Origin of the sequence: Reichenbachiella sp. 5M10, from assembly GCF_002742335.1 — a bacterium.
Lineage (GTDB): Bacteria > Bacteroidota > Bacteroidia > Cytophagales > Cyclobacteriaceae > Reichenbachiella.
Genome location: NZ_MDGR01000007.1, coordinates 461,371 through 519,041, shown reverse-complemented (window position 1 = coordinate 519,041; position 57,671 = coordinate 461,371). Strand labels below are relative to the sequence as shown.

Genomic DNA, 57,671 nt, shown 5'->3' with positions numbered 1-57,671 from the left:
AGATGTTCTTAACCTCCTCGTAGATTTTGGTCGTTACAGTACTATGTCCTTCTGTTTGGCTCAATTTTTTTTATATTATCAATGGTTTTTGACTTCTCGCGTGCAAATATAGTTTTTTATAGATATTATTCTTCAAATAAATCAAAGCGGTAGACTCTCTCTATCCCGTCTATGCTTTCGAGCTTGTGAATCATCTTCTCCAAGTGAGAAGTATCATCTACATAAACCTTCATATTCCCCTCAAAAATGCCATTATCAGTATCGATACTCATCGACCGCATATTGACTTTCAAATCGTTAGAAATAATTTGGGTAATGTCATTGATCATACCCATTCGGTCGGTTCCGATGACTTTGAGCCCAGCCAAAAATGCAATCTCCTGCTGAGAAGTCCACTTGGCCTTGATGATCCGATAGCCATAGTTGGACATGAGCTCGGTCGCATTTGGACAAGTCGTACGGTGAATCTTGATCCCATCACTGACGGTCACAAAACCAAAAACGTCATCGCCAGGAATTGGTTTGCAACAGTTAGCGAATTTGTAATCCACCATATTATTCATGTTGTCCCCGATAATCAACAGGTTGCTATTCGCCTCCTTAGCCTTTTTGGTCGCTTTGGCAATCTCTTGTGACTCTTCATGCTTCCTGCCTGGCTTCTTCAGGTCTTTCACCTCACTGATCTTTTTGATGTGCTTGGGATCAATCTTCCCTTTGGCTACATCATAAAAGAAGTCTAGCGGTGACTCTGCACCAAAATACGCAATCATTCGATTGATTGTATCATTGTTGAGTTCAAGCTTGATTTGCTTGAGCTTGCGCATCACAATCTCCTTTCCTTCAAACGCCGCTTTCTTTTTTTCTTCCTTGAGATAATCCTTGATACTGGATATCGCCTTGGAAGTCACGACATACTTGAGCCAGCCTTCATTTGGGTGCTGCTTGGATGAAGTCAATATCTCGACTTGATCTCCATTTCTAATTTCCGTGTTGAGCGAAACCAACTTCTTGTTGATTTTCGCTCCGATACAACATCCTCCTACTTCAGTATGAATATCAAACGCAAAATCTAGAGCACATGCTCCTGTTGGCAAGGTTATCAATTTCCCCTTGGGGGTAAAAGCGTACACCTCTTCTTGAAACAGGTTGGACCGGAAATCATCGACAAATTCAATCGCCGATATGTCGTTCTGTTCCAAAGACTCTCTCACCTTAGCAATCCATTGATCGAGAGACGATTCGGACCCTTTGGCAGTACCATCCTTGTATTTCCAGTGAGCGGCATAGCCCTTTTCTGCTATATCATCCATCCGTCGTGCCCTGATCTGTACTTCTACCCATTGTCCTTTATTAGTCATCACCGTCGTATGAAGGGACTCGTACCCGTTGCCTTTGGGGATGCTGATCCAGTCTCTCAGACGATCTGGATTCGGAGTATAGTAGTCTGTCACTATAGAATAAAGATGCCAGCAGGCTGCCTTTTCATTTTCTTCTTCCACATCCACAATGATCCGAATCGCAAACAGATCATACACCTCCTCGAAGGGTATGTTCTGCTTTTTCATTTTGGTAGCTATCGAAAAAATCGATTTAGGACGACCCTTAATCTCTACTTTGTACCCCTGTTCGTTGATCGATTTTTGGATCGGGCGTATAAAGCTGCGAATAAAACGGTTTCGCTGATCTTTGGTGTCGTGGATTTTCTTTGCGATAAAATTGTATTCGTCTGCTTCTCGGTACTTCATCGATAGATCCTCCAGTTCCGTTTTGATCGCATACAATCCCAAGCGATGTGCCAAAGGCGCATAGAGATAAAACGTCTCCGAGGCAATCTTGAGTTGTTTGTGGCGAGGCATACTCTCGAGTGTGCGCATATTGTGCAAACGATCTGCCAACTTGATGAGGATCACACGTGTATCTTTAGACAAGGTGAGCAGCATCTTTCTAAAATTCTCTGCCTGCTCGGACATACTCTCTCCAGGTACTCCCGAAATTTTGGTCAGGCCATCGATGATACGCATCACTTTCACCCCAAACTCCCTCTCGATATCTGCGAGTGACCAATCCGTATCTTCAACAACATCATGTAGTAAAGCAGAAATAATGGAAGTCGTCCCCAACCCAATCTCTGACACGCATATAAACGCGACCTCTATCGGGTGATAGATGTAAGGTTCGCCTGTCTTGCGGCGCATATCTTTGTGCGCCTCCGCTGCAGTATAAAACGCCTTGCGAATCAACTTCGCGTCATTATCCTTCAAAAAAGGTTTTGCTCGTCTGAGCAGCTTTCTATACCTTCTTAAAATCTCCTTTTTCTCTTCTACCTCATCTACGAGCACCAACTCTCCCATTCGAATACATTGAGTAAAATCCTACAAAACAACCGATCAACAAAGATCAGAATTAGAGCTTACAATCAATTGTGAAAATGATTGAAATATTTTACAGTTTGATGTTGAATAATTGAATTATCCCATTAGCTTTGCACCTCCAAATTTTTCGAACACATGCGGATGTGGCGAAATTGGTAGACGCACTAGACTTAGGATCTAGCGCCGCGAGGCATGGGGGTTCGAGTCCCTCCATCCGCACACAATTTACCCTCTACCTGAAAATCAGGCTAGAGGGTTTTTTAATTTTGATAACTAGTACATAAAGCACACAGTTTTGGATATTCAATTAGATCAAATCTCAAAGACAGAAGCCCTTATTAAAATTAATTTAAAGGAGGCTGATTATCAACCGAATGTTGAGGAAAAGATCAGAGAGTACAGCAAAAAGGCCGACATAAAGGGTTTTAGAAAAGGGAAGATTCCTAAGTCTGTAATCCAAAGAATGTACGGAAAATCCATTCTAGTTGACGAAATCAACAACTTGGTCTCTCGTCAGGTCATGGATTACATCAAAGAAAACGAGATACAATTGCTCGGCGAACCACTTCCTAACCAAGAAAAAGTGGAGGCTTTGGATTGGGACAACGGATCTGAGTTCGATTTTGAGTACAGCATCGGAATGGCCCCTGATTTTGAAGTAGCCGTAGACAAAAAAGTCAAAGTTGACACATACTCGATCAAGATCGATGACAAGTTGATGACTGAGACTTTGGACAATCTCAAAAATCAGTTTGGAGAAACTACCAACCCTGAGACATCCGAAGACGGAGACGCATTGTATGGGTACATCCAAGTAGAAGGCGTGGAAGAACCCGCAGGCACAACTCTTGAGCTCAAAGAAGTAGAGAAAAAAGACCAAAAGAAATTCATCGGAAAGAAGTCTGGAGACATCATTGAGTTTGACCCAAGCAAATCGATCAAAGATGAAGCTATTCGTGCTCAATTTCTCGGGGACCACAAAGAACTATCTGGTAAAATCAAGTTCGAAATCAAGAACATCAACAGAGTCATCCCCTCGGAATTGAACCAAGACATGTTTGACAAGGTGTTTGGTAAAGATGCAGTCAAATCAGAAGAGGAGTTTGTAGAAAAGGTAAAATCAGCCATCACTGAAAACTACAACAAAGAAACAGATGGGTATACACACTTGAAAATTCGAGATGCCTTCATCGAAAACATCAAAATCGAATTGCCGGACACTTTCTTGAAAAGGTGGTTGAAAGTATCTAACAAAGATGTCACCGATGAGCAAATAGAACAAGAGTACCCACTCTACACCAACGACCTCAAATGGTCTATGATCAAGAGCAAAATAGCAAAAGACAATGAACTCAAAGTAGAACACGAAGAGATTGTAGAAGCGGCTAAAGCTATGATTCGCCAGCAGTTTGGTTCAATGGGCATGTCTGAGCAAATGGAAGCAAATATAGATGCCTTTACCACCAACTACCTACAGGGTGAAAATGGCAACAACTACATGAAACTTCAAGAATCCGTGTTCAACGACAAAATCGTTTCTTTTATCAAAGAAAAAGTCACCATCAAGGCAAAAGATGTCACTGTAGAAGAATACAGAGAAAAAGCGTAAACTTTTGTTCAAAAAGAATCGTCTAAAAGAAAAGTCCTTTGATATAAGGGCTTTTTTTGTTTTTTTGTATCTGTATTAAAAAATCATAAAATGGACAAAAAGGAGTTTAGAGATTTTGCCGTCAAAGGCCAAAACATAAATGGAAATACGTTTGATCAATATACTGGTCATATCGAAAACATGACTCGTTCGGTCATCGAAGAAAGGCCTACAAGATTTGCCGAAATCGATGTTTTCTCGAGACTCATCATGGACAGAATTATCTTTCTAGGTACTGGAGTAGATGACAACATCGCCAACATTATCACGGCACAATTGCTCTTTTTGGAATCTGTAGACTCTAAAAAAGACATCTTGCTCTATGTCAACAGTCCAGGAGGGTCAGTATATGCTGGTCTAGGAATCTATGACACGATGAACTATGTCAATCCAGACATCAACACCATCTGTACAGGTCTGGCGGCCTCTATGGGGGCGGTACTGCTAGCAGGTGGAGCAGCCAACAAAAGAGCTGCACTACCTCATGCCAGAATCATGATTCACCAACCCATGTCTGGTATGCAGGGTCAAGCATCAGACATGGAGATCTCATTGAAGCAAACACTATCGGTCAAAGAAGACCTTTACAACATTCTATCGAAGCATAGCGGCAAAAGCTATGAAGAGATCGAACGCGACTCGGATAGAGACTACTGGATGAGAGCAGATGAAGCGAAGAAATACGGCTTGATCGACGAAGTACTCGTGAGAGACTCGAGCAAATAATTAGTATATTTAAACAAAAGAAGAGGGAATGGCACAGGTAACATGTTCGTTTTGCGGGAGAAATAAAAAAGATGTGGATTTAATGATATCGGGCATTCATGCCCATATTTGTGACAAATGCATATCACAAGCCAATCAAATTCTGTCCGAAGAGCAGAAAACCAAAAATGACATTTCCTCTCCTAATTTCAACTTGATCAAACCCAAGGAGATGAAAGATCACCTCGACCAATTCGTAATTGGCCAGGACGAGGCAAAAAAGGTCATCTCCGTAGCGGTATACAACCACTACAAGCGCTTGATGCAAGACAAGAAAGATGATGATATCACAATCGAGAAATCGAACATCATCATGGTAGGAGAGACAGGTACTGGCAAAACTTATTTGGCACGCTCATTGGCCAAAATCCTACAAGTACCCTTCTGTATCGCAGACGCAACCGTACTTACAGAGGCGGGATATGTCGGTGAAGATGTAGAAAGTATCCTCACGCGGCTATTGCAATCTGCAGACTACGATGTAGAAGCTGCCGAGCGAGGTATCGTTTACATTGATGAGCTGGATAAAATCGCCCGCAAGTCGGATAATCCCTCGATCACTAGGGATGTAAGCGGAGAAGGGGTACAGCAAGCACTGCTAAAGCTCCTAGAAGGCACGTCTGTCAACGTACCACCACAAGGTGGAAGAAAGCATCCAGATCAAAAAATGATCACCGTAAACACTGAAAACATACTTTTCATTTGTGGCGGGGCTTTCGATGGCATCACACGTAACATTGGATCGCGACTCAATACACGCCCACTGGGATTCAGTGCGCACAGCAAATCAGATGATTTCACAGAGCTCAGCCAAGAGAACTTACTACAATACATTACAGCACCCGATTTGAAATCCTTCGGATTGATCCCTGAACTCATAGGTCGTCTTCCCGTATTAACCCATCTCAATCCATTAGATCAAAGTGCTTTGAAAAAGATATTGACTGAACCGAAAAATGCTTTGGTCAAGCAATACACCAAACTCTTTGAGATGGAAGGAATTGAAATAGAATTCAAAAAGAATGCCCTAGACTACATTGTAGGAAAGGCTCTGGAATATAAACTAGGTGCACGCGGACTTCGGTCAATCTGTGAATCGATCGTCAATGATGCAATGTTTGAGATGCCTTCTGATGAAAAAAGTAAGAAGCTAGTCGTGACTAAGGCTTACGCAGAAGAGAAGTTTGAAAAGTCCAAAATCAACAAACTCAAGGTAGCATAAGACTCCTAAACTAGAAAACAAAAGAGGGCTCTTCATTGATATGGAGAGCCCTCTTTTGTTTTCTAGTCAAAAGCTAATCAACTCGACACAAAAGAAAGCACCTCCACGACAGAGGACAAACGGTTTACATCCAACCCTTCCTTCTTAACATGAGATTTTACTCGGCTATCAACTTCATTAATAGCCTTTACTATTTTTTTTGTAGACTTAGATTCTTCTAATAGTTCATCTTCTACTAACAAATAATACACATTAGATTTTACATATCTATCATATTCATAACCGCTATCTGTAATGGCATTGTAATTACTTGGATAGAAATCCACAATCACATGCTCCAACAACTGATACATACTTGATGCGAACAACACCTTAAAGAAGCCGTCAGGAATATCTTCTCTACCCGAAAGCCTAACATAATATGATGAGGTTAAAGCGTTCAACTCCCTCACGTGGAAACCTATCAACTGCTCCCCATTCACAACCCACTTCTTATCCATGTTTGCAATCTCAAAATAATCTCCATTGATATTATAGTTAAAAACTACCTGAGAAGTTGTATCTCCATTGACTCCATACATTACTCCACGAGGGTCCACATCCCATAAGAAATAGGTTCCTTCAGTTTCTCCTTTAGACTTTCTCTTTTGTTGTAAATCACCAAACTGAGCATCAATCACAGGATCACTCACCACAGCATTCCGCTGATGTGTCTGAGCCAATACAGCTCCAGCCAACAGCTGAAATAAAATAAAATAAAATATTTTCATCATGTAATCATAAAAAAAAGAGCTGATAAATCAGCTCTTTTAATCTTTACTTTTCTATTAAAAAATTAATGCTCGTCCTCTAAGAAACCAGTCCTTCTAACTCCAGAAGCTCTGTAAAGAGCATTATCTGTAGCCGTTGGCTGAACAAACTCAAATGAGATACTATCCGTAACCACACCCGATGTGGACAAACCACCATCAGGAATAACAATCCCGTTGTTAATAGACACAGCATCTGTACTTCCAGCCAAATCAGGGGAATCCGTAACACTAAATTCAAAACCCGACACATCTACCTTATAAGTGATACCCCATCCTAAATCATCAACTAGCATTTCGGTAGCCGTATTTGCAGCCGTATTTGAAGTTATCACCTTATAGTAACCATATCCAGTGTCTGCAAATTCACCAGAACCAGCAGGTGTTTCAACATAATATTGAATATACCATTCCCCAGCCAAAGCTTCCATTTCTGTAGCCCCAGGATCTGCTGACTCTTGATCACAAGAAGACACAAGTCCCAAGAACATAAATGGAAGTATAATATTTCTAAATATATTTTTCATTTCATCAAATTTAAAATTGCCAACAAATTAAAGCTCATCTGGCTGTATTTGGACCAAAGTCATGTACCAATTGCTTCCAAAATCTGTTAATGTCTGAAATTTAATTGTTTTGGTTGCTGGATCTACAGTCATTGATTGAATATCACCCGTATTACCCCAAATAGGAAATTCACCAGTACTAAACGAGAAACTATTGGTAGCAAGATCGTTTACGGTAACAGTACCTCCTCTGCAGAGATATCCATCTCCGTAATTCTTCGCCGCTGAATCACCATAAAAACCTCCAACTAAACATGATATCTCATACACATTTGGAGAAGTTTCCCATATCAAAATCGGCACATTACTATAATTCTCCTTACTGTCATTGTCCCGTTCTGTATAACAAGAGTAATAACCTGAAATGCTATTAACCAAATCACCAGTTGTCACTTTTGTCACAGTTCGTGTCGTAGATCCAGGAAATCCATCTCCATTGGTCGCAGTATATGTAATAACATACTCATCTTCATTAGGACCTAAATCAGCTCCCTTATAACCTGAATACCTGCCATTCACTACACTAGTCACTTCCAGCTCCACACCATCTTCAGTCGCCATTACAGGAACATCAGAATAAGTCTCGCTAGGATCAACAATAACTAAGTCACTTCCTTCACTTTCAAACGTAGGAAAATAAGTAACTCTTGAAACGCCTTCCGTTTCCAAATCTCCACATGAACTCAATATAGAGACAAAGAATACTGCTATAATTAAATTTATCTTTTTCATATCTCGATTTTTTATTTATCCCACCAAACAGGAGTAAAAATATCCTTTTGCTCTGGTGTATTTGGGTTTCTACTCACCTCACTATCCGGGTACAACAAACGTCTTGGGTATCTACCCGCAGTTACACCATTTACAGGGTAATTCAACTCACCGGCAACAGTAGTACTACTTGGATCATCATTTTCTACAGGTATCCCTGTTCTGAGATGGTCAAACCAAGATTCCAATCCATTTACTCTAGCTTGAGAAACCCATTTTTGCATCATAATGGCCTCAATATTTTCGGCCATAGTACCTGCAGGATACTCATACAATCCACCTGTTTGGATAAATGACAATCCATCCTCTCCCAAACGATCAAATGCGGCCAGAACTGCTTCATCGTACAAATCAGAAGCAATTCCTGTACCATACCCCCTAGCAGCCGCTTCTGCCTGCAAAAACAGGGATTCTGACTCACTAAAGAATAACACAGGATCTATTGCAGATATAACAGCCAAAGAAATATCATCAGAATCCAATTCAGTAGTTGGTCTCTCGTAATCACCTTGTCTCATCCCTGTAACAGCACCTCCGTTAACAGGTACTTCAAACAATACATCCAATCTTGGGTCTCCACTATTAGTCAAGTAATCGACAAAAGTTTGGCTCGCACGAATATTGTTTGGAGTATTCAATTGTCTCCTATCTTGCTCATATAAAGGGTTACTAGCATTGGCTTCATTTTTGAAATCGAACACCCCTGCATCCACGTCCAAAAACTGGGCACCACTAGCATACAAAGCGTCAATACCAGTTTGTGCAACAGTTGCTCTCGCCTCCGTTTGCCTCATGTATATTTTCAACTTGAGTGTATTTGCAAACTTCACCCAATTGTCCATATCTCCACCAAAAACCAAATCAGAAGCTCCAGGATCAGTACTAGTAACTGCACCCAAATCCTTTGCCAAAGCTTTATCTATACGTACAATTAGAGAATCATACACAGCCTCACCACTTATGTACTCAGGAGCGAAGTTACTTACATCACCTTCCAACGCCTGATCAAATGGAATCTCTCCGTACAAATCAGCCAACACTTGAAAAGTATAGGCTTCCAACAAAGTAGCCATCAAATAAACATTCCAGTCTTCAGACTCGCTTGCCTTATTCTTAGTATATTTCAAATCATTCAAAGCACCAGAATACAGCTCCGAAAAACGACCTTGCTGAAAAGTACTTTGCAAATTGAACCCATCAACACTTTTGTACTGATTGGAAGAATTGTTTTGTGTCCAATACTGAGACCACATGTTTCCAGATATTGCATAGTCACCACCGATCACACTGATCACCGAAAGTGTAGCTGCCGGAAATACGAGGCTGGCTGGTGCATCAGAAGCATTATTAGGGTCAGTATTAATATCCAAATAGTCATCACATGAAGGCAATACACCTACAGCAATCACTAACAAATAAATTATATATTTTTTCATCTTTTCTATATTTAGTAATTAGAAAGTTGCTTTCAAGCTTACTCCATAGCTTCTAGTTGTTGGACCGACTCCAAACTCACCAAATGCTCCGAGTAGGTCATTACCCATAGTAGTAGATTCTGGATCCACGATTTGATTCTCTTCTGGAGTAAACAACAGTAAGTTTCTTCCGATCACATTCAATGAAAGTGAATTCAAGAACGTATTCCCAATCACTGTCTGAGGAAAATCATAACCTATACTAACTTCTCTCAACTTCAAGAAAGAACGATCAATCACATGATCTCTACTTCGAGCGTTGTTTGACGTTTGGTTCCAATAGTTATTAATATCTGCCATATCTACTGCAATATAGTTTTCCGAGTATGATCCATCGGCATGTTCAATCACAGAATTAGGAACGATAAATGGTCTCCTGCTGTTATAAGTAGTATTAACTGAATTCCCTACAAACTGTGTCAATCGTTGTGTATATGAATACATCATTCCCCCTTTTCTATAGTCTAGAAGAATATTCATCGAAAGCCCCTTATAAGAGAACCTGTTACTCAATCCCATCGTGAAATCTGGATTAATGTCTCCGTATTCCACTTTATCGTCAGCAACCAAAGGAATCCCATTGCTTTCACTCACAATAATTCTACCATCATCCGTAGTTTTCTCTGTATGACCCAAGATAGTACCCAATGGCTTCCCTTCTTCTGCTATAAGTTCTATCCCATAAAGAGAATTCAAGACTACCTTATCCAAATCACCATTCAATTTCACAACTTCATTTTTGTTTTTCGTAAAGTTGTAACTCACATCCCAAGTAAAATTAGAAGTCTTGATAGGTGTCAAATTCACCATCAACTCAATCCCTTTATTAGAAACTTCTCCCAAATTCTGAACTTGCGAAGTATATCCACTCGATACAGCAACAGGCACAGCCAAAATTTGATCTGTAGTTGATCTATCGTAATAAGTAAAATCAACACCTATACGATTATTCAAAAATCTAATATCAAACCCTAGTTCGATCTCTGAGGTGATCTCTGGTTGCAGCGCTTGATTACCAATTTGATTAGACACTTCGAACCCGTTCACTCCGTTGAATGGCAATGTAATATCCCCAAAAGGAAGTGCAACGTTTCCAGGTATCAAAACAGAATTCACTGAATATGGACTGGCATCATTACCTGTTTGTCCCCAACTCGCTCTCAACTTACCGAACGACATGATGTTGTCAAATACAGAGGTAGTCTCCGTAAAGACAAAGCTCAAGTTAGCCCCTGGGTAAAAGAAAGAGTTGTTCTCTATAGGTAGTGTCGAAGACCAATCATTTCTAGCCACAATGGTTAAGAAAAGATAATCCTTATACGAAGCTTCTACCTGACCATATAGCCCCACCAACCTTCTTTCTGACACATAAGTAGTAGGTACTGGAGTCCCTGATGCATTACCCAACACATAAAAACCTGGGATATCCAAATCTGCGGCTGTAGTAGAAAAATTACGTGTAGACCTTTGATTGATATTTAAGCCAATCAAACCTGACAAACTCAAACCAGAAGAAACCTCTTTGTAAGCATTCAACATGAATGTATGATCAAACTCGACGGCTTCCCTTGTAGACTCAGTCACTTGACCTGGAATTTGCTGGATCGCAGCATTCGGGGTACCAGGGTTCGTCTCAGCAATAGCAATCCAATCTGTAATCGTAGAATTGGCTACATCCGCTCCCAAACGATACGAGGCATTCAACCAATCTGTGAAATTGTACGTCAATTGCACCTTACCGTACACTCTATTCTCATCAAATTCATTTCCATTTTCATTGATAGAATAGTATGGATTTTGAGCGTATGGAGTGTAGAAATTATCCAAGTTGTAGAAGGGGTCGTTGTAATCCTTCATGTCTACAATGCTAAAATCTCTAGGAATTTGAATCAATTCTTGAAAAGTAGTTGTACCTCCTCCACCTTGACCGGTAGTGATTACACTTTGCTTCTTCTTAGAAAAATTCAGGGAAGACTCCACTTTTACTTTTTTGGTCTTCAACGTCCCTCTCATAGAAAGCGTATTTCTATCTAAAATATCGTGATCACCTGGTACGATACCGTCCTGAGACACATTACCATAAGACAGGTAATACGTAGCGAGATCGTTTCCGCCACTCAATGACAGAGTATTGATATATGAAGTACCTGTTTCATAGAAATCCTTCAAGTTATCTCTTGACTCAAAGCTTTTTATTTGCTGTGAATTATCCACTACGTTACCCCACAAACGATCGTCTCCGTCCATTACTGGTCCCCAACTACCGTTCTCAGAAGAATCCCAGTGACCACTCCATCCTTGACCAAAAGTATCTTGTAAATCTGGCAACCTCAACGGCTGAGTAAATGTAGCTGAACTTGTAAAGGCGACTGTCATTCCTTTAGAGTTACTGCCACTTTTAGTGGTGATCAAAATCACACCGTTGGCTGCTCTAGACCCATACAATGCAGTCGCAGAAGCACCTTTCAAAATAGTGACCGATGCAATATCATCAGGGTTAATATCATTCGCTCTGTTACCAAAATCTTGAGATCTATTTATATCAGTGCTTGAGTTAGAAGCATTAACATAGTTAGAACTGTTATTGATAGGCACACCATCCACGATATACAACGGGTTGTTGTTTCCACCAATAGAAGAATATCCTCTAAGAATCACCTTAGTTGATGCTCCTGGAGCACCTGAAGCTGAGCTAATATTAACTCCAGCAACTTTACCTTGTAGTGAACTCATGACGTCACTAGTTCTTCCTCGAGTAACTTCCTCTTCACCTACAGCTGTAGCTGAATATCCAAGAGATTTAATATCTCTCTCAACACCCTGTGCAGTCACAACAACCTCTGTCAATTGCTTAGCATCAGCAGCCATTGCCACATCCACTACAGATCTAGCCCCAATCTCAACCTCTTGTGGCGCCATTCCGACAAACGTAATTACCAGTGTCCCTCCGTCAGAAGGCACGCTTAATTTCCAATTACCGTCTATGTCAGACGTTGTTCCAATTGTTGTTCCCTTAATGACAACATTTGCCCCAGGAATTGACTCGCCCATATCATCGGTAACTTTACCAGATATAGTACGATTTTGTGCCCACGACTCTGTCACGAGTGCAGACAACAACATGAAACAAATAAGTAGAATCCTCTTCATATCGTATGTTTTAATTGTTAAAAAATGTTTAAAAGTATGTTTTCTAATTCCAAACATATGGCATTTGAAACACTTTCACTAGCCTCAACTAACAATTATTAGTTGGCGCGCATACTGTTTTTTTGCAGTCTTTTTCATGTATGGCAAATCTTGTTCTTGGAATACTAAAAAAGCCAAAAGATTCTACCAATATGACCAATATTACCTCTTTTCAGAAGATTTATATTTGGAATCTGAGATTTGTCCTAAAACGACTCTTATGGTTTGATTTCCAATACCAAAAATTCAATTCGGCGATTTTTGGCCTGTGCAGCCTCGGATCTTTCTGTGGTCTTCGGCTGACTTTCACCGTAACCTCTGAAGGTCAGCTGACTAGCTCTGATTCCTTTCGAAAGCAAGAAATCATACACCGTCTTGGCTCGCTGGGTCGAAAGTTTGAGATTGTATGACTCTTCTCCTTGGCTATCGCTATGGCCAGCGATTTCCATCACTACATTGGGGTTGCGTTTGAGAAAATAATACACGACGCGTAGTTCGGACATAGACTCTTCTTTGAGACGATAGTCATCATGATCAAAAAATATATTCCCCAAAGTACTGGAAGCCCCCACCTGAATCGGCTGCAGCTCAATATCCAACAAGTTTCGATCAAAGGACTGGAGGTCAGCTAACGAAAAGGAGAAATCCACAAATAGATACCCCGGAGCAGAAACATAGATACCATACCGATACCCTTCTGTGAGTACCAGAGTATATTCCCCATTTGTGGGATCAGACTCCAACTGAGAATAAAAATGATCATCCGACAACTTGAACACCTGAATCGTAGAAGACAAGGGTTTCTTGCTTTCATGATCAATCACCTTGCCACGGAGGTAAGCACTCTCACGTGTCACACGAAACGAATCCGGTAGATCAAAAGCATACAACTTGCTCCGAAAACCTTGAGTCGTTGATTTTTCCACAGTATATACTCCTGACTTGCCATCTGATCCGATGTGAAGAGATACTTGATCGTTTGCATCATTGAGCGGCGCACCCAAATTGACTGGGTCCGACCAAACAGAATCTTGAGCCACTTCACTCATGTAGATATCAAAGCCTCCTAGACCTTCTCGACCATTCGAAGCAAAATAGATAGTTTCTCCATTGGCATGAATAAAAGGACTGATCTCATCTTTGGACGTATTGATCTCCTTGCCCAAGTTGAACGCTGGTTGCCAATCCCCTTTTTTATCTTTGACAGAGATCCAAATATCCTTACCGCCAAAACCTGCCCTGCGATTGGAGACGAAAAGAAGTGTGCGTCCGTCTGCCGATAAACTAGGCTGAGCTTCCCAAGCCCCGCTGTTGATGGCCTTCCCAATATTTCGGGGAGTACTCCAATCCTCACCGACTTTCTCCGCCGTATAGATATCACAGCTTCCGAAGCCTCGGACTCCATCGCACGAAGTAAACACCAAAGTACGTCCGTCTGCTGAGACAGAACCTGCTCCCTCGTTGTTTTCGGAGTTGATATTGGGTGAGAGCGACTGTGGCATAGTCCAACCTCTGGTCGTACTGTCTCGGTCGCAATAATAGATATCCTCATCGTCATAGTTGTCCAAGCCTACTCTTCTCGTAAAATACAAGCGCTGCATATCTACTGAATATGACGGAAAATACTGCAACTCAAAGGAATTGGCATGTGCTCCCAGTTCTTGCAGATTGTAGTCAAAGGGGCTTTGAATCGCCTGCTGAGCAAATCGGCAATCCAAAATCATCGCTCTGGCAGCTGTCTCTGTACGTGTATCTCCAGGTATAGTTCGTAGATAATGCTCCAAATAAGCCTCTGCGCTATCGTACACTGCATCTTTGTAGAATTGTTCCCCGATAGCATGGTAGGCATACTTTGATTTGGGATAATCAGGATCAATTCGAATCGCCTTCTTAAAATATACAAAAGACAAACTATCCCAGCCCAAGCGGTTGCTTGCACTACCCAGCGCAAGCCATACTTCGATAAAATCTGGATCTCGCTCTACCGCATCCAGCATCGGCTCCATGGCTTCACGGAACTGTGCTCTCTTGAGCAACTGCCGTGCTTCCTCATAGTCTCGAAGTGCCTTTTTGTCCTCCGAATGATACGAAGTGTACTGGGCGTGTGAGTCAACAAAAATAAAAACAAAGAGAAATAGAAGTGTGTAGCGCATTTCGAACAGGTATCTTTTAGGATAGCCAAACTAACCTAAAGACAACTTACCCTTTCAGGAGTCAGCACCTTTGTCATTTGACTACTGAAACAAAAGTACCAAGAAAATTTTATCGGATATCGAGATACTTGTGTGTCTGCAGCGAAATATTCCACTGGGAATGCGCTTTGACATATTCGATGATCTCTGGCGTCATCTTATCAGCCTTGGACCACTCGGGCTGTAGATAGAGTTTGCATCTGTCATTGACTTGCTCCGCGTGCTCTTCTGCAAATTTGAAATCAGATTTATTGAAGGCAATGGCTTTGAGTTCGCTTGCTGCAGCGTAGACCGACTGGTCTGGCGCTTTGAATTTCTTCGGGGAGAAACATACCCAATCCCACACACCGGACATCGGATAAGCTCCCGAGGTTTCTATATTCAGTTGATACTCTTTCGCCTTGAGCGCAGTGGTCAACTCCGTCATGTCATACATCAGTGGTTCTCCACCTGTGACAATGATCGTCTTGCAGGGATAATCCTGGATCTGGTCGACGATCTCCTTGACAGTAAAAAACGGATGATCTTTCTCGTCCCAAGACTCTTTGACGTCACACCATACACAGCCCACATCACAGCCTCCTAGACGGATAAATATCGCTGGTGTCCCCGCATAGTACCCTTCTCCTTGGATGGAATAGAAAATCTCCATAATGGGGAGCTTCTCAGATATTTTGGGGACGTAACTCAAACTACTTCAGGTTGTTCTTAGCAGCTTGCAGTGTATTGATAAGTAATGACGCGATCGTCATCGGCCCTACACCACCAGGGACAGGCGTGATATAACTGGCGATGGGTGCTACTTCGGCATACTCCACATCTCCGGACAGTTTAAAACCTGACTTCTTCGTCTTATCCTCTACACGAGTGGTTCCTACGTCGATGATTACAGCATCTTCTTTGACCATATCTTTGCTCACCAGACCGGGCTTGCCTACTGCTACCACTAGGATGTCCGCCTGTCTCGTATGAGCGGCTAGATCCTCGGTGTATTTATGGCAAAGCGTCACGGTTGCATTGGCATCATTGGACATCATGAGTGCAAGAGGTGCTCCTACAAGACGGCTCGCTCCGATGATCACGCAGTTCTTGCCCTGAGTCTCGATCTCATAACGCTTGATCAGCTCCATGATCCCTAGCGGAGTAGCTGGCATCAATAGCGGCGCTTTGGAAGTGATACTCCCGAAATTCTCGTTCGTGAATCCATCCACATCTTTCTCTGGTGATATGCTAGCGGTCACTTTCTCTACAGATATGTGTTCTGGCAAGGGCAGCTGTACGATGAATCCATCAATATCCTCATCCGCGTTGAGTTGATCGACATGTTTGAGCAGCTTGTCCTCAGAGATCGTCCCTGCAAACTGCATCAACGTATAATCAAAGCCTACTGCCTTACACGCCGTGATTTTCCCTCCTACATAGGTATGACTCGCACCATCATCACCCACTATGATGATCGCCAAATGAGGTGCGCGCTTGCCCTCATTCTTCATCGCTTCTACCTGTAATTTGATTTCGTCCTTGATGTCCGCAGACACCTTCTTACCATCTATGATTGTAGGCATTTTCTTAATCCAGTTTTAACACAGCCATAAATGCATCCTGCGGAATCTCTACGTTCCCCACCTGACGCATACGTTTCTTTCCTTTTTTCTGCTTGTCGAGCAGTTTACGCTTACGCGAAATATCTCCACCATAACACTTCGCCAATACGTTTTTGCGCATCGCCTTCACCGTTTCTCTGGAGATGATTTTATTCCCAATAGACGCTTGGATCGGAATCTCAAACATCTGTCTTGGGATCAATTCTTTCAATTTCTCACATAGACGCTTGCCCCACTCGTAGGCTTTGTCTCTGTGTACGATAGCAGACAAGGCATCCACCGCTTCGCCATTGAGCATGATGTCAAGTTTGACCATATTGGATTGCTTCAACCCTGTCAACTCATAATCCAGCGAAGCATAACCTCTAGAGATTGTTTTCAGTTTGTCAAAGAAATCAAACACGATTTCCGACAAGGGTATATCAAAAGTCAACTCCACGCGATCTGCCGTCAAATAGACTTGATTTTGGATCGTCCCACGCTTGTCCATACATAGCGAAATGATCGGACCGACATAGTCTGCCTTGCTGATGATCTGTGCTTTGATGAACGGCTCTTCTACATGCTTGACCCTACTCGGATCTGGCATCTCAGACGGGGCATTGATATCCTGTACCGATCCATCCGTCATGAAAGCCTTGAACTGTACCGATGGTACAGTCGTGATCACAGTCATGTCAAACTCGCGCTCTAATCGCTCCTGTATGATCTCCATGTGCAGCATCCCAAGGAACCCGCATCGGAATCCAAAACCTAGTGCTGCAGAAGTCTCGGGCTCCCAGACCAACGAAGCATCGTTGAGCTGTAACTTCTCCATCGAGGCGCGCAGCTCTTCGTAATCTTGCGTATCTACAGGGTAAATCCCCGCAAATACCATCGGCTTGACCTCCTCAAACCCTTTGATCATTTCTGTAGTAGGTCGATCTACCGCCGTAATCGTATCCCCTACTTTGACCTCTTTGGCTACTTTGATTCCAGAGATGAGATAGCCTACATCTCCCGTCTTAATTTCGTTCTTGGGGTGCTGTTGTAGACCGAGCGTCCCGATTTCGTCTGCTTCATAGGTCTTGCCTGTCGCGACGAATTTGATCTTATCTCCTTTTTTGATCGAACCATTGAATACGCGAAAGATTACCTCAATCCCTCTGAATGAGTTGAACTGCGAGTCAAAAATCATTGCTTGTAGCGGTTCTTCTGGCTTGCCCTTCGGTGCTGGAACCCGCTTGATGATCGCATCGAGAATATTATCTACTCCTACACCAGTCTTGCCACTGGCGTGAATGATATCCTCCATGTCACAACCTATCAAATCAATAATCTCCTCAGAGACCTCCTCAGGTCGTGCACCGGGTAAATCGATTTTATTCAACACAGGGATGATTTCCAGATCGTGCTCCAGTGCGAGGTACAAGTTGGAGATCGTCTGCGCTTCGATACCTTGTGAGGCATCTACGATGAGTAGTGCGCCCTCACAGGCCGCAATCGAGCGAGACACTTCGTATGAGAAATCCACGTGACCTGGGGTATCGATGAGGTTGAGCGTATAGTCCTTGCCCTCGTGATGGTAGGCCATCTGAATCGCATGACTCTTGATGGTAATCCCACGCTCACGCTCTAGATCCATGTCATCCAGCAACTGTGCCTGCATGTCTCTCCCTGTAACCGTACCTGTATTCTGAAGCAAACGATCGGCCAATGTAGACTTGCCGTGATCGATGTGCGCTATGATGCAAAAATTCCTTAGATGATCCATTTTTCTTAAAAAGAAGGCAAAAATAGATAAATAAAATTTCACATTTGCAAAAAGTTCCAGAGGGATTTGGCGCTTGGTAGAGAGAGCACAAAGTATCTAGTACAAAGTAAAAATAGAGCGGATTGAGTATTGTGTAATTCGTACATAGTATTGAGAAAGGAAAGACGGCAAATGACGAGCAATACAGAGAAAAAAAGAAGTAGTAGCGCATCATTAGAAAGAAGACGAAGAAAAAACAGCACTACAGAGATCTCCGGACGTCATTACCAGAAAAATTGAATTAAAACCATGGATCAAAACAAAAACATCACAGAATACATCATCGAGATTTACCGAAAGGAAGACTTGATGCGTGCCTACAAATTTGATTTGGAGAAATTCGGGACGCAGGTCATCAATTTCTTTCCCATCACGCCCAAAGAAAAACTCGCTGAGGTAAACCACTACGAGGAATTCATGCAAAAGATGATAGACCAAGACATCCAAGAGTCAGGTCACCTCGCTGAGATCAACGAAATCGTGGCACAACTCGACCAACTGCACGAGGAACTAAAATCCACTGACGAAAACTATAATCACGTCTACCTCAAGGCCAAACCCTACATCGACGAAAACATGCAAGTAGCCAATGGCATCATCACCAGCGAAGTACAACTCTGCCTCAACGGCATCTATGGTTTCCTCCTCCTCAAAATCGAAGAGCGCCCCATCAAACCCGAAGAGCAAGCCATGATCGATCAGTTCGGCAACCTTCTCTCCCTACTCAGCTACAAATACAACGAGCGTAAAGAAATGAACTAGCCTCCTGCTATCCAGTCCTCTATAAATTCAACTCAGAAAAACGACTCTTCACTTTTTTTAGCACAAAACACCTACAGCCCCATCGTTGCTCCCCCCCTTAAATCACTGTAACCATAACTACGAATACAACGAGAGAAAAGAAGATGAAAAAATCGTTTCATGCTTGACACATATCATATCCAAACTTGCTTGACATAGCAAAATACTCTCTGTAGCTTTTCAACTTAAACCTAATCACCTGTACTATGTTTCATTACTCCCTAACCTTCACTGCAAGATTATTCTTGCTACTAATCCTCGTATCGGTCTTTTCATGCAAAGATGATGATATCAAAAAAAGCACTGAAATAGAAACCAGCGAAACGCTAGGTTGCACCAATCCTCTATCTGATTCTTACGACCCCAAAGCTACCACCAACGACGGCAGCTGTTCAGCCACTGACTGCTCAACCTGTGATTTTTTTATCTCCGGAGATACTTTTGGATTTGATGGAATCAAAAATGGTGTACAGCCTGGCAATATCATATGCTTGGACGGAACAGTCACCTACAAAGAACCCGTATCTCTAACCAACATTACCGGTAGCGAAACTGACCCTGTACTCATCATCAACTGTGGTGGACAGGCCGTCATAGATATGTCTAGTAAAAAAGCGGCCTATGCAATCAGAACAAACAATTGTAAATACTTCCGTATTTCTGGTGCTGGATCCAATGATCACGAGTATGGAATCAAACTCAGTGGTGCCGTCTCCATTGGTATTTCATTAGATGGACTGAGCACCAATTTCGAAGTAGATCATATGGAAATTTCTGACATTGGCTTTGCAGGTATAATGGGCAAAACAGACCCTTCTTGTGATCCCGCTACGCAACACGACAACTTTGTAATGAGAGACATCTCCATCCACGACAACTATGTCCATGACACAGGTGGAGAAGGCCTGTATATTGGCAACTCCTTCTACGCCAACGGTGTAAAAAAAGACTGTGGAACAGTATATCCTCATGACATCAAAGGAGCGGACATCTACCGAAACAAAGTCATCAATGCAGGCTGGGAAGCCATCCAAGTCGGTTGTGGGATAGAAGATGTCAAAATTCATGACAACTACATCGAAAACTATGGACATGAAAACATTACCTATCAGAACAATGGAATTCAGGTGGGAGAAGGCACTGGCGGCTTGCTTTACAACAACTACATCTCCACAGGGCCTGGCAATGGTGTGATTATGCTGGGTATTGGAGACAACATTGCCTTCAACAATATCATCCTAGATGCAGGTGCTAGTGGCGTATTTTGTGATGAGCGATATACCACTGGAGATGGCTTTAGTTTCATCAACAATACAATCATCAACCCTGCCGAAAACGGCATAGTACTCTATTCAGATGAAGTAGACCTGAATCATGTCATCAACAATGTCATAGTTGGCCCAGGTGCGTTCCAAACCGAGGGAGAAAAAGCCTATGTTACGACATTGAATGATAATGTGGCAGTCGAAATGCTAGCCAACTATTTTGGCCAAAGCACATCCGAAGCAGGGTTGGATGGCAACTATCAACTCAATGATGACTCTCCTTTGATAGACATGGGTGAGGATGTCTCTAGTTATGGAGTAACCTTTGACTTTGCAGGAACAACTCGTCCCTTAGGAGAAGGCTATGACCAAGGGGCTTTTGAGCACAAATAGGAGAGTAGGCTAAAACTGCCCTGTCCCCAACATCACCAGCGTACATGCCTCAATGGTTTCTATCCCTTGGGCTTGAGCGGCTTTGGACAGCTCGGGGTTCTCTGTGCCGGGGTTGAAGATGATGCGATTGGGGTGGAGACTGAGGATGTAGTCTTGCCACTCCGAGAGATTGTCACTCCCTATATAAAGCGTCACAGTGTCTATTCCTTTGATCCCCGGCTTTTGACGCAAGTCCTGAAAAGGCTCACCAAACAACTCGCCTTTCTTGATAGATACCAGTTTGATCGGGTGCCCATGCTGGTGCAATCGCTCAGCTGCCAGATACGCGTAGCGCGTCGGATTGGTACTTGCGCCCAGTACTGCCGTTAGTTTCTTCTGTTCTGTCATCATTCTTTCATCTTGGTTCTTGACTCTTGGGTCTAAATATCTATGCTCTAGTATCCAAATACGCTTCGATCAGTTTCTCCGCACACTTTTCGCCATCGATAGCTGCCGACATGATACCGCCTGCATAGCCAGCGCCTTCACCACAAGGAAACAAACGTTTGACCTCTATATGTTCCAATGTCTCGCGATTTCTCGGTACATGTACAGGAGACGACGTTCTACTCTCCACGCCGAGCACCTGCGCGTCGTTGGTATAGTAGCCTTTTGACTTTCGTCCAAAACTCTTGAACCCATCACGGAGACGCATATAGATCGATTCGGGCAAAAACTCCCGCATATTGACGGCAGTCAAGCCTGGCTGGTACGAGCAGTCAGGCAAATCCGTAGAGATTCGGCCTTTGACGAAATCCACCAAACGCTGTGCAGGAGCTGCCTGTGTACCTCCCGCTATGAGGCAGGCGTTTTGCTCGACTTCAGACTGAAACGCCAATGCTTTGAAATCTCCCTCCGACTTGTAGGCCTTGAGGTCTTCGTTTTCCACTGCCACGACGATACCCGAATTGGCAAATTTCGAGTCGCGCTTGGATGGACTCATGCCGTTGACGACCACCTCACCGTCTGTGGTAGCAGCAGGCACGATAAATCCTCCCGGGCACATACAGAAGGAGAATACCCCACGCTGTACCTGGTCAAACTGCGTCTGTGTCGCCAAACTGTAGCTCGCTGCAGGCAAATACTCGCCTCGCGTATCACAGTGGTACTGGATCTGGTCTATGATCTGCTGTGGATGCTCGACCCGCAAGCCAAGTGCAAAGGGTTTGGATTCGATTTTGACCCCAGAGGTCTGAAGCAATCGAAAAATATCTCTTGCAGAATGTCCTGTAGCGAGGATCACGCCTATCCCTTCGACGATGCTACCATCCTGTGTCTTCACACCTTTCATCTCTCCCTCACGGATCACGAAATCCTCCACACGCGTATCGAAGCGTATCTCTCCGCCACGCGAGAGGATCGTCTCACGAATGTCTTCGATTACTTTGGGCAGCTTGTTGGTACCGATGTGCGGATGAGTGTCTACTAGGATATCTTCCTGCGACCCGTGTGCCACGAGTATCTCCAAGATGCGGGTGACATCTCCACGTTTTTTGGATCGGGTGTAGAGTTTCCCATCCGAGTAGGTACCTGCCCCTCCCTCTCCAAAACAATAGTTCGAGTCGGGGTTGACCTTGTGCTCTTTGTTGATGGCAGCTAAGTCTCTACGGCGGGCTTGGACATCTTTGCCGCGCTCTAGGACGATGGGTTTTGCCCCTAGCTCTATGCAGCGCATAGCAGCAAACAATCCTGCTGGCCCTGCTCCTACTATAATGACTTCTGCCTTGTCTGCTACGTTGTTTTGTGGCTTTTGATAAGCCATCGGTCGAGGATCTTCGCCTCCCTCGGATAGTGCTACCTCCACATTGACCTGCACATGGCGACTTCTTGCATCGATGGAGCGCTTGAGCAACTTCCAGTCAGCCTCTACACCGAGTTTATTGGTTACAAAAGCCGCAAAGCTCGTCTCGTCCAGCGCTATCTCTGGTTTGAGTCTATATTTCAAAATCTTCGTCATGTCTCCTTATCTAACTGGCCCGTTGGTTTGATGTTTTTTGAACCCGAGGTATCCGATGTTTATCCCAAAAAATATAGGCACGTACACTCCTGCTCTAGGCACCTCCTCAAACACGCTGTCCCATGCCTTGTCTTGGTAATCCTTGCTGATGTACCGATAGCCTAATCCCAGTCCGAAATACGCATCGATCGTAAAACCTGCATTTCCAGGATTTTTCATCCACCGATCTCCTACGATCACCCCATAATAGTATTCCGTTTCGCCTTCGCTAATGGTCTTATCTGTAGCTCCTCCATTGACAATCGCCGAATACCTATTGATATCCACTCCAGCTGCCTGCCCAATATAAATCATGCCATGCTTTTGATCTTTGTTATAAAACTTCTGTTTGAACTGAAGTGAGTGTCCTTCGACAAACACGTCGCCCATTGACTCGCCTGTCAGTGAAGAAAAGAACGGGCTCCTTCGGTACATGTAGAGCAATTCATACCCAAGACGCTCCTGCATATAGTACTCCACCGAAAACGGCGCATACCCCACCAGCATCATCAAAGGATTGGTCCCAAAGATCACCCCTCTATACTCATTGACCACCGGTGTAAAATAACGGGACTTCTTTCGCTTGTATTTATATTCGGGCTTTTCATACTCCTCCTCGTTTCGTCCGTCGTTGAGTTTTTCTTCTGTCAAGAAGATCGGGTTATCCTCTTGATATACAGGATGGTATTTTCCTGCAATCTCTCCGTTCTTTTTATAAAGCGTCCATTCCCCTACTCTGCGACCGCTAGATATTTTCCCTGTCATTTTGAGGTTTCCATCAAGATAATACCCCTTGTATTGGCCGAGTCCTTCGACGAAATCTGCCTCCCCCTCGACATTTCCTTCTTCGTCAAAATAGGTCCAATGTCCATCGTTAAGATCATCCTTGAAATGACCGTTTACCTTGAGCTTGCCACTGATATAGTACTCATTGTACTCACCTGTTCCTTCGTCAAACTCCCCCACTCCTTTCATTTCTCCGGTTTGATAAAACATCTTCCAATAGCCATCCTTGTGACTGTCCTTTTGCAAGCCCTCTGCACTCTTCGCCCCATTTTCATGGTAATAAATCCAGTTTCCAATCGTCTTCCCCTCGACATAGCCTCCTTCAGCAGAAATTTCACCATTCTTAAAAAAATACTTCCAAGGCCCTGATTTCAACCCTTTTTGATAATACCCCTCTGCCATCTTTTCCCCAGATTCATAATAATAGGTCCACAGACTGTCACTTTTTCCACTACGGTTGAGCCCCTCCATCTTTAGGTTTCCTGACAAGTAAAATTCTTTGTACTGTCCATTTCCCTTTTTGAAAAATGCTTGGGCTTTGAGCGACCCTTCTTCATAATAATAGCTCCACACCCCTTCTTTGTTGCCCTCGATGTACTCTCCGCTGCTTTTCAGTCCTCCGCTCTCGTAGTAAAACGTCCATGCCCCAGCACGTTGATTGTCATCTAGCACCCCCTCGGAGCGCTTGTTCCCATTTTCATAAAAATACGTCCATAGCCCAACCGACTTGCCGCGAAAAAATGCCCCCGTATTCCGAATATTTCCATTCTCGAAATAGTACACCCAGTCACCTGTCGCATGATTGTAGAGGTACTCGCCTTCAGATTTGACCTGTCCCGAATGGTAATATGACTTATAGGGTCCCTTGAGCAGGTTTTCGAGCGTATCATTGACAAAAAAAACCTCCTTGAGCGTCGTATGTGCTTGGTCATAGTAAGTACGGCGCTCTATTTGCTGCCCACACACCTGCAACACCCAAAGCATTCCCCACCCAATCAATATACATTGCTTCACCACTCGATTCACCTGACTAATATACGATACTATTGTGCATTGAAAACTGTCTCATCTACCCAACTTTTTCCCCAGTCTTCCACTTCCTTGTCCGACCAAAGCTCAGGATAAAAGATAACTTTCTGAAATCTCGGTGGCAAATACTGCTGCCAGTTGGTACCACCCGTCGCAGCGATGATGTCTGGGTCACGCTGTAGATAGCGCACCGCAGATTTATAGTGCGCCAAGCGCCAGTTGACATTGGCCAGTAAGTCAATCTGTTTCAGCAAGTTCTTGATCTCTTCACTCGTTGTACAACCTTCATAGTCCGACTTATATTTTGACCATATATTCTTGAATTGATAGTTGGTGGCGTGTTTCACGAACTGCTCGGCATATTTCTCCTCGAACTGGCGTAGCGTCAGGGTCTTTTTGCCCGTAGCGAGTTCGGTCGCTCCCTTCTTCCAGTACAGATGCGGGTACATCGCTTCTATGTTATTGGGATCCAAAGTTGCTCTTTGGGTTTGCTCCACCAAGTGGATCATAGAGGTACACGACAACTCGATCAAGCGCAATTGCCCCGACTGAAAACCACTCGCAGGCAGGAGCGACATCCTAAACTGCAAAAATTGCTGCTGATCCATCCCGTCGATCATCACATCAAAAGAATCCACCAAGTGCAGCAGATAACGATTGATCCGCTTGAGTCGCATGGCAAACCACTTTTCGTCTGGCGTGTCCAATTCTGCTATCTGCTCGATCTCGTTGAGGATCAGCTGAAAATACAGCTCCGTGATCTGGTGATAAATGATGAAAATCTTCTCGTCAGGAAAATGTGTCTTCGGGTTTTGAAGACTCAACAACGTATCCAGATGAATGTAATCCCAGTAAGTCAAGTAATCCGCATGAAGCAGCCCGTCCAAATAGGACGACAAATCCTGTCCCATGGCGTCATACTTTTTTTCCAGTTTTTTGACTTGTGCTAAGATTTTAGGGTCAATATGTTCTGCACTCATTTTGGGTTATTATTTGATGTTGCAACTGTAAATTTGATAAGAATACATGGAAACCATGAGATAATTACACAAATTAGTCCTCAGCCGAGACAAGCGGTACGATGGGACTGACTCGTGATTTTTCAAATCCCAAGACAAAGTTCACACCGACAAAACAGCATAGCCATGAAAAACAAAGACCACTTTGAGTCGCCCGACTTTTACCAACTAGACGACTTGCTCACCCCTGAACACCTCATGATCCGTCAAAGCATCCGTGCTTTTGTCAAAAAAGAAATCAGCCCCTACATCGAAGACTGGGCAGAGCGAAACCACTTCCCCTACGAGATTGTCAAAAAATTCGGAGAAATCGGGGCTTTCGGCCCGCAACTCCCTGCGGAGTATGGAGGTGGCGGATTGGACTACATCGCCTATGGTCTGATCATGCAGGAGATAGAGCGGGGCGACTCAGGGATGCGCTCCACTGCATCTGTTCAAGGCTCACTGGTGATGTATCCTATTTACAAATTTGGCTCAGAAGAGCAAAAACAAAAATACCTACCCAAACTCGGTTCGGGTAAGATGCTAGGCTGCTTTGGACTGACCGAGCCTGATCACGGCTCCAACCCTAGTGGTATGGTCTCGCACTACAAGGATATGGGTGACCACTACCTGCTCAATGGCGCCAAGATGTGGATATCCAATGCCCCCAAGGCGGACATAGCTGTCGTCTGGGCCAAAAACGAAGAAGGCCGCATCCATGGCCTGATCGTAGAGCGCGGCATGGAGGGTTTCAGCACACCAGAGACGCACGGCAAGTGGTCGCTGCGTGCCAGCTGCACAGGCGAACTCGTATTTGACAATGTCAAAATCCCGAAAGAGAACCTACTCCCTGGCAAGTCAGGTCTCGGTGCACCGATGATGTGTCTCGACTCTGCCCGCTATGGGATCGCCTGGGGCGCTATCGGTGCTGCGATGGACTGCTACGACTCGGCGCGACGTTATGCGCTGGAACGCCATCAGTTTGGCAAACCGATTGGTTCCTTCCAACTGATCCAAAAAAAGCTCGCAGAGATGCTCACCGAGATCACCAAAGCCCAACTCCTCAACTGGCGTTTAGGCTCCCTGATGAACGAAGGCAAAGCAACCACCGCCCAAATCTCCCTTGCCAAAAGAAACGCAGTAGCCACCGCCCTAGACATAGCGCGAGAAGCCCGGCAAATCCACGGTGGCATGGGCATCACAGGAGAGTACCCCATGATGCGGCACATGATGAATCTAGAATCTGTCGTGACCTACGAAGGCACCCACGACATTCATCTACTGATCTTGGGGCATGAGATTACGGGGATATCTGCGGTGAAGTGATGGGTAAAACAACTACTAACTACCGTTGTCCTCGCTCTCAGCGAGGACAACGCTTAAATTACAGCCATCACCCCCCTCCTCTGCCCCATGAGATTAGTCATTTTGGCACTTTTAATCAAATCTTAGATGCAATTTAGAACACACAACGCAGTCCTTTTAGAAAAAATTGCGATGACACATCTTTGATAGGTTAGATCAATCCAAGATGTTTTTACAGGTATGGAGGTGAATTTACTTCAACAAAAGGCCCCACAGCACGCTGAGGCATCTTGCACCTAGAGAGTTTCTATTGATAACCTAGGGGACTCCCGACTAGCAAGGGCAATACTGATAATTGGAAATCATTAATTTTGAACACTTCATACTAAGCAAAGCTACCCTATATTCTCCGTGAAGTGACAGTAGGATTTCACAATAAACATTTCGCTATTTTTACATTCTCAAAATTGAAGAATATGATTAAACACACATGTTATGCACTGCTAGTTATGCTATTGATGTCTTGCCAAGACGATGAAGAGAAAGATTATACAGCACTCAACGAAGCTGAGATCACCGCCTACATCGCAGCAAACAACCTGAACGCCACCAAAAGCGAAACAGGCCTCTACTATGTCATCCATGATGCAGGCACTGGCACAAGACCGCAATTCAACTCCAACGTAACCGTAGCGTACAAAGGCTATTTCACAGACGGACAAATCTTTGACCAAAGCAGCAGCTCTGGGATTTCATTCAATCTACAGCAGGTCATCTCGGGGTGGACCGAGGGCATTCGCTACTTCAAAGAAGGAGGTAGTGGGATACTGTTGATTCCTGCCCATTTAGGATATGGCAACTCCGATACACGGAGCATCCCTGGAGGCTCTGTGCTCATCTTTGATGTCTCTCTGATTTCAGTCAATTAAGAATTCGACGCACAAAAAAAACAAAACCCCGATTTCAACATACAGAAATCAGGGCTTTTCATTTTGACCTTAGGGTCAGGTTTAGTTTATGAGGATTCTACATTCATGTAAATAAACCTTTCATAAGTTTAGATGACAATCGCCATACAAAAGTTGCACGACAAGTGAAAAAAATGATAAAAAAAGTGTCTTCATCCTTGCAATAATATTTGATTGATAACAGGTAAATAATTTAATTCGCACAGATTATCGGGTTAAAAGGTTAATTTTGGCTCTTATTTAGAAAAAGCACATGCACGATTACAATACAGTCCAGGAGCAGCTCACGCTCAAAGAATACGGAAGAAACGTACAGAAACTAGTCGATCACCTACTGACTATCGAGGACAAAGAGGAAAGAAACAAAAAAGCCCAAACGATGGTTGATATGATGAAACTTATCAATCCAGCGGCAAAAGAGACTACTGAATCCAACCAAAAAATCTGGGATGATCTACACATCATTTCCAACTTCAAATTGGACATAGACGGACCGTTCCCTACTCCCGACAAGGAGATATTGGAAAAGAAACCACTACGTGTCCCTTACTCTGATAATGACATCACTTTCAGACACTTTGGCAAAAACATCGAGCTCTTGATCGACAAAGCCATCACTCTCGAAGATGCCGAAGAGCAAGAAGCTGCTATCATACACATCGGCAAACTGATGAAAACCTTCTTCTACTCCTACAATCAGGACATCATGGAGGATAGCGTCGTATACACAAACATCCGCAAGCTTTCGAAAAACCGTCTCGACATAGACATGGAAAAAGTAAAAAGCGGCGACCTCTTCGAGCCACAAAAGAAAGACAAGCGTGGGATCAAAAACCAAATGGGTACGGAGCAACCTCGCAACAACGACCGAAACGATCGCAACAGACGCAACAACAACGGTGGCAATAACAACCGAAGAAACAACAACAATAACAACAACCGAAGAAGAAGAAATTAATGGCGTCTTTTCATGTGACAGGAGGCACTCAGCTCAAGGGAGAACTCGTCCCTCAAGGTGCAAAAAACGAAGCATTACAAATACTATCGGCCGTTCTGCTCACAGGAGAAGAAATGGTCATCAACAAAGTCCCTAATATCCGGGATGTCAACAAACTCATCGAGCTGCTCAATGAAATCGGTGTGCGGGTCACCAAAAACAGCCCCGAGTCCTACACTTTTAAGGCAGATCAAGTAGACATAGATTTTCTTGAGTCACCGCGATACCGCGAAATGGCCTCTTCACTGAGAGGATCGATCATGCTCCTCGGACCTCTTTTGGCTCGATTCAAGAAAGGTATGATCCCTCAGCCTGGCGGAGACAAAATCGGCCGTAGAAGACTAGATACGCACTTTACTGGATTCCAAAAACTAGGAGCAGAGTTTAATTACGACAAGAAGTCTGGATATTACAACATCGATGCTTCGCACCTGACAGGTTGCTACATGCTATTGGACGAAGCTTCGGTCACAGGCACCGCCAACATTGTCATGGCTGCCGTACTGGCCAAAGGTACGACAACCATCTACAACGCAGCCTGCGAACCTTACCTGCAGCAGCTATGTAGCATGCTCAACCGTATGGGGGCCAAAATATCAGGCATCGGATCCAACCTCCTCACCATCGAAGGTGTAGAGTCCCTACACGGGACAGAGCACACCATGCTGCCCGACATGATCGAAATCGGTAGTTTCATCGGTATGGCTGCCATGACACAATCCGAAATCACCATCAAAAATGCTGGAATCCCCCATTTGGGAATCATCCCAGACATATTCAAAAGACTCGGCATCAAAATGGAATTCAGGGGAGATGACATCTTCATCCCTGAGCAGGACCACTACGAGATCGAAACCTTCATCGATGGTTCCATCATGAACATAGCCGATGCAATCTGGCCAGGATTCACCCCTGACCTACTCAGTATCGCACTCGTCGTAGCAACACAGGCCAAAGGCACCGTGCTCATCCATCAAAAGATGTTTGAAAGCAGATTATTCTTTGTAGACAAACTGATCGAAATGGGGGCACAAGTGATCCTCTGTGATCCACACCGTGCGACAGTGATCGGACTGGACAAGCAAGTTGCACTCAAAGGCATCACCATGACCTCTCCTGATATTCGTGCAGGTGTCTCTTTGCTCATCGCAGCGATGTCTGCCGAAGGAGATAGTATCATTCACAATGTCGAACAGATCGATCGTGGCTATCAGAATATCGACAGCAGACTGAATGCCATAGGTGCTAAAATCGAACGTATCTAAAAACTTGAACGCCATGAGAGTATTGCTTCTCATTGCTCTTGTCACTATCTATATCGAGGATAGCTGGGCACAACCTAGCTATCCTGCACTAGAATTGCGACACATTGTACAGCTCCAAACTGACGATGCTCGTCAGTTTGACCTCAGTGGCATTGTGCGCATAGCAGAGCACACTTATGTGATTGCAGACAAACCTTGGAACACCTATCTCTACGAGGTTCGTACTCAGGGACCTGACTTTACTTTCTCTAAGGAATATGCTTTTCGAGCTTTCGCTCAAACGGACCTAGAAGCGGTCGATTACTGCGACGAGCTGTTCTATCTAGCCGACGAACTCAATGGTCAGATCCTCAGATTTCGTCTCGACACTACATCTGGCCCCCTGATCACTCCACAGATTTTACCAATTGATTTCGAATCAGCAGAGCTTCGACCCCACACCTGGGGCAATGCCGGATGGGAAGGTCTAGCCATCGACTGTGGCAATCAAACCATGTATTTGATCAAAGAAAGACAGCCACGCTTCATCCTCACGATCGACATGGAAAGCGGAAAAATCACCGATAAATTCAATATCCCCGAAACAGAAAGTGGTGATTTTTCGGATGCCAAATACGAAAACGGCTATCTCTATCTCATAGAACGCAACGGCAACTACATCACCAAAATCAATCCCAAAACACATGAGGTAATCGACAAAGTACACTACCGACACATCGCCAGTCACCACGAAGGCAAACTCTACGGACCAGAAAAATACGGCATGGCAGAAGCTCTCCTCCTACTCGATGATGAGATATGGATAGGACTTGACAACAACGGGAAATCAGTCACCAAACACGCTCAAGACACACATGGTTTGATGGGCAACACCCCCATCATTCTGCAATTTTCACGCCCCAAAGGATTTTAATATTTAGCTTTGTGCCATGAGTACAAAGCAAGATTTTTCGGATCATGTCCATGCCAGTATACAAGATCAGACATTCGTCAAACTGACACTGAGTAAACCACCGATCAAAACCATTCCCCTCCAAAACATTTTCGTCAAACCTGTACGCATCAAAGACGGAACCTTATACTCCTTCACCTACCGCTACCTCTCCAAAGACGAAACCAAAAACTATACGGCAGACGAGGCCTTGGCCGAAATCAACCTCCAATTAGACACTCATTTCAAAAACGCGACGCTTTGCACCCAAGATCAGAATTGCTCTTTGCTGACTAGCAAAAAAGGAAAGGTAACGATCCAAAAAAGCAAAGCCGTCCGTAGCAGCACCTCTCTGGCTCACGACCACAACAAAAAGAAACGTAGCGAAGCTGGCGCCAAATACCTACAGCTACTCGGCATCTCGGATAACCAAGGCCAGATCATCCCCAAAATGGCCGACAAATACCGACAGATCAACAAATTTCTTGAGATCATGGAGGGACTGATCCAATCTTCCACACTCCCTCAATCCCCAAAAATTGTGGACATGGGCTCAGGCAAAGGCTACCTGACCTTCGCTCTCTACGAATACATGACACAAAAGGGCTACCAAGTCTCTGTCACAGGCATCGAGCTCCGCAAAGACCTAGTAGACTTCTGCAACGCAACTGCCCAACAACTCGGGTACCAACAACTCCAATTCGTCAACCAGCCTATCCAAGACTATGAAAACAACGACATAGATATCCTCATCGCCCTCCATGCCTGTGACACGGCCACTGACGATGCTCTCGCCAAAGGAATAGCCTCAAAAGCAGGTCTCATCGTCTCTGCTCCCTGCTGTCACAAGCAAGTACGTCAGCAACTCAAAGGCAAACCCACAGCCAATCCGCTACTCAAGTACGGTATATTCAAAGAAAGACAGTACGAAATGGTCACCGACACGATCCGTGCCCTGCTCCTAGAGCGAGAAGGGTATGAGTCGAAGATATTTGAATTCGTATCCAACGAACACACCCGCAAAAACGTCATGCTCGTAGGAGTCAATCACCATAGCAAAAAAAATCACGATAGTGCGACGCAGAAGATCGCAGAACTCAAATCAGAGTTCGGGCTAGACTACCAGCAACTGGAGAAATTGATCGAGGAAGCGAACTAGACCCCTAGCTCACGCAGGACGTTTTTCGCTTGTATCACGTGGCGCTGATTGTGTGCCACCAAAAACCGCAGAGCATCTCCCAATCGAAAAGTCACTATACGACCAATCGCAGATGGAATCTTGATGCGTTTCAAATCCAAACTATGGCACATCTCTAAGTAGCGAAGCAACTCGTGCTGATCCTCCAAAAATTTGGACAAAGTATCCTGATGTACAACCACTTCAGGGTCAAACTTGCGTAAAGTACGCATCGGTGACGGGATCGTCCCATCAGTTCGGGGCTTCATAGATTTCACAAAGTAGCTGCCCACCCACGAAGATTTGTACTCCACTTCTTCACTCACCAGCCCATTTGGGAGCTTTTGATCAAAAAGCAGCAAATAATGTGCATCCGCAATATTGAGGTGTTCGAGACATTCGACCACACTCCATTTGTTGGGGTTGGACCGCCGGGTCAGCACCTCTTCCTCATAAGCTTCAAAAACCTTGACCTCCTCTATAATCTGCAACGTATCGGCTGTAAGTGCTTGTAGCAGTTCTGATCGTTTCATTTTGTCTCTATTTTAGTTGAATCATCTACCTCTTTCTACTCCTGCAATATAATTCCGCTCTCCCTCTTGCCGACGTCTCAGTCCTATCAAAATCAACAAAAGCTCTCCATGGATCAAAAAAACTCGCCCCTACCACAAGGAAACAAATCCTAAAACTGTCTCCGAAGGGTCTCTAGTTCCTTCTTGCGAAAACTGTTTTTTGACGGTATCCCAAAGATAAATAGCTTCCATCCCTCTTCTAAGCCTCCTGTTTTTATAGATTTGTTGTTTCGAGATTACATGAACAACAATCCATATGCAACAATTAAATGATATACTCCTGCTCATCGACAGCTATATCGGTAGCTCCTTTTGGTTTCCGTATGTACTCATCGGTACAGGGTTATTTTTCACTATCTATCTAAAATTTCCTCAAATCCGATACTTCGGGTTTGCCATCCGAGTAGTCAAAGGCAAGTTTGACAAAAGTGATGACGAAGGAGACACTTCTCACTTTCAAGCACTGGCTACTGCCCTCTCAGGCACCGTGGGCACAGGAAATATCGCTGGAGTCGCCCTGGCAATTCATATCGGAGGTCCCGCTGCGCTCTTTTGGATGCTCGTCACTGCTGCAGTAGGCATGTGCACCAAGTTCGTCGAAGTGACCCTCTCGCACAAATACCGAGAAAAAACAGCCGATGGCACCATGGCTGGTGGACCGATGTACTTCATGAAAAACAAAATGAACATGAAATGGCTCGCTGGCGCCTTTGCTGTCGCTACAGTCCTTTCTTCCTTTGGGACGGGAAGCTTACCGCAAATCAACAGTATCTCCAATACCCTCAATGCTACTTTTGGCATCCACCACATGCTCACAGGAGGGGTACTCGCCGTACTCCTAGGCTTTGTTATCATTGGCGGCATCCATCGTATCGCCGCGGTGACCGAAAAATTGGTCCCCTCCATGGCTCTGATCTATTTCATCGGAGCATTTGCTGTCATCTTTTACAACTACGACCAAATCATCCCCTCACTAAGCTCTATCTTTTCGGATCTCTTCACTGGATCATCCGCAACTGGTGGGTTTCTTGGCGCATCGATTTCCTTCGCCTTTACCAAGGGAGTAGGACGAGGCTTATTCTCTAACGAAGCAGGCCAAGGCAGTGCTCCTATCGCTCATGCCTCAGCCAAAGGACACGAACCTGTATCCGAAGGCATGGTTGCCATCTTAGAACCATTCATCGATACGATAGTGATCTGTACGATCACAGGGCTCGTATTGCTCTCCTCAGGTGTCTGGAACGAAAAGCACTCCAATGATTTTCAGACTTCAGACTTGAGTATTTTGACGCATGTCGACATTACTGATCAAACCGATGAAGGCAAAGCGATGCTCTATGGACATATCTCCGGCGAATCACCACTGCCTCTCTACGAAGGAGAACTCATTGTCAAAGAAGGACAACTCATCACTCCAGTCACAATCCTACATGCCAGATCCCTAGCCGAAGAAGTAGAAGTACTTAAAAACGGACAGCTCTTTACCGGGACTACCCCTATCACTGGAGGCAATCCATCGGATCCAGAAATTAGCCTACGAGGCAAATCTCTCGTGCACAGTGCCCCGTTGACAGCTATGGCTTTTGGGCGTGGCTTCTTTGGGAGTTATGGGGCATACATCGTCTCGATAGGTATTCTTCTATTCGCCTTCAGTACTGCGATCTCTTGGTCGTACTACGGTGACCGTGCCATGACCTTTCTCTTTGGTAGTGGGTCGGTGGTTTACTACCGCATTGTCTATGTGATTGGCTTCTTCTTGGCATCTTTCACTGATACGACCATCATCTGGTCTCTGGCAGGGATAGCGATTGCGGTAATGACTCTACCCAATTTATTTGGGTTGATCTATCTCCACAAGGACATGAAACAAACGGTCAACGACTTTTGGGATGGGTTCAAAAAAGAATACCCAGACGAAAAAACACCTGAGTAAAGACAAAAAAGAGGCTACCGATGGGTAGCCTCTTTCATTATAACCATTTCCAAAAAACCTAATTCTTTTCTTTCCACTCTGCAATTTTACCTTCGTATGTAATGCTGTTTCGAGCACCACTCGTGATTCCCAACGAGGCATTGTCTCTCGACGAGATGTTGAATACACAATGGAAATTTTCGTTTCCATTCGAGGATCTCACATCAAAACTGACGATAATCTTCATTTTCTTTTCCTTATAGTCTACTTTGTAATTTTTGACTTGATCGTCAAAATTGATCCCACCCTCTCCGCTCATGTTGGGTACTTGTACCGCTCCAAAGTACGGCATACTTGCTGCTGACTCCCCTGGCGTGACGATGAGACTGTTTCCATTTGTCGCCAAGTTGATTCGAGCTCCTTTTTGGGTAGTGGCCCAATCCGCTACGTACGAAAACGTACCTGACTCAATGAGTGCCTTGGTCGCAGCATACTCTTTAGCACGAGCTTCTCGTTTGGCAACTTTCTTGGCGCTTTGACCAAACACCGCAGCTACAGTGAGGAATAGACAAGCAAGGATCAGGAATAAACTTTTCATGGTATCTCTTTTTAATTACAAAGACACCATACCCAATACTATGCCAAAAAATTATCGATTGGTCTGAAAAGGAATATCCTCAACATCCAAAACTCCCAATGCAGCTCCTATGGAATCATGAAAGTGCTGCACACCAATCTGCTCCACCAATCCCGCTCCGTGCAGCTTGTCTCGAACAGGACCTATGACAGACGTCACCTTGAAAACAATGCCTCGCCCCTTCAAATCCACAAAAATCTCACGCAATGTATCCAAGCCCGTCGAATCTATATCACTGATACTCTGAGCATCCAAAACGAAAGTCTTCATCTCTGGTTTCTCTGCGACGATTGCTGCTACTTTTTCTTTGAGAGCTGCGACATTAGCAAAATAAAGGATCGCATCGAAGCGCACGATTCCAATCTCTGGTCGATTGATCGCGTTGGCAAAACGACTGAGATTCCTAAAAAACGTAGTTTCCCCGATTTGCCCTAGTTCGGCAATATGTGGATTGTTCGTCTTGTATACCAGTACCATCAATGAAAGCACAACGCCCAGCATCACTCCCCAGACAATCCCTAAAACAATCGTCCCTACAAAAGCGACCATCAACAGGATAAAATCATAGCTATCTGTCCTGTACAATCGAACAATGCTAGGAATATCAATCAATGCCAGTACACCCACCACGATGATCGCTGCTAGGACTACCTTGGGCAGGAAGTAAAACAAAGGAGTCAAAAACAACAGTACCACAACCACGATCACGGCACTATACACCAAAGCCAAGGTGGTTTGTGCGCCCGCCTTGTCATTGACCGCCGAACGACTAAAACTCCCCGAAGTAGAGAAACTACTGAAAAATGACCCCACGACATTGCCTAAACCTAATGCCACAAGCTCCTTGTTGGCTTTGACTTCATAGCTATTGTTATGTTTGAATTGTAAGGTCTTGCCAATCGAATATGCCTCGATAAACCCAATCAATGCCAGCGAAAAAGCGATAGGTAGCAAAGAACGAATCTCGTTGATTGTCCACGAAGGCATTGCAATATCTGGGAGCCCTGCAGGCACGGTCCCCACCGTCTCTACTCCTACCTGATCCAATCCCAGCAAATAAACCAGAGTAGCTCCCCCTACCAACACCACCAACCCACTAGGCACTCGAGGGCTCCATTTCTTAAAAGCAAAAATTACTATAAAACTACCCAAGCCTAGTAGAAGAGTCCACACATCCACTTCATCCCAACGCGTCACCCATTCGATCAAGGTTCCATGCAGATGTGCGTGCGTGGACAATTGCACTCCTGTAAAATAAGACAAGTGACTCACCGTAATGATCAATACCGCAGCGTGAGTAAACCCCATAATCACAGGACGGGAAAGAAAGTTGGTCAAAAAACCCAAGCGAAAAACACCCATCATCAACTGCATCACCCCAATCATGAATGCCAACAATATCACCAACGCGATATACTCTCCACTCCCCACCACTGCCATGGACGATACTCCTGTCGCTATCAGCAATGAATCCATCGCTACAGGCCCTATCGATAGCTGTCTCGAGCTCCCAAACAAGGCATATATCAAAGGAGGAAATATAGATGCATACAATCCGTAAACAGGTGGCAACCCTGCAATCATTGCGTAGGCCATGCCTTGAGGCACGATCATCACCCCAACGGTCATACCCGCCATCACATCCCCTTTTAATTGTGCTCTGCTGTAGTGCTTCAGCGTGTGTAAAATAGGCAGCAAACGATCTATCATAGGCTAATGTAATCACTCACCACAAAACTACGCGAGATTCCGTCCTCTCGATGTAACCAATGTTACAAACCTAGAGGATCTCGATGCGATTGCGATGAAGCTCAATGCGGTCTTCCTGTACGAGACGTTTGAGCAATCTCGAAACCACTACACGTGACGTACCCAGGTCGTTGGCGATTTCCTGATGCGTACGAAAGATTTCAAAAGTCCCCGTATTTTCTTTGATGTCTAGTAAATAATTGAGCAATCTCTCGTCAAGATTCAGAAAAGCCACCGAATCCAAAGCAGACAACATCTCTTCGAAGCGCTCATGATACGATCGAAACACATACTGTCTCCAGCTCGCATACTTCATCCACTCATCCATGTACTGCAAGGGCAACATAGCAATGGCCCCTCCTGTTTCCACAATGGCCTTGATCTCACTCTTCTTTTGATTCATACAACAAGTCAAAGAAAGGGCACATGTATCTCCACCCGATATATAGTATAGAAACAGCTCATTGCCTTTGTCATCCTCCCGGATGATTTTGACACTACCCTCTAGCACTAGAGGAATGGATTTGATATACTTGCCATAATCGATCAATGTCTCACCTATCTCGAGAGTTCTCAGGATAGACCGAGCCGCTATCTCATCGATTAATTCCTTTTGAAACACACTTCCAAACTTGTTTTGCAGCAACTCTCTCATTTTCAATATTTATAAGTTCGAATAAGAACAGGCAATTCCTTCCCAAAATTCCCGAATAGTTTTTAATTATTAAATTTATATCTCTAAATTTGCGCACTTATTTTCTGACAAATCAAGAATGAAAGCGAGTAAACATTTCAGAATTGATATTTTCGGTCTCAAATTGGGATCGCATGATTTTGATTTTGAGTTTAATGAGGAGCTTTTCAAAAAGTCCGAAGGTAGTTTGATTGAGTCCGGTCATGGACACTGCGATATAGTACTGATAAAAAAGGAGCGATTGATTGAGGTCAATTTCCATATTACAGGAACTGTGGAGTTGGTATGTGACCGTAGTATGGACACTTTTGACCACCCTATAGACATAGAGGAGCAATTGATCCTCAAGTATGGTGAAGAGTTTGACGATAGTCAAGACGAGATTTGGACGATTCCAAATGGCCAGCAAAGCATCAATGTTGAAAAAAACATTTTTGACTACCTGACATTGGCTGTCCCAATGAAAAAGCTTCACCCTAGATTTGAGGAGGAGGAAGATGATGAGTACGAGCTACAGTTGGTTTACACCTCGGAAGAAGACGAAGAGGAAACGGACGAGCAAGACTCAAACGAAGAAGAAATAGATCCTAGATGGGCTCTATTGAAAAAAATTAAGAATAAGGAAAATTAAAATTATAAGAAAATGGCGCATCCAAAACGCAAAATCTCGAAAACAAGAAGAGACAAAAGAAGAACACACTACAAGTCTGAGGCGAAAAACTATGTAGTTTGTGCGACTACTGGAGAGGCACATTTACCTCACAGAGCATATTGGCACGAAGGAAACCTATACTACAAGGGCAAAGTAGTTATCGAAAAAGAAGTAGTAGCATAAGCTATTGATACTTTTTGGTAAAATATTAGAAGTCTGCTTTACAGAGCAGACTTTCTGTGTTTATATGATATGATGCATGCATACTAAGTTTTGGATGGTGCTTTGTCGTGCTTTCAAAACTGAAATAAATGCTTAAATTGCCGATCAAATGGGCCAATCACCGCTAATATTTCATCCAGAATTACCCTTAAGACAATCTGCAAATGAGTAAGATAAGAGCTGCAATAACAGGCGTACATGGCTATGTGCCAGAGTATGTATTGACCAATGCAGAGTTAGAAACCATGGTAGAGACCAGCGACGAATGGATCACTACCCGTACTGGGATCAAAGAAAGAAGAATACTAAAAGGTGAAGGGCAAGGCACCTCTGTCATCGGAATCGAGTCCTGCAAAGGCCTCCTCGAAAAAACAGGAACAGACCCCAAAGACATAGACCTCATCATCTGTGCGACGGTCACTCCCGACATGCCTTTCCCAGCGACCGCCAACATCGTAGCGGACCAAATCGGCGCTACCAATTCGTTTAGTTTTGACATGTCGGCCGCTTGCTCGGGTTTTTTGTATGGCCTATCTACTGGTGCACAATTCATCGAGTCAGGTACCTACAAGAAAGTCATCGTGATCGGTGCAGACAAGATGTCCTCGATCATCAACTACGAAGACCGCACAACTTGCATCATCTTTGGTGATGGAGGTGGGGCTGTACTCCTCGAGCCAAGTCAAGATGAAAATGGTATCGTCGATGCTATCCTCAAAACAGATGGATCAGGCGCCAACTACCTCGGAATGCCTGGTGGGGGCAGTCGCATGCCGGCCACTATCGAAAGTGTCACTGCCAAAAAACACTATGCCTTCCAAGAAGGGGCTACAGTATTTAAGTTTGCAGTGACAAATATGGCGGACGTATCGGCAGAAATCATGGAAAAAAACAACCTGACAGGAGATGACGTAGCTTGGCTCGTCCCTCATCAGGCGAACAAACGCATCATCGATGCGACAGCTAGAAGAATGGGTATTGAAGATGACAAAGTCATGATCAATATCGAAAAATACGGCAACACGACTGCCGGCACCTTGCCTCTTTGTCTATGGGACTATGAAAAACAGCTCAAAAAAGGTGACAATGTTATCTTAGCTGCCTTTGGAGGAGGCTTCACTTGGGGCTCACTTTATTTGAAATGGGCCTACGACTCAGAGTAACTAAAAACATTAAAATTCGAATTCAGAATGGCTAGTACCGCAGATTTTAAAAATGGAATGTGCATTGAATACAATCATGGATTGTACTTCATCATTGATTTTCAGCATGTCAAACCTGGCAAAGGCCCTGCATTTGTCAGAACCAAATTGAAAAACGTCAAAACGGGAAAGGTACTCGACAACACCTTCACCTCTGGACACAAAGTCAACACTGCTAGAATTGAGCGCAGAGACTACCAGTTTCTATACAAGGATGACATGGGCTACAATTTTATGGATACCGAAAGCTACGAGCAAGTATCTATCGAAGAGAGTTTGATCGATGCACCACAATTCTTGAAAGATGGCGATCCAGTGACTATGATTTTTCATGCAGAAGAAGAATTGATCTTGGGCTGTGAACTGCCCCAGCACATCCAGCTGGAGGTCACCTACACAGAACCAGGCCTCAAAGGAGACACTGCAACCAATGCCAGCAAACCAGCAACCTTGGAGACTGGAGCAGAGATTCAAGTACCGCTATTTGTCAATGAAGGTGATTTATTGAAAATAGAAAGTAAAACAGGCGCTTACGTAGAAAGAGTAAAGAAGTAATTCCTTACTCTTTTGTTGTGATATATAGGCAATGTAAAATTGCATGATTCTAGTAAATTTGTAAAAATACCCAACAGCAGCAGCTCATGGGAATCAAATAATTAAACATCAATCAAATGAAGGTTAAAGAAATTAGAGATTTGATCGACTTCCTATCGAATTCAGGTTTGGAAGAAGTAAACATTGAAACCGAAGAATTTAAGATAAAGGTAAAAAGAAGCAACGAGGCACAGATTATTGAAAAAACAATAGCTGCCGCTCCTGCTCCTGTAGCGGCTCCCGCTCCCGTAGCAGCTCCTGCACCTGTATCTACTCCGGCTCCTGCTGCCGCAGCTGCACCAGCACCTGCTGCCAACAATTACATCGAGATCAAGTCTCCGATGATCGGTACATTCTACAGATCAGCGAACCCTGAGTCTCCAGAATTTGTAAGTATCGGGGACAAAGTAGAAGTAGGTGCCCCAGTATGTATCGTAGAAGCTATGAAGCTATTCAACGAGATCGAATCAGAAGTATCTGGCACCATCGTCAAAGTATTGGTTGAAAATGCTCAACCTGTCGAATACGATCAACCTTTGTTCTTGGTAGATCCATCATAATTTTTCCTTCAATTAAATACCTCAATAGTGTTTAAGAAAATATTAATTGCAAACAGGGGAGAAATTGCTCTGAGAGTCATCAGGACTTGTAAAGAAATGGGGATCAAAACAGTCGCGGTTTATTCGACTGCAGATGCCGAAAGTCTACACGTACGCTTCGCCGACGAAGCAGTATGTATCGGCCCCCCAATCAGTGCACAATCTTACCTGGATATCAAAAAAATCGTATCAGCTGCGGAAATTACCAATGCTGATGCCATCCACCCTGGATACGGTTTCCTTTCGGAAAATGCCGAATTCTCTAGAGTGTGTGAAGAGTACAACATCAAATTCATCGGTGCGAGTTCGAGAATGATCAACCAAATGGGAGACAAAGCAACCGCCAAAGAAACGATGAAAAAAGCCGGCGTACCGACGATCCCAGGATCAGAGGGACTCCTAGAATCCGTCGAACAAGGAAAGGAAATCGCCAAGCAAATCAAATACCCTGTCATCATCAAAGCAACAGCTGGAGGTGGTGGACGAGGTATGCGCGTCATCAAAGATGAAAGCGGATTTCAGAAGGCATGGGATGATGCACGAACAGAATCAAAAGCAGCTTTCGGTAACGATGGCATGTACTTGGAGAAATTTGTCGAGGAGCCTCGTCACGTAGAAATCCAAATCATCGGAGACAGCAACGGCAAAGCCTGTCACCTCTCCGAGAGAGACTGTTCGGTACAGCGTAGACACCAGAAATTGGCCGAGGAGACGCCATGCCCTGCTACCGTCATGACTCAAGAACTCAGAGAAAAAATGGGTGCAGCAGCCATCGCAGGTGCTGAGGCTATCAAATACGAAGGCGCTGGTACAGTAGAATTCCTCTTGGACAAACACGGTGATTTCTATTTCATGGAAATGAATACTCGTATCCAAGTAGAGCACCCCATCACAGAAGAAGTCACAGACTTTGACTTGATCAAAGAACAAATCAAAGTAGCCGCTGGCATTCCGATTTCTGGAAAGAACTACTTCCCGCAGTTGCACGCCATCGAATGTCGTATCAATGCAGAGGATCCAGCAAAGGACTTCAGACCATCTCCAGGCAAAATCACCAACCTCCACCTACCGGGCGGACACGGTGTACGCGTAGACAGCCATGTGTATGCTGGCTATACGATCCCTCCCAACTATGACTCCATGATCGCCAAATTGATCATCTCTGCACAGTCTAGAGAAGAGGCACTGGTGAGAATGAAGCGAGCCTTGGAAGAATTCGTCATTGAAGGAGTCAAAACTACGATTCCTTTCCACATCAAGTTGATGGAGGACGAAATATTCAAGTCGGGTCAATTCAACACGTCCTTTATGGAGACTTTTGACATGAGCGATTTGTAATTGGAATTGTCGATTTACAATATTTAATTCGTAACCGAGTATCTTCCGTACTCGGTTATTTTTTTGCTTTGAAATACAAACTCACATATCTCCTACTGCTCAGTTTTTTACTCATACACGGGCTACAAGCCCAAGATGAACCAAAAACCAAAGCATTCATGTTTGGACTGGGATCCTCTCACTACAAGGGGGATTTGGGATCAAGCTATGCTAGTGGACAGATACTCCTCACCTTGGGGCTCAAACTCAACAATCAAAAACGGTTCAACAGCAACCTCATTCTAAACATTTCCTCCTTGCGCGGCAATGAACTAGACTATCTGTTCGAGGGCAGCACTACTGTTCCTGCCACACCCAACGAATCCTTTCGCACAAACTACTTTAGTTTGCACTACGAGGCTCAGCTCAACCTGATCCAACGAGATCGGTTCAAACTCTATCTAGCACAAGGCATTGGCATCATCCGGTACGTTCCCAAGGATGACGACTCAAACGACCTAGCCAGTCAATCCAACACTCGAGCGCTTGGAGAAGACTACCGAAACATCAGCATCATGCTACCTACACAACTCGGGTTCATATATACCCTCAACAACGACTATGGAATAGGGATACAGACTGGTTTTCTCAACACCCTAACAGACTATTTGGACAATATCTCCACTTGGGGCAACCGAGAGGGCAATGATAATGTATGGACGACCAAAGTACAATTGACTATCCCAATACGACTATAGCTCCCCCATGAAAAGATTCGTCCTTACCCTGTCCTTGCTATACTCAATGTTTCTTTCTCCCTACGCCCAACACTCTTCGAACTGGGGGGTATTCGCAGGCAGTGTGTCCAGCAAATTCGCTGGGGATCAAGCCAACAGTGCGGACGAAGTCCGTTTCAACATCCATCACACATACCAAGCAGGTCTCATGTATGAGTACGGTCTCAAAGAAGATGTCCTCCTCAACGCCCAACTAGCTTACAAAAAAATAGAAGGTACCGTATTGACCGAGAACAAAAATTACGACCCAGAAGATGAAAACAGCGATAAATTCATCAAAACGACAGAGGTCAAACTTCACTACCTCTCCTTACCAGTCTACTTCAAAATCATCAGTGACAACGGCAACTGGCAATACAGTGTAGGCTTGATCTACGACTATTTGGTACACTCCAATGGTCGCAATCTACAAACCAATCAAAGCCAAAGCCTTGTCCATTACATTCGAAATTTCAACCTATCCGCTTCTGTCAGTCTAGGGTACAAGTTTCACATCAAGAAGCAATTCTTTACCCTTGACCTAGTCTATAGCCAAGGCGTCATCAACCTGGCCGAATCCACCACATCTGCCCTACAAGACGAGCTACCACGACTCAAGACCTCCACTGCTGAAACGCGATTCACGTGGGTTATCCCTTTCAATAGCGAGCAATGATAAAAAACATGATCTATATCTGCTTGGTACTGACAAGTATCCATCCGCTCGTCGGACAAGAACTAAGTCCCAAGAAAGTTCCATACCTCAACGCACACGTCGTGAACACGCTGGAGACTATGCGTTCCCCCTTTATTCGTACCAACTTGGACTTCAACATGGGGCTTGCCACTTCTTCCAGCTTCACCACAGAGTCAGTCCAACTCGGTGACAGTGCTCTCCTCAACCTCAACAACTCCTTGGTCTATGTCGGACTGAGTATGAACTATTCTCAGCGCATCAAAGATTGGGCAGGCTTCTTCTTTCGGGTAGACTATTCTGCACGGATCGGTGCAGGAGTCCAATCCATCCTCACACAAGGAATCAACACCATCGTCACTACAGAAACCGGGGTCAAATTCAAGGTGTCTAGCAGTGATCGCCACAGATTGTCGATGTACTACTCTCTCACCAATACCCAAGCGAGCCTCGTCGATGTATCCTCCTACATCAACGACATCATCAATGACAAACCTAACCCCAGCGTCACACAAAAAACTACGTCACTTCTGAGTGGAGGTGGTTTATCCTTTTCTTATGCACTGAGCCATTGGTTAGCCTTCAACTCTGATGCAAAAATGGCCTACGGCGAGACGCTCGATAGAGGCCAATCCAAATGGCAATATTTTGTAGGAGGTAATACGGATTTTTACTTTGGCGAATTGATACAAATCCCCGTCTCGTTGGTACTAGGGGGCACTGTCAATACACAGGTCAACACATTCTCTACTCAAGGAGACATCACCGCCAATGCCTACGTAAAACTAGCCTACGCTGGATCCGATGCCTTTTTCGTCTCACTCTCCACCTACTACGGACGGACCCCCATCGAAAAAGACAACCGGCACGTAGGTGTAGTCGGCTTCCTCTTTTCTACCTCACTTTTCTTCTAGCTCCTAATCAACACCTTGAGCCTGGTCATAGACTGTCACCAGGTTTGATGCACATAAGCCTTGATTTGTTCTTCATAGATCTGTTGCACAGCTTCCAGTTGTGCAACAGTCAAATCAGGAGTAGCAGCAGCTTGAAGATTGGATTCCAACTGCTCCTTTTTGGAGGCTCCAGGTATCACACAGCTCACTTCAGGTCTGCGCAAAATCCATTTCAATGCAGCAGGCACCAATCCATCCTCTCCAAATATGGCTTTGAGATCCTCCACTGCATCCAATCCTGCCTCGAAGGGAATGCCCGCAAAGGTTTCCCCCCTATCAAACATGGCTCCTTCTCGATTAAACTGACGATGATCCTGTGGGCCAAATTGACTCTCCATATTGAACTTGCCCGTCAGCAACCCACTCGCAAGAGGGACACGAACTATCACTCCCACCTCACGTTTGGCAGCTTGCTCGAAAAACAACTCCTGAGGCCTCTGACGAAACATATTGTAAATGATCTGTACTGTACTTACATTTTCAAATTCGATGGCCTTGATCGCTTCTTCAACCTTCTCTACGCTCACACCTAGATGCAGAATTTTGCCTTCATCTTTGAGTTTGTCAAATTCTTCAAAAATCTCTGACCGATAAAACACCTGTGTCGGTGGGCAATGCAACTGAATCAAATCTATGCAGTCCAACGACAACCGCCGCAGTGAATCCTCGACATAGCTACGAAGCACTTTGGGTGTATACCCTTCATTGAGATGTGGACTGATTTGTCGACCACACTTGGTCGCGACGTAGATTCTCTTTCCTGCATTCTTGATGGCACGACCTACAGCGATTTCACTCTCCCCATCCTCATAGACATCGGCCGTATCGATAAAATTGACCCCACCCTCGATGGCTTGTGCCAAAATATTTTGCGCCAAACGGTGATCAAAACCAGAACCCCATTGTCCACCTACTTGCCAAGTACCAAGTGCCACTTCTGTAATTTCGAATCCTGTCTTCCCTAATTTTCTTACTTTCATTATTAACTTTTTCGCCTTTTGAAAGGCAATTTAACCCATGCCTCCCACGACAAGGACAGGTAAATAAACCATTCTTACTCCTTATATTTCCCAATTGGGAGAAATCTCCCCTTCCAGGCCTTATCTTGCAGAGCAAAGACAATTTTCAGCAAACACACATGTCATCAGATCAGAAAAAAGAAGTGCCAGGCGACCAGATCAACAATCCTTTGCATGGGGTAAAACTGGCAGACATGCTCGATTATTTGGTAGACCTCTACGGTTGGGAAGAACTCGGTAAACACATCCGTATCAACTGCTTCAACAATAATCAGACGATCAAATCGAGCTTGAAATTTCTCAGACGTACCCCATGGGCACGAGAAAAAGTCGAGCACCTCTACCTCAGGTCACTCCAAAAGAAAGTCAACCATGTGAGCAACCGTATCTCCAAGAAAAACTAGCAAATCACTCTACCTCCCCTCCTTTTCCCTTCAATTAGGACCCATAACTCGTCAAGGGTACCAGTTGAGCAAGACTACCTCTACTTGATCACTCCCTGCACCAACGATGGACTTGAACCGATCGACATCACTCAACCCTCCTTTGCCTCTATAGTGATAGGGTACTACTACTTTGGGCTTGAATGCCAGTACCGCATCAGCCGCAGCGTCCACATCCATGGTATAGGGCAGGTTCATGCAAACAAAAGCCAAATCAATACTGGACAAAGCTCGCATCTCCTCAATATCCTCTGTATCCCCTGAGATATAAATCCGCTTACCCCCCATGGTCAAAACATACCCATTGCCTCTCCCTTTGGGATGTCGAGAGGATTCATCCTCTGGCAAATTGTACATCGGAACCGCCTCAATCGCTACTCCTTGCACGAGCTGAGTATCTCCATTGGCCAGCACGATGACTTGTCCAAACTCGGCACTCAACTTATCAGCGACTGCTTGAGGTGCTACTATAGTGGTGCCCTGTGCTCCCAAAGCACGCAAAGCCTCAATATCCAAGTGATCACCGTGTATATCCGTAATCAACACGAGAGTGGGTGCTTGCAAGTCGTCTACTCCCTCCATGTCATGAGGGTCCGTCACCATGACTACCTCGCCATATGTGATCTGCATGGTCGCATGCCTGATAGGCGTGACGGTAACCTCTGTAGTCTCTGTAGTCAATCGAATGACCTGACCCTGTGCCTTGAGCCCCAACCCACAGCACATAAAAATAGCCCACAATATTGTTGTTTGATTTTTCATACCTTTCATTCTTTTGTAGAAAGGTAAAAAATCATAAGGACAATGCTGTATTAAAACAAACTCAACTGCCCCTCTTTCGCACGACGAAAAAGTGAGCTATCTAAAGCACTACGCTCTCGGTTCAGTCCATATTTCTTTCGTGCCAGTACAAACATCTTGGATATTTGGTCAGCATATTCTCCCTCCCCACGCATACGTACCTTGAAGCGACTATCACTGAGATCTCCTCCATGAAGTTCCTTGATTTGATGGAGGACCTTTTCTTTGCGCTCTGGAAAATGCTCCTCCAGCCACTCTTCGAAAAGCTGCCCAATGACTCCATTGAGTCTGACAATAGTATGATTGAGCATCACCGCACCATTTTCAGCTGCCTTTTCGGCGATCTTCATAATCTCAGTACTGTTGATCGCTGGGATCACAGGGGCCATCATCACGGAGACAGGTACACCACTCTCAGACAAGCGCCGGACGGCATTGAAACGAAGACCAGAGGTAGAGGTACGAGGCTCTAGTTTTTCTCTCAGTTTTTCATTGAGCGAAGTGATAGACAGCACCACGTGTACTAAATTCATCTCTGCCATCTCTGAGAGGATATCCAAATCACGTAGCACCATGGCATTTTTGGTGATGATGCCGACGGGGTTGCGGTACTCACGGCACACCTGCAAGATACTCCTTGTGATCTCCAATTTGCGCTCGATAGGTTGATAGCAATCTGTATTTCCAGACAGCAGGATAGGCTCACCTGACCAATTCTTGCTGTCAAATTTTTTGCGAAGCAGGGTCGCCGCGTTGCTCTTGACCAAGATTTTACTCTCAAAATCACGTCCTGCACTGTATCCCCAATATTCATGCGTGGTACGAGCATAGCAATATATGCAGCCATGCTCACAGCCTTGGTATGGGTTCATCGAATAACCAAAGGGTAAATCCGGGCTCTCTACTTTATTGACAATGGATTTAGGCGACACCTTCTGAAAAGAAGTCTTCTGTCTCAGTGTCTCTCCACTCAGATGCAGGTGCTCATAAAACTCTAAATCACCCTCCACTTCTTGTTTCAAGAACTGACTGGTCGGGTTGCTCTGAGCCCCTCTTCCGTGATTTTGATCTAGCATAGCATATCTGAATTCTAGATTCAAAAATGCTAATTATTTTAGTTTTATCTAAATATTATAGCTTTATTCTTCGGACCTTTCTATTAATTTTTGATCCATATTTTTAGTAGCCTTGGCTCCTAATTTTTTCATTTTCTCTGCACGACTGACCAAGTTACCTGTTCCTTCGTAAAGTTTTTTGGCTGACTCCTTGTAGACTTTTTGCGTCAAATCAATCTGACGTCCTATTCCTTTGACGTCTTCCACAAACGCTACAAACTTGTCGTATAACGCACCTCCTTGACGGGCAATTTCGATGGCATTTCGATTCTGGTATTCTTGTTTCCAAATACTGGCAATCGTGCGCAACGTAGCGATCAAGGTCGCCGGACTGACGATTACTATATTCTTGGCGTATGCATCGTTAAACAACTCTGGGTCGTATTGCACTGCCACAGAGAAAGCCGGCTCCACTGGTACAAATAGCAACACGAAATCAAGCCCCTCGACTCCATAGAGGTTTTGATAATTCTTTTCACTAAGCCCCTTGATGTGGGCTCTCATCGACAGTAGATGTGCTTTGACATGAGAATCTCTCTCAGCCTTATCATCCGTATTGACGAATCGCTCATAGGCGATCAATGACACCTTAGAATCTACAATCACGCTCTTGCTATCTGGCAAGTTGACTACCACATCAGGTTGATAGCGGTTGCCTTCTTCGTCCTTGAGAGACTGCTGAATAAAGTATTCTCTTCCTTTTTCCAAGCCAGATTTTTCCAAAATACTCTCCAAGATAAACTCTCCCCAATTTCCTTGTGCTTTGGTATCTCCTTTGAGAGCTTTGACTAAGTTTTCTGCTTCTTTGGTGATCTTCTGGTTCAGTTCTTTGAATCCTGAGATTTGCTCTTTGAGTGCCGAATTGCGCTCTATACTTTCTTTGTTGGTCTGCTCTACCTTTCGCTCAAACTCTACGATCTTGTCTCCCAGCGGCTTCAGGAGCTCACCCACTTGAAGTTTGTTCTGATCTGTAAATTTCTTGCTCTTTTCTTCGAATATTTCATTGGCCAAATTCTTAAACTCTGCCGAAAACTTCTCTCGTATTTGATTCAGTTCATCCTTTTGAGTCTTGAGTGCTTCTTGAAGGTTCTTATAGTCTGCTTCGAGGCGCGCGTGTTGATTGTTGAGTTGCATGGCCTTTTCGCGCTCAGCGCGCAACTCATCGTTGATGGAAGTGATATCTTTACCCAGCATAACGGAGCGCTCCTTCTCAGAATTGAGCTGGTATTCAAGTTCTTTGAGTCTAAATTGCTCCTCGTTGTTTTCTTCGGACTGAAACTTTGACTTGGCAAAAAACCAAGCAATCACTCCGCCCAAAACCAACCCTGTGAATAGATATATAAAATGATATGCTTCCATGAAACAAATCTAGACCAAGCCGTGCAATTTGCTCGATCGGCCAAAGAAATTCTTTTGTCGACCGAGCATCATCTACCGAATCTAGCCTTCGTAGTTCTCGTTGTCCGACAAATAATCTATATCCGAATATTTGTCCTCATAGTCGTCTCGTACGTCCTCGCGTAGATAGCCCTCACTATCATAATCACTGTCGTCGGCTATGATTTGTTCTGCTTCCAATGCTGACATGCGAATCAGGTAAATCTTGGCATCTGTCTCGAACCGAATCGCACTGATCCGCGCCCCGTCCTTGTTGGTATACTGAAACAAAAACTGGCTAAAACCTTCTGGATACACCAGCTTCATTTGCTCCTTGAGGTCATCACTCAACTTGCTATACTCCTGCGATACTCTGATTTTTTCATTGTTTTCCATGTCAGCCTGTATTTATTCCGATTTCGGATGTCAAACCTATTTTTCTCTGCTAAATAAAGATCGAAAAAATCAAATTTCAATCCATACCTATAGAAAATTATTTCACACCTAGGGAGAAAAAACTTAGAAGCAGTACTGTGTCCAAACTAGAGGTTTACTATCCACAGCCAGTCCTTCCCTATCACTGAGACGCGATAGCCATCAATCATTGTATAGTTTTTGCAAGGCTGCAAAAATCTCCATGAACCAAGCCAGTGCCACATGCAGCACGACTCCTCCCCAGATATGCCGAGAATAATACGCCAATATCCCTATCAAATACCCTCCAAAAGCGGAACTGACACACTCTGATAGCGGCTTGCCAAAGTGTAAAAACACGTACGGCCCGACCATTGCCAATACCGCATAGCCTCCCAATACCCGTGCAAACCCAATCACCAAAAAACCACGAAAGAAAAATTCGACTCCCAAAAAACTCAATCCATAAATAGACTCATAGCCTAGCAGTGTCAGCCACGCCGGCAGATCATGCTGCTCTGCAAACGACGCTCCTCCAGTCCGCTGATAGACGGGATAATAACGCCCAAGATCACCCAAAAACGACGCAAAGCCAATCCCTACAAAAACGAGTAAAATCAAAAAGGCATAGGGCTTGAAATCAAAAGGCTTGAAGTTGAGCCCGTACCAGCTCTGCTGTTCATCCCGAGGTTTTTCGTAGCAATAATAAAACACCAGCAACGGAAGCACAGTAGTCAGTATTGGTTTGAGCTTGACGAAAGTCTTGCGTAGGAACTTGCGATCATAATAGGATAAATCATCCAAGAAATACTCTTGATATGCAAAAGATCTCTCCAAGGACACCACCAAGAACCCTACAAAGAACAACACCCAAAACTCCCGTGAATACAGCCAAACCCGGTTTAGACCCAAAGCATACAGCAATCCACATACTCCCAAAAAAGGAAACGACATCCAAACAAAATACATGGGCCAACGCAACGTCGAACCATAGTACTGATCAATGTAACTATTCTCGAAATCCAAGACAAAATTGAACCCGATACATAAGGCCAAAAATACCGCGGTGAGCACATACAATCTCCGGTGAAAATACTCCTGCAAATAAGTCTGTACGTAAACGAAAAGCACTTTCATAGGACACAAAAAAATCAGCCCATAAGGACTGATTTCAGTTTTTTTTGTGGGGTGAGATTAGTCTATTTTGCCAAAGCTCTCAAACAATGTAATGGCATCTTCGATCACATCTTCTTGCTCCTCTTCGAACGCCACGAAAGCGTAGAAATTGTTGCTATTTACTGTATCGATCAATCCAAGCACGAGGTACATGAGACCGTCCTTTTGTCCCGATACGAAACCACCCGTCATACCGTCGACTTCTATCACTTCCATCTCGTCAATCTCACTCAGGTTGAGGTCTCGCTCTGCCATGTCGACGATGAACCCTGCCAAATCCTTCTCTTCGAGTTCTTTGTCATCAAAAGGATATAAAGCAAACCGAATCCCCTCACCTTCGGCTTCTAATGCATCCGCCGTATTGGTCGTGACGACAAAATCCTCTGGCAATTCAAATTCGACATTGTAAGCATCCCAGCTGTATTGTTTCCAGGCCTTTTGGGCCATTGTCTGTTGACACATTGCGCACATCAAAAGTGCAAATAAGGCAGTGGTAAACCGTTTCATACGATATCGTTAGTTTTTCAGCTAATATATGTACTATCCATCCTAGATGCAATTTGTAGATCAAGAGATCAGCCCAATATTCCTCGCAGACAAAGGCCCAAGCAAGAGAACGGGTCAGTGTATTTGATTTCGTTCGAAAATACCTATCTTCAAAGTCTATTCGCCAGTATAGAAAGAAATGATGCGTTTTTCACTTGTCAGTATACTAATCATACTCCTCCATGTGCCTAGTGTTTTGGGCCAAAACCCACTCAATCTCGAAGAAGCACTCGAAAGCCAGCGCGACATTCGCCCATTTTTGACCGTCTGGTCTGACAGTACGCGCCGCGTCACCATCCAAGAAGTCATACAACCCATCTACCAACAGCGGTTCTCGACCCAGTACACTCTCCAACCAACAGACGTGCATTGGGGCAAAATCTCTGTGCGCAATGAACTCGATCTGGTCAAGTTTTATTTCCTCTATGTCGGCAAAAACGACTTCATAGATGCCTACTACTATCGCGATGGCAAACTGATCGACCATGCCAAAAGCGGCTACCTCTACAAAGGCCGTGAAAAACACATCGACAAGGGAAGCTACTATATCCCCATCAATATCGGTCCGCAGACCACTCTCGACATCTACCTGCGTATCGAAGAGACAATCCATCATGATCCCGATTTTTCACCACGACTCTACACTATCGAACAATGGTCCGAAAAAATCATAGACAAACAAGTCTCCGACCTCATCATTCAAGGCATTTTTTGGATCATCCTCCTTTACAACCTCTTTTTGTACTTTAGTTCAAGGATACGCTCCTACTTGGACTACTCACTATACCTGCTGTCGGTCTCCGTCTCTTATCTCTTCCTCTCCAACATCCTACGAGAATTCATCCTACAGCCTTTCCCTCAATTCACACCCTACTTCATGCCTGTCATCTGCTTCACGCATATGTTTCATTGGCGCTTTGTTGTAAGCTTTCTTGACCTGCGCAACACCTACCCTAACCTCCTGCGCTACATTGGCCCCCTGCTCTATGCCAACGGACTCCTAGGCCTGGGACTATTGGTATTCATGCTGATCACCCAAAACATCTACCTCCCTGTCACAATCATCCGAATCGAAGTAGTACTCAATGTCCTCGCGGTGATTTGGCTACAATACATGCTCAGAGGTTCCAAGTACCCCCTGATGAAGTACTATTTCTTTGGGACCTTCCTACTGATTCTCTTTGCCCTCATAGAGGCGATCATCTGGGATCCCAACACCTCAACAGCCATGCTCGTCAAGTACGGGGTATTGTTCGAAATCATCATTTTCACCATTGGGTTGACCCAAAAAAGAAAAGTGATCGATGCAGAACGAGAACTGGCGTTTGACCAACAAATCAAACAATTCAAAACCAACGAACACCTCGCTCAGTGGCAAAAAGAGCAACTCGAGAAAATCATCGATAGCCGTACCGAAAAAATCAACGAGAAGAATCAAATCCTCAAACAAGCGATTCATCAAGCCGAAGCAGCCGCCAAAATCAAATCTGAGTTTCTCTCAGTGATGAGTCACGAGATCCGCACACCAATGAACGCCGTGATCGGAATGATCCATCTCCTCCTGTCCGAAAATCCAAAAAAATCACAAATGGACAATCTCAAGACGCTCAAATTCTCTGCGGAAAACCTCCTCGTCCTAATCAACGACATCCTAGACTACAGCAAGGTCGAAGCAGGAAAAATAAAGCTTGAAGACATTTCTTTCGATCTACGCGAACTCACCAAAGGCATCGGCAATGCACACGAAATCAGGGCATCAGACAACGGGATTCTATTCAACATCTTGATCGATCATCGCATCCCCTCTGCACTACAAGGAGACCCTGCACGCATCACACAAATCCTCAACAACCTCATCAGCAATGCCATAAAGTTTACCCCAAAAGGGGAAGTACGCCTCCTTATCAATCTCAAAGAGCACCGAAACAAGGTGGTCAAACTGCAGTTTATCGTCGAGGACACCGGCATAGGCATCTCCAAAGACAAAATGGAAGTGATTTTTGAGAGTTTCACGCAAGCACATACCGACACTTCTAGGAAGTTTGGTGGCACAGGGCTCGGTTTGGCCATCACCAAACGCCTCATCGCACTCTTCCAGAGCCAGATCTATGTCGAGAGTGAACTAGGAGTTGGCTCTAAATTCTTTTTCACTCTTGAGCTCAAAGAATCCTCGGCTCTAGAATCCATCATCAACTTGGATCCCGAAGACCTCACTCCTCAAGTACGAAACAAACGAGTACTCATCGTCGACGACAATGAAGTCAACCTTGTCATGGCACAGAAATTTGTCCAAAAATGGGGCATGCACTGTGAAACTGTACTTTCGGGCGAAGAAGCACTACAGGCTGTGTTCAACGAAGATTATGACATTATACTGCTCGATTTACAGATGCCCGACATGGATGGCTATGAGACTGCACGTACGATCCGATCGCTCGACAACCACTCCCTCCAGCATATCCCGATCATTGCGGTCTCCGCAGATACCTTGGATCGAGTCCATCAAAACATCACCGAAGCAGGCATAGATGACTTCATCGCCAAACCCTACAACCCACAAGACTTACTCGCCATCATCAGCAAACACCTCAATCAAAAACAAGCAACTGCCAACGAAAAAACCAAGTAAAGCCATCGAAACCTACCTCCCACGTGTTCGTCGAGAATCACTACATCACCCTCTCACAAAAACCTACGAAATATCCCACGTACATTGGGCTAATTCATTAATTTTAGCGTCCACCTTATAACAGTCAACGCGTGAAATACAGCATCGAAAATGAGCATTTTAGAGTAGAAGTCGAAGAAGTTGGTGCTGAACTCTGTAGCATCCTGTCCAAAAGTTCTCAACGAGAATACATCTGGCAAGCCGATCCTAGCATATGGGGCAGCTCTGCTCCTGTACTGTTTCCCAACATCGGAGCACTCAAAGGCGGATCATATACATTTGAGGGGCAGCGTTATCAACTCCCCAAGCACGGCATCATCCGTCACAACCCCAACGTCAAACTAATCAACCGCTCTCCGAGTAGATTGTCATTTTCGCTCTCGCACTCAGAAGAGACGATGAAAGTGTTTCCTTTCCCATTTGACTTCAAAATCAACTTTCTGTTGATGGACAACCGGCTCCAAGTCTTTCATGAAATCGTCAATATCGGTAAAGACCCCATGTATTTTGCGATAGGTGGACACCCTGCCTTCAACCTTCTATGGAAAAAAGGGGAAACGATCCGAGATTACTTCCTCGAATTTCAAGATCGCGAGACAGCAGGTATTTCGCTACTGACCAACGATGGTCTCCTCAAAAAAACAGAAACGCCTTGTTTGAAAGACACCAATAGACTCGCCTTGACCGAAACATTGTTTGACAAAGATGCCCTCATTTTCACTGAACTCAATTCGTCGGAGGTCTCAATCAAATCCAAGAAAAACAAGCATCAAATCAAGCTCAATTACGCAGACTTTCCATTTCTTGGCATCTGGTCCAAACCAGGCGCCCCCTATGTCTGTATCGAACCTTGGGACGGGTTGCCTGACTATGAGGATAGCACACAGGAGTGGCTGGCCAAGATGGGAAACATCAAACTCAAAGCAGGCAATACACACTATGCCTCTTACCAAATTCAGATTTTGGAGCATTGAGAGAACGGGGATTGGTCCCCTTGACTATTCCTAAAAAAATAGGCTTGGCGAATGAACGCCAAGCCCGAAACTTAGTATAGTACAATAGTTGAAAACAACTATTTTCTTGAATCACTTTTGAAGGACCAAGTCGTCAGAGGCTACTCCTTCGGCCCTCGCACGAATAGTCAGATCCTGTACAAACGAATGTGTACGTAGCAAAATCGTCGCTATACCTGCTTCAGCCTTCACAGGATTTTCCCCAATCAATTCGGCCTCAGCCCCATCTAGCGTGAAAGTCACCGCTCGCTCATCGGTCGGTACCAGAGTCCCATGCTGATCCACGATCTGAGCATACACGAATACCACATCGGACTGCTCCTCTGCCAAAGGTACACCAGATAGATCCACGGACAACTTGATGGTGACGGGAGCTTTAGGAGTCGATACGCTATCCTTGGCCACCACCTGTCCACCTATCTTGGCAACTGCCTTCAACGTCCCCTCTTCGAACGCCTCCAAGTCAAAAACGAAAGGAGGGAAATCCAAATCCGTCGAATACACGTCTCGCTCGACGGTCTTCTGGCCGAACAATTCGTCGTTGAGGTAGAGCATCACTTCTTCCGTATTGCTGTAGACTTTGATCTGCGGAGCAGATTCTGCCGTCCAATAGCTTGCAATCTCCACCATTGGTCCTGCCTCGCTAGCCGCAAAGTCATAATACTCTGCTGCCGGTCTCTGACTCCTATAGAAGGAAAAAGCGAATTTTGGCAAACGAAAAATATCACTGATCCCAGAGGATTCTATGTCATCGGCATAGCCCCGATTGTAATCAAACATCAGCCAGTTGGCATGCCCAATCGTACCGACGTCCTGCCCTTTGCGGTTGGAGTTTGCTGCTTCTTGGTAATTGAGAGCCTGCTGCTGGAGACGCTGTTCGCCGGCTCCTCTGAGCTGACGACTCGTACGTGCTTCCTCGGCCAAGTCCTCAAAGGCTTTTTGATTGAAGCCCGCATTCTGTGCATAATACTCCCAATCACCGTACTCTGCCACGAAGACTTTGCGCTGGCCATCTTGGTAGAAATTCCAATAATCGGGACTCTTGCCGTGCTGTCTCGCCGGGATGAATAGGTCGTAAGCGGGATGATCAATCCACCCCGCACTGTAAATATCTTGATAGGGTAGCTCCGCGTCAAGGATGGCATTGGCAGTCGTCATAAACTCGTCTGACATGCCAGACTCATTGAGTGATACCTCCCAAAAAAACACACTGGGATGGTTGCGATCCCTACGAATCATGTCTCGTATCTCTTGGTACGAATTGGCAATGAAAGCCTCATCTCCTACAAATTGCCATCCCGTGAGACAGTTCATGACGATGATCCCCAGTTCGTCACAGGCTTGCAAAAAAGCTTCATCCTGTGGGTAGTGTGACAAGCGTACCATGTCAAAGCCCGCATTCTTGATCTTGACAGCATCTCTATACTGAGCTTCGTCAGAGAGTGCATAGCCTATGTAAGGATACTCTTGATGACGGTTGGTTCCGCGTATAAATAGTTTTTCTCCGTTGAGGAAAAAACCGTCCTCGGTCAGCTCAATCTGACGAATCCCCGTTGACTCTTCGAGATGATCCACTACTTGGTCGTCTGCCTCTACCTCAATGCTCAAGGTGTAGAGTTCTGGAGATTGTGGTTCCCACAATCTCGGCTTGACAATCTCAATCGCTTGTATCAGTGTCGTATCGCTGTGCCCATGCAGCCAAGCAGCCTCCGTGCGTACTGTTGTCCCTCCGATATCTGCCGTGAACCGCACTGCACGGTCCAAATCTCCATCGTTTCGAAGATGGACTTTGACGATTCCCTTGGCCAGTTCTTTGCTCACCTCTGTGAAATGCACCAAGACTCCTCCACCGTTGACCTGATCAGCCGCCACCGCATCCGTGATGTGGATATCGTGGGTGATCGTAAGAGTCACATCGCGATAGATCCCTCCGTAGTAACTAAAGTCCAACACGTCGATGGCCTTGCCTGGAGGGATGACTGGGTTGTCTTCGTTATTGACGCGAAGACGAATGTTATTTTGCCCTACCAAGGCATAGTCTGTGACATCTACCACAAACGGCAAATAGCCTCCGACATGCTTGGTCACGAAAGTATCGTTGACCCAAATGTCTGCCTCGTGCATCACTCCCTCGAAGCGTACGAAAGCACGTTGATCTTCTAGACTCC

51 protein-coding genes and 1 tRNA gene (2 of these 52 only partly in view) are annotated in these 57,671 nt (G+C 44.7%); 25 read left to right on the top strand and 27 right to left on the bottom strand.

All coding sequences use genetic code 11. The features are described 5' to 3' along the window. Both BFP72_RS02160 and BFP72_RS02155 read right to left on the bottom strand, forming a co-directional pair. Positions 1 to 64 carry the start of a Fur family transcriptional regulator gene (locus tag BFP72_RS02160; protein WP_185123715.1) on the bottom strand. The gene continues 407 nt to the left of window position 1, outside the view, so 64 of the gene's 471 nt are visible here — the first part of the coding sequence; the start codon lies at positions 62 to 64; its stop codon lies beyond the left edge, outside the window. Positions 65 to 125: 61 nt separating this feature from the next. Beyond that, positions 126 to 2,342 (bottom strand): bifunctional (p)ppGpp synthetase/guanosine-3',5'-bis(diphosphate) 3'-pyrophosphohydrolase, encoded by a 2,217-nt coding sequence (locus BFP72_RS02155; protein WP_099600658.1) that lies wholly within the window; start codon positions 2,340 to 2,342, stop codon positions 126 to 128. 167 nt (positions 2,343 to 2,509) lie between these two features. Between BFP72_RS02155 and BFP72_RS02150 the strand changes: the two genes are divergently transcribed. The 4 genes from BFP72_RS02150 (at position 2,510) to clpX (ending at position 6,007) form a co-directional block, all read left to right on the top strand. Beyond that, positions 2,510 to 2,591: transfer RNA gene (locus BFP72_RS02150), tRNA-Leu, on the top strand. 76 nt (positions 2,592 to 2,667) lie between these two features. Beyond that, a complete protein-coding gene (gene tig, locus BFP72_RS02145) occupies positions 2,668 to 3,981 on the top strand; it encodes a trigger factor (RefSeq protein WP_099597542.1) in 1,314 nt (437 codons plus the stop codon). A 90-nt stretch (positions 3,982 to 4,071) separates the two neighbouring features. After that, on the top strand, positions 4,072 to 4,746 hold the full coding sequence (locus BFP72_RS02140) for a ClpP family protease (protein WP_099597541.1): 675 nt from the start codon (positions 4,072 to 4,074) through the stop codon (positions 4,744 to 4,746). A gap of 28 nt (positions 4,747 to 4,774) precedes the next feature. Next, positions 4,775 to 6,007, top strand: coding sequence for an ATP-dependent Clp protease ATP-binding subunit ClpX (gene clpX, locus BFP72_RS02135; RefSeq protein WP_099597540.1), 1,233 nt, complete (start codon positions 4,775 to 4,777; stop codon positions 6,005 to 6,007). Between the two features lie 77 nt (positions 6,008 to 6,084). Here the strand turns inward: clpX and BFP72_RS02130 are convergent, their stop codons facing one another. The 9 genes from BFP72_RS02130 to lepA form a co-directional block, all read right to left on the bottom strand. Next, on the bottom strand, positions 6,085 to 6,780 hold the full coding sequence (locus tag BFP72_RS02130; RefSeq protein ID WP_099597539.1) for a hypothetical protein: 696 nt from the start codon (positions 6,778 to 6,780) through the stop codon (positions 6,085 to 6,087). A gap of 62 nt (positions 6,781 to 6,842) precedes the next feature. Continuing rightward, entirely contained in the window at positions 6,843 to 7,343 is a 501-nt protein-coding gene (locus BFP72_RS02125) for a lipid-binding protein (RefSeq protein ID WP_099597538.1), read from the bottom strand. 27 nt (positions 7,344 to 7,370) lie between these two features. Next, the gene (locus BFP72_RS02120; RefSeq protein ID WP_099597537.1) at positions 7,371 to 8,114 is read right to left on the bottom strand and encodes a BT_2262 family domain-containing protein; all 744 of its coding nucleotides are present in this window, start codon (positions 8,112 to 8,114) and stop codon (positions 7,371 to 7,373) included. Positions 8,115 to 8,125: 11 nt separating this feature from the next. Next, positions 8,126 to 9,589, bottom strand: a complete 1,464-nt coding sequence (locus BFP72_RS02115; RefSeq protein WP_099597536.1) for a SusD/RagB family nutrient-binding outer membrane lipoprotein — start codon at positions 9,587 to 9,589, stop codon at positions 8,126 to 8,128. An 18-nt stretch (positions 9,590 to 9,607) separates the two neighbouring features. Then, the gene (locus BFP72_RS02110; protein ID WP_158233243.1) at positions 9,608 to 12,778 is read right to left on the bottom strand and encodes a SusC/RagA family TonB-linked outer membrane protein; all 3,171 of its coding nucleotides are present in this window, start codon (positions 12,776 to 12,778) and stop codon (positions 9,608 to 9,610) included. Positions 12,779 to 13,035: 257 nt separating this feature from the next. Further along, positions 13,036 to 14,970, bottom strand: coding sequence for an OmpA family protein (locus tag BFP72_RS02105; RefSeq protein WP_099597534.1), 1,935 nt, complete (start codon positions 14,968 to 14,970; stop codon positions 13,036 to 13,038). Positions 14,971 to 15,079: 109 nt separating this feature from the next. Next, positions 15,080 to 15,661 carry a 7-carboxy-7-deazaguanine synthase QueE gene (locus BFP72_RS02100; RefSeq protein ID WP_099597533.1) on the bottom strand — a complete coding sequence of 194 codons (582 nt, stop codon included), beginning with the start codon at positions 15,659 to 15,661 and terminating at the stop codon, positions 15,080 to 15,082. Between the two features lie 40 nt (positions 15,662 to 15,701). Next, positions 15,702 to 16,574, bottom strand: a complete 873-nt coding sequence (locus BFP72_RS02095; RefSeq protein ID WP_099597532.1) for a bifunctional 5,10-methylenetetrahydrofolate dehydrogenase/5,10-methenyltetrahydrofolate cyclohydrolase — start codon at positions 16,572 to 16,574, stop codon at positions 15,702 to 15,704. Between the two features lie 4 nt (positions 16,575 to 16,578). Then, positions 16,579 to 18,366, bottom strand: coding sequence for a translation elongation factor 4 (gene lepA, locus BFP72_RS02090; RefSeq protein ID WP_099597531.1), 1,788 nt, complete (start codon positions 18,364 to 18,366; stop codon positions 16,579 to 16,581). A 288-nt stretch (positions 18,367 to 18,654) separates the two neighbouring features. On the opposite strand from lepA, the gene BFP72_RS02085 reads away from it, so the two are divergent. Then, positions 18,655 to 19,167: a DUF4924 family protein gene (locus tag BFP72_RS02085; protein WP_099597530.1), complete on the top strand. Its 513-nt coding sequence runs from the start codon at positions 18,655 to 18,657 to the stop codon at positions 19,165 to 19,167. Between the two features lie 245 nt (positions 19,168 to 19,412). Continuing rightward, complete coding sequence (locus tag BFP72_RS02080; protein WP_099597529.1) at positions 19,413 to 20,864, top strand: right-handed parallel beta-helix repeat-containing protein; 1,452 nt, start codon at positions 19,413 to 19,415, stop codon at positions 20,862 to 20,864. 9 nt (positions 20,865 to 20,873) lie between these two features. Here the strand turns inward: BFP72_RS02080 and BFP72_RS02075 are convergent, their stop codons facing one another. The 4 genes from BFP72_RS02075 to BFP72_RS02060 are packed head-to-tail and all read right to left on the bottom strand — an operon-like array spanning position 20,874 to position 25,694. Next, entirely contained in the window at positions 20,874 to 21,254 is a 381-nt protein-coding gene (locus BFP72_RS02075) for a CoA-binding protein (RefSeq protein ID WP_369824006.1), read from the bottom strand. A gap of 37 nt (positions 21,255 to 21,291) precedes the next feature. After that, positions 21,292 to 22,860 carry an NAD(P)/FAD-dependent oxidoreductase gene (locus BFP72_RS02070; RefSeq protein ID WP_099597528.1) on the bottom strand — a complete coding sequence of 523 codons (1,569 nt, stop codon included), beginning with the start codon at positions 22,858 to 22,860 and terminating at the stop codon, positions 21,292 to 21,294. A 6-nt stretch (positions 22,861 to 22,866) separates the two neighbouring features. Beyond that, a complete protein-coding gene (locus BFP72_RS02065; protein ID WP_143519901.1) occupies positions 22,867 to 24,699 on the bottom strand; it encodes a toxin-antitoxin system YwqK family antitoxin in 1,833 nt (610 codons plus the stop codon). 29 nt (positions 24,700 to 24,728) lie between these two features. Further along, positions 24,729 to 25,694: a tryptophan 2,3-dioxygenase family protein gene (locus BFP72_RS02060; protein ID WP_099597526.1), complete on the bottom strand. Its 966-nt coding sequence runs from the start codon at positions 25,692 to 25,694 to the stop codon at positions 24,729 to 24,731. A gap of 165 nt (positions 25,695 to 25,859) precedes the next feature. On the opposite strand from BFP72_RS02060, the gene BFP72_RS02055 reads away from it, so the two are divergent. From BFP72_RS02055 to BFP72_RS02030, 6 genes are all read left to right on the top strand, one after another. Beyond that, the gene (locus BFP72_RS02055; RefSeq protein ID WP_099597525.1) at positions 25,860 to 27,041 is read left to right on the top strand and encodes an acyl-CoA dehydrogenase family protein; all 1,182 of its coding nucleotides are present in this window, start codon (positions 25,860 to 25,862) and stop codon (positions 27,039 to 27,041) included. A gap of 455 nt (positions 27,042 to 27,496) precedes the next feature. Further along, positions 27,497 to 27,949 carry an FKBP-type peptidyl-prolyl cis-trans isomerase gene (locus BFP72_RS02050; RefSeq protein WP_099597524.1) on the top strand — a complete coding sequence of 151 codons (453 nt, stop codon included), beginning with the start codon at positions 27,497 to 27,499 and terminating at the stop codon, positions 27,947 to 27,949. A gap of 292 nt (positions 27,950 to 28,241) precedes the next feature. Further along, a complete protein-coding gene (locus tag BFP72_RS02045; RefSeq protein ID WP_099597523.1) occupies positions 28,242 to 28,946 on the top strand; it encodes a DUF4290 domain-containing protein in 705 nt (234 codons plus the stop codon). Next, positions 28,946 to 30,250 (top strand): UDP-N-acetylglucosamine 1-carboxyvinyltransferase, encoded by a 1,305-nt coding sequence (gene murA, locus BFP72_RS02040; protein WP_099597522.1) that lies wholly within the window; start codon positions 28,946 to 28,948, stop codon positions 30,248 to 30,250. The genes BFP72_RS02045 and murA overlap by 1 nt, the downstream gene beginning before the upstream one ends. 13 nt (positions 30,251 to 30,263) lie before the next feature. Then, the gene (locus tag BFP72_RS02035; protein ID WP_099597521.1) at positions 30,264 to 31,163 is read left to right on the top strand and encodes an SdiA-regulated domain-containing protein; all 900 of its coding nucleotides are present in this window, start codon (positions 30,264 to 30,266) and stop codon (positions 31,161 to 31,163) included. A 16-nt stretch (positions 31,164 to 31,179) separates the two neighbouring features. Next, positions 31,180 to 32,340, top strand: a complete 1,161-nt coding sequence (locus BFP72_RS02030; protein WP_099597520.1) for an SAM-dependent methyltransferase — start codon at positions 31,180 to 31,182, stop codon at positions 32,338 to 32,340. Here BFP72_RS02030 and BFP72_RS02025 read toward each other — a convergent pair. Beyond that, the gene (locus BFP72_RS02025) at positions 32,337 to 32,891 is read right to left on the bottom strand and encodes a DinB family protein (protein ID WP_099597519.1); all 555 of its coding nucleotides are present in this window, start codon (positions 32,889 to 32,891) and stop codon (positions 32,337 to 32,339) included. The genes BFP72_RS02030 and BFP72_RS02025 overlap by 4 nt on opposite strands. Before the next feature lie 295 nt (positions 32,892 to 33,186). Between BFP72_RS02025 and BFP72_RS02020 the strand changes: the two genes are divergently transcribed. Then, positions 33,187 to 34,863 (top strand): sodium:alanine symporter family protein, encoded by a 1,677-nt coding sequence (locus BFP72_RS02020; RefSeq protein WP_099597518.1) that lies wholly within the window; start codon positions 33,187 to 33,189, stop codon positions 34,861 to 34,863. A gap of 58 nt (positions 34,864 to 34,921) precedes the next feature. Here BFP72_RS02020 and BFP72_RS02015 read toward each other — a convergent pair whose 3' ends face one another. The 3 genes from BFP72_RS02015 to BFP72_RS02005 form a co-directional block, all read right to left on the bottom strand. Next, on the bottom strand, positions 34,922 to 35,440 hold the full coding sequence (locus BFP72_RS02015) for a DUF4251 domain-containing protein (protein WP_099597517.1): 519 nt from the start codon (positions 35,438 to 35,440) through the stop codon (positions 34,922 to 34,924). 51 nt (positions 35,441 to 35,491) lie between these two features. Continuing rightward, the gene (locus BFP72_RS02010) at positions 35,492 to 37,189 is read right to left on the bottom strand and encodes a SulP family inorganic anion transporter (protein WP_099597516.1); all 1,698 of its coding nucleotides are present in this window, start codon (positions 37,187 to 37,189) and stop codon (positions 35,492 to 35,494) included. Between the two features lie 70 nt (positions 37,190 to 37,259). Beyond that, positions 37,260 to 37,883, bottom strand: coding sequence for a Crp/Fnr family transcriptional regulator (locus BFP72_RS02005; RefSeq protein WP_099597515.1), 624 nt, complete (start codon positions 37,881 to 37,883; stop codon positions 37,260 to 37,262). 118 nt (positions 37,884 to 38,001) lie between these two features. Here BFP72_RS02005 and BFP72_RS02000 point away from each other — a divergent pair, with 118 nt between their 5' ends. The 9 genes from BFP72_RS02000 to BFP72_RS01960 all read left to right on the top strand — a co-directional run bounded on the left by BFP72_RS02000 (position 38,002) and on the right by BFP72_RS01960 (position 44,892). Then, positions 38,002 to 38,553, top strand: coding sequence for a DUF177 domain-containing protein (locus BFP72_RS02000; protein ID WP_099597514.1), 552 nt, complete (start codon positions 38,002 to 38,004; stop codon positions 38,551 to 38,553). A 12-nt stretch (positions 38,554 to 38,565) separates the two neighbouring features. Further along, a complete protein-coding gene (gene rpmF / locus BFP72_RS01995) occupies positions 38,566 to 38,757 on the top strand; it encodes a 50S ribosomal protein L32 (RefSeq protein WP_099597513.1) in 192 nt (63 codons plus the stop codon). Between the two features lie 203 nt (positions 38,758 to 38,960). Continuing rightward, positions 38,961 to 39,959: a beta-ketoacyl-ACP synthase III gene (locus BFP72_RS01990; protein WP_099597512.1), complete on the top strand. Its 999-nt coding sequence runs from the start codon at positions 38,961 to 38,963 to the stop codon at positions 39,957 to 39,959. A gap of 27 nt (positions 39,960 to 39,986) precedes the next feature. Next, positions 39,987 to 40,553, top strand: coding sequence for an elongation factor P (gene efp / locus BFP72_RS01985; RefSeq protein ID WP_099597511.1), 567 nt, complete (start codon positions 39,987 to 39,989; stop codon positions 40,551 to 40,553). Positions 40,554 to 40,669: 116 nt separating this feature from the next. After that, positions 40,670 to 41,152: an acetyl-CoA carboxylase biotin carboxyl carrier protein gene (gene accB, locus BFP72_RS01980; protein ID WP_099597510.1), complete on the top strand. Its 483-nt coding sequence runs from the start codon at positions 40,670 to 40,672 to the stop codon at positions 41,150 to 41,152. 27 nt (positions 41,153 to 41,179) lie between these two features. Next, the gene (accC, locus tag BFP72_RS01975; RefSeq protein WP_099597509.1) at positions 41,180 to 42,529 is read left to right on the top strand and encodes an acetyl-CoA carboxylase biotin carboxylase subunit; all 1,350 of its coding nucleotides are present in this window, start codon (positions 41,180 to 41,182) and stop codon (positions 42,527 to 42,529) included. 68 nt (positions 42,530 to 42,597) lie between these two features. Beyond that, positions 42,598 to 43,266, top strand: coding sequence for a hypothetical protein (locus BFP72_RS01970; protein WP_099597508.1), 669 nt, complete (start codon positions 42,598 to 42,600; stop codon positions 43,264 to 43,266). A 7-nt stretch (positions 43,267 to 43,273) separates the two neighbouring features. Beyond that, on the top strand, positions 43,274 to 43,960 hold the full coding sequence (locus tag BFP72_RS01965) for an outer membrane beta-barrel protein (protein WP_099597507.1): 687 nt from the start codon (positions 43,274 to 43,276) through the stop codon (positions 43,958 to 43,960). Beyond that, positions 43,957 to 44,892 (top strand): hypothetical protein, encoded by a 936-nt coding sequence (locus tag BFP72_RS01960; protein WP_099597506.1) that lies wholly within the window; start codon positions 43,957 to 43,959, stop codon positions 44,890 to 44,892. The genes BFP72_RS01965 and BFP72_RS01960 overlap by 4 nt, the downstream gene beginning before the upstream one ends. A gap of 35 nt (positions 44,893 to 44,927) precedes the next feature. On the opposite strand, the gene BFP72_RS01955 is transcribed toward BFP72_RS01960, so the two are convergent. Beyond that, positions 44,928 to 45,911 carry an aldo/keto reductase gene (locus BFP72_RS01955; RefSeq protein ID WP_099597505.1) on the bottom strand — a complete coding sequence of 328 codons (984 nt, stop codon included), beginning with the start codon at positions 45,909 to 45,911 and terminating at the stop codon, positions 44,928 to 44,930. 158 nt (positions 45,912 to 46,069) lie between these two features. Between BFP72_RS01955 and BFP72_RS01950 the strand changes: the two genes are divergently transcribed. After that, on the top strand, positions 46,070 to 46,354 hold the full coding sequence (locus BFP72_RS01950) for a VF530 family DNA-binding protein (protein WP_099600656.1): 285 nt from the start codon (positions 46,070 to 46,072) through the stop codon (positions 46,352 to 46,354). A gap of 51 nt (positions 46,355 to 46,405) precedes the next feature. On the opposite strand, the gene BFP72_RS01945 is transcribed toward BFP72_RS01950, so the two are convergent. The 6 genes from BFP72_RS01945 to BFP72_RS01920 all read right to left on the bottom strand — a co-directional run bounded on the left by BFP72_RS01945 (position 46,406) and on the right by BFP72_RS01920 (position 51,738). After that, positions 46,406 to 47,155, bottom strand: a complete 750-nt coding sequence (locus tag BFP72_RS01945; RefSeq protein ID WP_099600655.1) for an MBL fold metallo-hydrolase — start codon at positions 47,153 to 47,155, stop codon at positions 46,406 to 46,408. A gap of 50 nt (positions 47,156 to 47,205) precedes the next feature. Then, on the bottom strand, positions 47,206 to 48,270 hold the full coding sequence (locus BFP72_RS01940) for a PA0069 family radical SAM protein (protein WP_099597504.1): 1,065 nt from the start codon (positions 48,268 to 48,270) through the stop codon (positions 47,206 to 47,208). Between the two features lie 63 nt (positions 48,271 to 48,333). Then, positions 48,334 to 49,668, bottom strand: coding sequence for a DNA recombination protein RmuC (gene rmuC / locus BFP72_RS01935; RefSeq protein ID WP_099597503.1), 1,335 nt, complete (start codon positions 49,666 to 49,668; stop codon positions 48,334 to 48,336). An 81-nt stretch (positions 49,669 to 49,749) separates the two neighbouring features. Beyond that, the gene (locus tag BFP72_RS01930; RefSeq protein ID WP_099597502.1) at positions 49,750 to 50,082 is read right to left on the bottom strand and encodes a hypothetical protein; all 333 of its coding nucleotides are present in this window, start codon (positions 50,080 to 50,082) and stop codon (positions 49,750 to 49,752) included. Between the two features lie 201 nt (positions 50,083 to 50,283). Next, the gene (locus BFP72_RS01925) at positions 50,284 to 51,237 is read right to left on the bottom strand and encodes a CPBP family intramembrane metalloprotease (protein ID WP_099597501.1); all 954 of its coding nucleotides are present in this window, start codon (positions 51,235 to 51,237) and stop codon (positions 50,284 to 50,286) included. Positions 51,238 to 51,294: 57 nt separating this feature from the next. Next, the gene (locus BFP72_RS01920; protein WP_143519900.1) at positions 51,295 to 51,738 is read right to left on the bottom strand and encodes a hypothetical protein; all 444 of its coding nucleotides are present in this window, start codon (positions 51,736 to 51,738) and stop codon (positions 51,295 to 51,297) included. A gap of 223 nt (positions 51,739 to 51,961) precedes the next feature. On the opposite strand from BFP72_RS01920, the gene BFP72_RS01915 reads away from it, so the two are divergent. Both BFP72_RS01915 and BFP72_RS01910 read left to right on the top strand, forming a co-directional pair. Beyond that, complete coding sequence (locus BFP72_RS01915) at positions 51,962 to 54,451, top strand: hybrid sensor histidine kinase/response regulator (RefSeq protein WP_099597499.1); 2,490 nt, start codon at positions 51,962 to 51,964, stop codon at positions 54,449 to 54,451. A 131-nt stretch (positions 54,452 to 54,582) separates the two neighbouring features. Then, positions 54,583 to 55,464: an aldose 1-epimerase family protein gene (locus BFP72_RS01910; RefSeq protein WP_099597498.1), complete on the top strand. Its 882-nt coding sequence runs from the start codon at positions 54,583 to 54,585 to the stop codon at positions 55,462 to 55,464. A gap of 111 nt (positions 55,465 to 55,575) precedes the next feature. On the opposite strand, the gene BFP72_RS01905 is transcribed toward BFP72_RS01910, so the two are convergent. After that, positions 55,576 to 57,671 carry the 3' portion of a glycoside hydrolase family 2 TIM barrel-domain containing protein gene (locus BFP72_RS01905; RefSeq protein WP_158233240.1) on the bottom strand. 241 nt of this gene lie beyond the right edge of the window, so 2,096 of the gene's 2,337 nt are visible here — the last part of the coding sequence; its start codon lies beyond the right edge, outside the window — the gene reads right to left on this strand; its stop codon occupies positions 55,576 to 55,578.

What these genes read in the sequence shown, in the direction of transcription:
- BFP72_RS02140 (WP_099597541.1), top strand. Translation starts at nt 4,072, where the DNA reads ATGGACAAAAAGGAGTTTAGAGATTTTGCCGTCAAAGGCCAAAACATA.
- clpX (WP_099597540.1), top strand. Translation starts at nt 4,775, where the DNA reads ATGGCACAGGTAACATGTTCGTTTTGCGGGAGAAATAAAAAAGATGTG.
- BFP72_RS02130 (WP_099597539.1), bottom strand. Translation starts at nt 6,780, where the DNA reads ATGATGAAAATATTTTATTTTATTTTATTTCAGCTGTTGGCTGGAGCT.
- BFP72_RS02125 (WP_099597538.1), bottom strand. Translation starts at nt 7,343, where the DNA reads ATGAAAAATATATTTAGAAATATTATACTTCCATTTATGTTCTTGGGA.
- BFP72_RS02120 (WP_099597537.1), bottom strand. Translation starts at nt 8,114, where the DNA reads ATGAAAAAGATAAATTTAATTATAGCAGTATTCTTTGTCTCTATATTG.
- BFP72_RS02115 (WP_099597536.1), bottom strand. Translation starts at nt 9,589, where the DNA reads ATGAAAAAATATATAATTTATTTGTTAGTGATTGCTGTAGGTGTATTG.
- BFP72_RS02110 (WP_158233243.1), bottom strand. Translation starts at nt 12,778, where the DNA reads ATGAAGAGGATTCTACTTATTTGTTTCATGTTGTTGTCTGCACTCGTG.
- BFP72_RS02105 (WP_099597534.1), bottom strand. Translation starts at nt 14,970, where the DNA reads ATGCGCTACACACTTCTATTTCTCTTTGTTTTTATTTTTGTTGACTCA.
- BFP72_RS02100 (WP_099597533.1), bottom strand. Translation starts at nt 15,661, where the DNA reads ATGGAGATTTTCTATTCCATCCAAGGAGAAGGGTACTATGCGGGGACA.
- BFP72_RS02095 (WP_099597532.1), bottom strand. Translation starts at nt 16,574, where the DNA reads ATGCCTACAATCATAGATGGTAAGAAGGTGTCTGCGGACATCAAGGAC.
- lepA (WP_099597531.1), bottom strand. Translation starts at nt 18,366, where the DNA reads ATGGATCATCTAAGGAATTTTTGCATCATAGCGCACATCGATCACGGC.
- BFP72_RS02085 (WP_099597530.1), top strand. Translation starts at nt 18,655, where the DNA reads ATGGATCAAAACAAAAACATCACAGAATACATCATCGAGATTTACCGA.
- BFP72_RS02080 (WP_099597529.1), top strand. Translation starts at nt 19,413, where the DNA reads ATGTTTCATTACTCCCTAACCTTCACTGCAAGATTATTCTTGCTACTA.
- BFP72_RS02075 (WP_369824006.1), bottom strand. Translation starts at nt 21,254, where the DNA reads ATGATGACAGAACAGAAGAAACTAACGGCAGTACTGGGCGCAAGTACC.
- BFP72_RS02070 (WP_099597528.1), bottom strand. Translation starts at nt 22,860, where the DNA reads ATGACGAAGATTTTGAAATATAGACTCAAACCAGAGATAGCGCTGGAC.
- BFP72_RS02060 (WP_099597526.1), bottom strand. Translation starts at nt 25,694, where the DNA reads ATGAGTGCAGAACATATTGACCCTAAAATCTTAGCACAAGTCAAAAAA.
- BFP72_RS02055 (WP_099597525.1), top strand. Translation starts at nt 25,860, where the DNA reads ATGAAAAACAAAGACCACTTTGAGTCGCCCGACTTTTACCAACTAGAC.
- BFP72_RS02050 (WP_099597524.1), top strand. Translation starts at nt 27,497, where the DNA reads ATGATTAAACACACATGTTATGCACTGCTAGTTATGCTATTGATGTCT.
- BFP72_RS02045 (WP_099597523.1), top strand. Translation starts at nt 28,242, where the DNA reads ATGCACGATTACAATACAGTCCAGGAGCAGCTCACGCTCAAAGAATAC.
- murA (WP_099597522.1), top strand. Translation starts at nt 28,946, where the DNA reads ATGGCGTCTTTTCATGTGACAGGAGGCACTCAGCTCAAGGGAGAACTC.
- BFP72_RS02035 (WP_099597521.1), top strand. Translation starts at nt 30,264, where the DNA reads ATGAGAGTATTGCTTCTCATTGCTCTTGTCACTATCTATATCGAGGAT.
- BFP72_RS02030 (WP_099597520.1), top strand. Translation starts at nt 31,180, where the DNA reads ATGAGTACAAAGCAAGATTTTTCGGATCATGTCCATGCCAGTATACAA.
- BFP72_RS02025 (WP_099597519.1), bottom strand. Translation starts at nt 32,891, where the DNA reads ATGAAACGATCAGAACTGCTACAAGCACTTACAGCCGATACGTTGCAG.
- BFP72_RS02020 (WP_099597518.1), top strand. Translation starts at nt 33,187, where the DNA reads ATGCAACAATTAAATGATATACTCCTGCTCATCGACAGCTATATCGGT.
- BFP72_RS02015 (WP_099597517.1), bottom strand. Translation starts at nt 35,440, where the DNA reads ATGAAAAGTTTATTCCTGATCCTTGCTTGTCTATTCCTCACTGTAGCT.
- BFP72_RS02010 (WP_099597516.1), bottom strand. Translation starts at nt 37,189, where the DNA reads ATGATAGATCGTTTGCTGCCTATTTTACACACGCTGAAGCACTACAGC.
- BFP72_RS02005 (WP_099597515.1), bottom strand. Translation starts at nt 37,883, where the DNA reads ATGAGAGAGTTGCTGCAAAACAAGTTTGGAAGTGTGTTTCAAAAGGAA.
- BFP72_RS02000 (WP_099597514.1), top strand. Translation starts at nt 38,002, where the DNA reads ATGAAAGCGAGTAAACATTTCAGAATTGATATTTTCGGTCTCAAATTG.
- rpmF (WP_099597513.1), top strand. Translation starts at nt 38,566, where the DNA reads ATGGCGCATCCAAAACGCAAAATCTCGAAAACAAGAAGAGACAAAAGA.
- BFP72_RS01990 (WP_099597512.1), top strand. Translation starts at nt 38,961, where the DNA reads ATGAGTAAGATAAGAGCTGCAATAACAGGCGTACATGGCTATGTGCCA.
- efp (WP_099597511.1), top strand. Translation starts at nt 39,987, where the DNA reads ATGGCTAGTACCGCAGATTTTAAAAATGGAATGTGCATTGAATACAAT.
- accB (WP_099597510.1), top strand. Translation starts at nt 40,670, where the DNA reads ATGAAGGTTAAAGAAATTAGAGATTTGATCGACTTCCTATCGAATTCA.
- BFP72_RS01965 (WP_099597507.1), top strand. Translation starts at nt 43,274, where the DNA reads ATGAAAAGATTCGTCCTTACCCTGTCCTTGCTATACTCAATGTTTCTT.
- BFP72_RS01960 (WP_099597506.1), top strand. Translation starts at nt 43,957, where the DNA reads ATGATAAAAAACATGATCTATATCTGCTTGGTACTGACAAGTATCCAT.
- BFP72_RS01955 (WP_099597505.1), bottom strand. Translation starts at nt 45,911, where the DNA reads ATGAAAGTAAGAAAATTAGGGAAGACAGGATTCGAAATTACAGAAGTG.
- BFP72_RS01950 (WP_099600656.1), top strand. Translation starts at nt 46,070, where the DNA reads ATGTCATCAGATCAGAAAAAAGAAGTGCCAGGCGACCAGATCAACAAT.
- BFP72_RS01945 (WP_099600655.1), bottom strand. Translation starts at nt 47,155, where the DNA reads ATGAAAAATCAAACAACAATATTGTGGGCTATTTTTATGTGCTGTGGG.
- BFP72_RS01940 (WP_099597504.1), bottom strand. Translation starts at nt 48,270, where the DNA reads ATGCTAGATCAAAATCACGGAAGAGGGGCTCAGAGCAACCCGACCAGT.
- rmuC (WP_099597503.1), bottom strand. Translation starts at nt 49,668, where the DNA reads ATGGAAGCATATCATTTTATATATCTATTCACAGGGTTGGTTTTGGGC.
- BFP72_RS01930 (WP_099597502.1), bottom strand. Translation starts at nt 50,082, where the DNA reads ATGGAAAACAATGAAAAAATCAGAGTATCGCAGGAGTATAGCAAGTTG.
- BFP72_RS01925 (WP_099597501.1), bottom strand. Translation starts at nt 51,237, where the DNA reads ATGAAAGTGCTTTTCGTTTACGTACAGACTTATTTGCAGGAGTATTTT.
- BFP72_RS01920 (WP_143519900.1), bottom strand. Translation starts at nt 51,738, where the DNA reads ATGTGTCAACAGACAATGGCCCAAAAGGCCTGGAAACAATACAGCTGG.
- BFP72_RS01915 (WP_099597499.1), top strand. Translation starts at nt 51,962, where the DNA reads ATGATGCGTTTTTCACTTGTCAGTATACTAATCATACTCCTCCATGTG.